Genomic DNA, 55,758 nt, shown 5'->3' with positions numbered 1-55,758 from the left:
GCGGCTTCGGCGACCGCGCCGATATTATGGCCGGCGACGAGAAGGTGGACGGTTCCGCCGGTTGCGCTCGCGGCGGTCAGGGCGCGGGCGGTGGCGTCGCTGAGGGTGTGCTGATCGTGGTCGGCCAGAAGAAGAATGGTCATGGGAGAGTCCTGTGCAAAGGTCGGAGCGGATGATGTCAGGTGCCGGGGATGTCAGAGGACGCCGGCCTGACGGAGATCGCCGACGAGTTCAGCGGCGGAGGAGACGCGGATTCCGGCTTTGCGACCTGCGGGGGGGCGGACGGAAAGGATTGTGAGGCGGCGGGTGGTATCGACGCCGTAATCGGACGGGCTCGTGATAGTGAGCGGCTTTTTCCGGGCTTTCATGATATTGGGGAGCGCGCAGTGACGGGGTTCGTTAAGGCGCAGATCGGTCGTGACGACAGCGGGCAGGGGGAGAGACAGGATCTGGAGTCCGGCATCGATTTCACGCGTGACCCGCAGGCGGTCTCCGTCCACGCTGACGGCGGAGGCAAAGGTGGCCTGGGGCCAGTCGAGCAGTGAGGCGAGCATCTGGCCGGTCTGGTTGCAGTCGTCATCGACTGCCTGCTTACCGAGAATGACGAGGTCCGGTTTTTCCTGTTCGACGACGGCGCGAAGGAGTTTCGCGATTGCGAGCGGCTCCGGGCTGTCATCAGTCTGGATATGGAGTGCGCGGTCGGCTCCCATGGCGAGGGCCTGGCGGAGGGTGTCCTGGGCTTTGGCGGGGCCGATCGAGACGACGACAATGTCTTCGGCATGTCCGGCTTCTTTCAGGCGGACAGCCTCCTCGACGGCGATTTCGCAGAACGGATTGATGGAGAGGCGCATGCCGGTGAGATCGACGCCGGTTTCATCGGCGCGGACGCGAGGGCGGACATTGGCGTCGAGCACCATTTTCACGGGAACGAGAATTGTTTTCATCGTTATTCTCTCACGAGGGATTTGTATTCTGTCAGAACTGTCCGGCGTCGGGGGCCATGACGGACGCGCTGCCGGCGCCGATCTGGACGGCCAGAGAGGCGGTCTGTGGCAGGATGCGGTCGGCGAAGAACTGCGCTGTTGCCAGTTTTCCGGCTGGTTTGTTGCCATTTTCGCTGATGCCGGCTTCCGTCTGTGCATGGGCCATACGCAGCCAGAGCCAGCCGAAGCAGGTGAGTGCGAACAGGCGGAGGTAATCGACGGCGGCGGCGTTGCGTTCTTCGGCGGAGGAGAGGTCGCCGCTGGTGAGGCGTTTTGTGACACTCTCCAGATGAGCAAGCGCGTTTTGCACGGCATGGCGGACGGAGGCGAGGGCCGGAACAGGCTCGGCTTCATCCAGTGTTTTACGGATCAGGCCGAACAGGCGGACGACCGGCTGACCGTCATCGAGCGTGAGTTTGCGGAGGACGAGGTCCTGCGCCTGGATGCCGTTGGTGCCTTCATAGATCATGGCGATGCGGGCATCGCGGACGACCTGCTCCTGCCCCCATTCGCGGATATAGCCGTGGCCGCCGAGAACCTGCTGGCCGAGCACCGTGGCCTCGAAGCCGAAATCGGTCAGGGCGGCCTTGATGACGGGGGTCAGGAGTGCGACGAGACCGGTGGCGGCGCGACGGATTTCAGGATCGGGATGAAATTTTTCCCGGTCCATTTCAAGGGCCGTGAAAAGGGTCAGGGCGCGGCCGGCTTCGGTGAAAGCGCGCATCGACAGGAGCATGCGGCGGACATCGGGATGGTCGATGATCGGGCTTGTGACGGTGGCTCCGGGGGTGCGGCCCTGGAGGCGCTCGCGGGCGTAGGTCACGGCGGTCTGGTATGAGGCGTCGGCCACGCCGAGCCCCTGGACGCCAACGAAGAGGCGTTCGGCGTTCATCATGGTGAACATGGCGGCAAGGCCGCGATGCGGAGCGCCGACGAGCCAGCCCTGGCAGCCATCGTAGTTCATGACGCAGGTGGGCTGGGCGTGGATACCCATTTTATGTTCGAGAGCGCCGACGGAGATGTTGTTGGGGGCGCCGGGAGTTCCTTCTTCGCTAACGAGAAATTTCGGGCACAGGAACAGGCTGATGCCTTTCGTGCCGGCGGGGGCATCCGGCAGACGGGCGAGGACGAGGTGGATCACGTTTTCGGCCATGTCGTGATCGCCGGAGGAAATGAAGATCTTTGTGCCGGTGACGGTGAAGGACCCGTCATCGCGAGGTTTCGCGGAGGTTTTCAGGAGCCCGAGATCGGAGCCGGCATTGCTTTCGGTCAGCGCCATGGCGCCGGTCCAGATGCCGGCGATCATTTTCGGCAGATAAAGATTTTTCAGATCTTCCGTGGCGTGAGCTTCGATTGTTTCGCAGGCGCCGCGGGTCAGGCCGGGGAACAGACCGAAGGACAGGTTGGAGGCCGAGAGCATTTCATCGACGAGAATCTGCACGGTGCGGGGCAGGCCCTGGCCGCCATAATCCGGTGAGGCTGACAGGCCGCCCCAGCCTGCTTCAGAAAAGACTTTATAGGCTTCTGCGAAGCCTTTCGGGGTGATGACTTTTCCGTTTTCGAGGCGGCATCCTTCGATATCGCCCGTCATGTTCAGCGGATAAAGGATTTCCGAACAGAAGCGGCCGGCTTCTTCGAGCACGCTTTCGATCGTGTCGCAGTCCGTATCGGTCTGGGCGGGCATTTCCGCGAAGACGGCATCGGAGCGGAACACATCGCGGAGAAGAAACATCATGTCTTCGACGGGAGCTTTATAGGACGGCATAACCGGTCTCCTTCTTTTCTGTCAGTTTCCAGATGTGCGGTTTCAGTTTCTGAGAGGTTTGCCGGTGTCGATCATCTGACGCATACGCGCGCGGCTTGCTTCGGTGAGAGCGAGATCGAGGAAGTGTCGCGTGACGCGATCGGTGAGTTCGGGCGGGGTGACGGGGGTGTTGTCCCCGGAAAGGATGTCGGCCAGGGCGTCGCCGATGACCCGGTCGTGCGGTGTGAGCGTGGGGAACATGTCTTCAAGAGCGGCATCGAGAACATCGCGCGGCGGAAGCAGGAGATTTATTGTTCTTTCTGGTTCCGGAGCGGTTGCGAGGGCGAGTGTGCGAGCATCGGCGATGAGACGGTCCGCGTTCATCACGATCCCGTCCGTGCCACGCAGAAGATGGCTGGTTCGGGCGGCGAAGGCGCAGGAGGCGGTGGTGCCGGTGAGGACACCGCGCAGCACGGCGGTCGCGGCGTCCGCCGGAGTGAGGCCGGCTTCCTGGTGACGGAGCAGCCATTGGGTGACGCCGGCCCAGCCCGGAAGCAGGCCGACCTGGGATTCGACCAGCCCGATCCGGGCTTCCGCGTGCAGGACAATTCTGTGTGTATGCAGGAGGATTTCGCATCCGCCGCCGACCGCGAGCGCGCCGGCGGCGCCGATGACGGGGAACGGAGTGCGGGCGATGGAGGAGAAAACCTGTTGCCCGTTAAGGAGGAATGCCCTGAGGCTTTCCCGGTCGCCGGCTTCTGAGAGAGCCAGCATGGCTTTCAGGTCGGCGCCGGCGCTGAAGACGGGGCCGTCATTAGCGATCACCAGAGCGCTGAAATATTCGGGTGTTTTCGTGATCGCCGGCTGGACGGCGGCGAGCAGGGCGGGCGTGAACACGTTGAGTTTCGTATGAAATTCGAGCAGGCCGACACCTTCGCCGATATCCCACAGGGACGCGGCCTTGTCGGACCAGACCGGTGTGGCGGCGCGACGCAGCGCGGGGAGTGCGATTACGCCCGCAGGCTCGGGGATGGGAGTGTAGTGGTCCCCGGATGACAGGATTTCACGTGTGCCGTCTGTGACGCGATAGAAGCCGGCTATAGCGGCGCGGAGCAGTGTCGGAACAGGCTGACCGTCACGGGCGAGGCGTTCGGCGAATGCCGGGCTGCCGATGCGGTCGATGAGTTCGAACGGACCGTATGTCCAGGCGTATCCCAGGCGCATGGCTTCATCGACGAAATCCGGTCGTTCCGCGATTTCGGGGACCAGGGCGGCGGCGTAGGCCAGGGTGCGGGACATGACCGCCCAGGCGTATTCTCCCTCGATGCTGTCGGTGTGCAGCAGGGCACCGGGCTCTGCGGGAAGTGCCGGGGGCTCACGCCAGGCGCGGTAATCGCCACTGCGCAGGTCGAGGACCTCGCGGGTGCGGCGATCCTTGCTGACGCGGTAGAAGCCGCCACCGGATTTGCGACCTTTCAGCCCACGTTCGAGCAATGTCGATATCAGGCGAGGCTCGGCCTCCCAGGCGTGGATGGCGTCGGTGGCCGGCAGATTGTCCTGCAGGGAGCGGATCAGGCCTGGCATGAGGTCGATGCCGATGAGATCCCACAGGCCGAACATGCCGGTTCGGGGCAGGCCGAAGGGTTTGCCCATAACAGCGTCGGCGGCCTCGATGTCGATCCCCAGGCGCAGGGCTTCGCCGAGTCCGGCGGCGAGCCAGAAGCAGCCGATCCGGTTGGCGATGAATCCCGGAGTATCCTTGCAGGGGACGATGGTTTTACCGAGGGCGACGGTGATGAAGTCGCTGACGCGGGTAATCGCGTCAGGGCTGGTGCGGGGGCCGGTGACCATTTCCAGCAGGCGCATCTGACGGGGCGGATTGAAGAAATGGGTGATGAGCATGTCGCCGGCCATCGCCGGGCTGGTCTCCGCCACGAGTTCGGCCAGAGGAATGGTGGAGGTATTGGAGGAAACGATGCAGCCGGATTTTCTGACGGTCGCGATATCGGCGAACAGGGCGCGTTTGATATCCAGTCGCTCGGCGACGGCTTCCACGATCCAGTCGCGGTCCGCGAGCAGGGCGAGATCCGTACGGATGCTGCCGGTGCGGATCCGGGAGGCGAATTCGGGGAGCATGAAGCCGCCGGTGCGGATCTGCCGTTCCACGCCTGCGGCCGCGAGGGTGGCGTCGATATCGAGGAGCACGACATCCGCGCCGGCATTGGCCAGGTGGGCGGCGATCCCGGAGCCCATGGTGCCGGCGCCGATGACGGCGCATTTCCGGATACTGGTTTCGGATGAAGGCATGATTGAATCGCTTCTCACGAGATGACGGAATGTGGCGACCTGACGGGAGGGGTGTACATTCCGCGATTCCTCTGGTTTATCTACCAAACACTTGTTAGATTGATGTGGCGGCAGTCGGTGTCTGTTGTCGAGAGGAAAATGATCGTGCTGCGATCACAGGTGATTGAACGAAGTGGCCGGCTGGCTGTGACGGCGCTGAGAGGTTACACTCCGGACCGGGTGCCAGGACGGAGGGTAGGCTGACGATGTCGGGGGTTGCTGTTCAAAGGGCGCGCGCGGGATCTTCCGGCCGGGCGAAGACTGAGGCGCGGGCCGGGGGAGTCCGGTCCGGCGGGGCGGACGACGCTGTTGCTGTCGAGCGGCGGGATGAGATTCTTGAGATTGCGGCAGAGCTTTTTGCCGAACGCGGATACAGGGCGACGTCGATCCGTGACATTGCCGACCGCGCCGGGATGAAGGCGGGATCGCTTTATTATCATATTGCCTCGAAAGAGGCTCTGTTTGTCGAGATTCACGACAAGGCGCTGGATGCCGCTGCCGCACGGGTCCGGGCGGCGATTGCCGGATGCCGCTCGCCCTGGCGGCGGCTGGAGGCGGCGTGCGTGGAGATGCTGGAAATTCAGCTCAATCCTGAATCGCTGACGCTGCCGATCATGAATAATTTCCGGTCGGTTCCGGACGACGTCAAGGCCGAGCTGATCAGGAAACGTGATGAGTTTGAGACGATTTTTCGCGATATCGTCGGGGGCCTTCCCCTGCCCGTCTCGATCGACCGGACGATCTACCGTATTCTGCTGTTACGGCTGCTGAATACGGCGGATGAGTGGTACCGGGAAGGCCGGCTGACGCGGCCCGAAATCGCGTCTCAGATTGTCGCGATTTTCCGGCATTAGGCGCGATGACCCGCGGGCATCATAATCCTGCCCGCTCGTCGTAATATCGTGACTGACCTGATGCCGCCGTGACAGGTGCCGCGTTCTCCGTGCCTTTCGGAGAAGTCTTCTCTGCCTTCCGGATCGTTTCCAGAACCATGCGCGCGCCGAGGACCGCCTCGGGCAGATCCTCCGCCGGAACGGGACGGGCAAACAGGTATCCCTGACAGGCTGTGCAGCCGAGATTTTCCAGTATCCGGAACTGATCCACTGTTTCGACACCTTCGGCGACGGTGGCGAGACCGATGCTGTGGGCGAGCGCGACGAGGCCGGATGTGATTTTCCGGTCCCGTTCGTCCCGGTCAATATTCATAACGAAGCTGCGGTCGATCTTAATGTGGGTGAGCGGAAGTTCCCGCAGATGACTGATGGCGGCGTAACCGGTGCCGAAATCATCGAATGCGACCCGGAAACCGCTTTCGGACAGGCTGAAAATCTCCCGCCGCACACGGTCTGAACGCGATGTGCCCAGAAAGATGGTTTCAGTGATCTCAATGCGGATGCACTCGCGTGGCACGCCTTCTTTTTCAGTCAGCGCAATGAATTCCTGCGCGAGACTGTCGACGCCGAAATCCGATACGCTGAGATTGACGGCGACACTGCCTTTCCAGACGGCGCTTTTTATCCAGAGCCCGACATCTCTGATGGCGGACTCCCTGACGAAGCGGCCGATTGCGAGACCGGTGCGGAAATCGTCGAAGATTTCCGGAAAAGAAGACGGCGTGATCAGTCCGAGTTCCGGATGATGCCAGCGTAGCAGGGCCTCGCAGGTTGTGACGTGGCCGACGGACAGGTTGATGAGAGGCTGGTAGTAAAGTTCGAACTCGCCCCGTTCGATTCCGAGACGGGCCTCGCTCATCAGTTTCTGGCGCCGACTGGCCTGGCTGCGCAGGGAAGGCGTGAAGGCCACGACGCTCTGATCGCCCTCCCGCTTGGCCTGCATGAGAGCGATATCGACATCCTTGAGGAACTGCTGTCCGGAGGTGATCCGGGGTTCGATTTTTGTATAGCCAATGCTTGCGGAGACGGACACGCCGGTCACGCCGATCTGGATCGGCTGCTCGATCATATCGAGCAGGTCCTGAAAATGGATTTCGGCTCCGGGCTCGGCTGGAGGCTGACGCAGGATGAGCGCGAACTCGTCGCCTCCGAGGCGGCCGGCGACCGAATCCGGGCCGGCGAAACGTTGCAGTCTGCCGGCCACCTCAATGAGAACGAGGTCGCCGACGTCATGACCGTAAATGTCGTTGACTTCCTTAAACCCGTTGAGATCGATCATGGCGAGCAGCCACTTCTCACGGGAGAGGGCGGATTTACGAATGATTTCGGCAAGCTGTTCGGCAAAGCCGATCCGGTTGAACGCATCAACAAGAGGGTCCTGTCGCGCGAGGAATTTCATTTTGTTCCGGGCTTCGATCAGCGGCGTCACATCGAAGCGGTAGGCGATGTAGGACAGGATTCTGCCGCTTTCGTCGCGATGCGGAATGATGGTTGTCGCCACCCAGTAGAGCGTTCCGTTCTTCGCGCGGTTACAGATCTTTCCGCGCCAGATTTCGCCGGCTGTGATGGTATCGTAAAGTTTTCTGAAAAATCCTTTTCCATGATAACCGGAATTCAGAATCCGGTGTGTGTGTCCGATCAGCTCATGCCGCTCATATCCGCTGATGCGGCAGAAGCGGTCATTGACGTGTGTGATCACGCCGTTCAAGTCCGTGATGGCGACGATGAGGACCTCGTCGATCGCTGACCACAGAAAATTTATGTTCTGTCCTGCCGGATCACCGTCAGGAATACGAACCGTCTGCTTTTGCATAGCAACGTCTATCCCTGAATGCGCAATTGGGCTTTATGCGGAAAGCCGGTTAACTAAATGCAAATCAGTCCGGGATTTCGTAGAGAAATCCGGAAGATCATGATTAAGACAGCGGAGATTGCCGGAACGAAAACGGATGGTCGGCGCCGTGCGCTTCGATCCGGCGCGGGAACGCGATGCCGGCTGGCTCTGGCCGGGTCTGCGTGGCCTGCCTTCAGGTGCTGTCGCGCGATCTTTTCCGGCCTCTGGTCGGCGGCCATGCCCGGGCGGGCGCCACGGCGTCACCATGAACCGCGAGGCCCGAATCAGGAGTTTCCCCTATGACTCCTTCTTTCAGATTCTCTTTGTTCTGAAAGAAGATTTCCGATATGGGGGATGGTTAAAATCAGTCACGTCAGGCGTCGTCTTCGTCCGGTACGTCGTCGGGAAATTCGTCGGTGTCGATGATCCGGCGGGGGTCGAGGGCGCGCCAGTCACGTTCCATGGGAGTGGCGGGGTGTTCGACGAATTCGCTGAGTTCGGTCGAGGATTTCCAGCCTTCATCTCCGGCATCGAGAACTTCCGCGTTTTCGCCGTATGCGAACCAGGCGTTCAGCGTGTCGCGCGGCGTGGCGCCGGCGGCGCGGCAGATTTCGATACTGTCGCGGACATAGGCGCGGGCGAAGGCGTTGGCGTGGGCGAGATCCTGAAAATCGCGGATGTCTTCGACGATGTTGTCTTCCGCGCCTCCGGAGAGATCGAGAATACGTACGGTGAGGCCGGTGTTTTTGCCGTCCGTGTCGGTAGCGGATTCGTCCATTTCGTCAAAATCGTCTTCGATGCGGGTCATGATGCGGGGCTCCGGTGCTGTGTCATGAATGGTTGTGCCGCGATTCCTTCCGGGATCGCGGCACAGGTCCGGACATTGTCCGGTTCAGGCGCTGTATATGGGGTGTCTGTTCAGGGCTGGTAGCGGCGGCGTCTGGCGGCTTCGGCGCGCCGGACGGAGGGGAGCAGGAATTCGCGGCCGATCTTGACGCTTTCCACGCCATCATAGGTGACGATATCGGCCGTGGCGTAGGTCTCGTTCCAGAGTTTCGGGATGAAGGAGCCGGTGCCGACGACGTCGATCGGGGCGTTGGCGTCGGCCATGCAGGCGCATTTGGTAACGCCGAAGCCCGACGAGACGACGATACGGACCTTATCGAAGCCGGCCTCGTCGAGGGCTTCGCGCATCCGCCAGATGGCGGCGGCGGAAACGCCGGTGCCGATGAGGTTGCGGAGTTCGCTTTCCGAGCGGTAGCGGCGGATAGCCTCCGGGACGTGGCGGTCGACGACGGCGTAGGATTCCTGCGGGTCGAGACCTTCGAGGAAGCGGCCGCCATGGGTGTCGAGCCGGACGGCGATTTTGCCGGCGGCGGCGAGGTCGGGGAAGCGGCGGCAGACAGCGAGCGAGTCCGTGATTTCGCGGCCGTAGTAATCGACCAGCACGGTGAGATCGGTGTCGGGGTAGGTTTCGTGAAACATTTCCGCGGCGCGGAGCGTGGAGCCGGCATAGCCGATCAGGGCGTGCGGCATGGTGCCGAAGCCATGCGACTGGCCGAAGAAGGCAGCCGTGGCGTCGTTTGCGCCGCCGATGAAGCCGACGGCGCCCTGTTTCTGTGCGGCGCGGCTGCCGACGGAGGCACCGTAGGCCATGAGTTCCTGCATCTCGTATCCGGCGCAGTGGCGGGCTTCCATGGCAAGGAACTGTGCTTTCGGCAGAGAGAGCGCCATCTGGTAGGCGCGGTGAGCGGCGACGCAGGGCGGCCCCAGTTTCTGCAGCACGAGGGTTTCGAGGTCGGTGAGATGCGCGAAAAATCCGGTGATGTAGAGCAGGGGTTCGCCGGCGCCGACCCATTCTCCTTCGACGTGCGTGGTCTCGACGATGATTTCGATGCCGCGTTCGCGGGCGATGTTTTCCAGCCAGCGTTCGACGACGGCGGTGGCTGAGAGCACCGGGCGTCGGATGAACACGGCGTAGGTTACGACGCAGTCGCCGAAGCGGGTGACGATGGCTTTCGTGCGGTTGAAGTAGCTGTCCGTGCGGGCGGTGATTTCCGCGTCGCTGACGGCGGCGGCGGTCAGGGCCGTTGCGACGCCGGGAGAGGCTTCTTCCGTCCGCGCCTCGACCGCGGGTGTGGACGGGACTGCTGCGCCGGGGCTGGACATGGTTTCTCCGTCCTTCTCATGTGTCGCGTCCGATGCGACATCCTGCTCTCTTATTACGCCGCAGGATCAGGCGACCGGCAAGCCCGCGACCGGATAGCGCCGGCACAACAGGCCGTGACAGGCGATGGTCCGTGACGACGGGATTTTCGCCGGTGTTGTTTCTGTCCCGATGAGTCAGAGCAATAACCCCGGGCAATGATTCAGGGCGATAATTCAGAACTGACGTTACGATCCGGCGTTCAGGTCCCTGAAGTGAAGCCGATAACGTCAGGCGTCTGACGTTATGCCCGGCATTTCAGAGGGGCAGTCAGGGAAGAAGACCGGTTTTCCGGTCCCTCCCCTTTTCCCTGCTCTTTCCGGTCAGAGCCGCGAGACTGCTGACGGGGTGGCCCGTACGCGGGTGGAGAGTTCCTCAGCCATGCGGAAGGCCAGTTCGAGCGACTGCTCCGCGTTCAGGCGGGGATCGCAGAAAGTCTGGTAGCGTGCGCTGAGGTCGTCTTCGGTGAGTTCATGGGCGCCGCCGACGCATTCCGTGACGTTCTGGCCAGTCATCTCGATATGCACGCCGCCTGGGGGGACGCCCTCATCGGTCAGCACATCGAAAAACGCCTGCGTTTCGCTCAGGATCGCATCGAAATTGCGGGTTTTGACCTTGTGTGAGGTCGAGATGGTGTTGCCGTGCATCGGGTCGCTGAGCCAGGTGACGGTGCGGCCGGTGCCTTTGACGGCGCGGACCAGCGGCGACAGGTGATCGCGAATCTTCGCGGCGCCCATGCGGGAGATGAGCGTGATGCGGCCGGCCTCGTCATCCGGGTTGAGGATTTCGAGGAGACGCTCCAGGTCTTCGATCTGTGTCGTCGGGCCGACCTTGATACCGATCGGGTTGCGGACGCCGCGCAGGAATTCGACATGCGCGCCGTCCGGCTGGCGGGTGCGGTCACCGATCCAGAGGAAGTGTGCGGAGCAGTCATACCACTCGCCGGAAGTGGAATCGATGCGGGTCAGCGCCTGCTCGTAGGGCAGGAGCAGGGCTTCGTGCGAGGTGTAGAACTCGGTTTCGTCGATCTGAGGGGCGCATTCGGCGTTGATGCCGCAGGCGCCCATGAAGGACAGAGTCTCGTCGATCTTTTCGGCCAGCACGCGGTAGCGTTCGGCCAGCGGAGAGCGCTCGACGAAGCCGAGATTCCAGCGATGGACCTGGTGCAGGTTGGCGTAACCACCGCGCGAGAAGGCGCGCAGGAGGTTGAGGATTCCGGCGGACTGGAAGTAGCCGGTTTCCATGCGGACGGGGTCGGGCACGCGGTCGGCGGATGTGAAATCCGGGCCGTTGATGATGTCGCCGCGATAGGACGGCAGTTCGACGCCGTCTTTCGTTTCCGTGTCGGAGGAGCGCGGTTTGGCGAACTGGCCGGCCATGCGGCCGATCTTCACGACCGGCACCTTGGCGCCGAAGGTCAGCACCACGGCCATCTGGAGCAGGACGCGGAATGTGTCGCGCACGAAGTCCGCCGAGAATTCGGAGAAGCTTTCGGCGCAGGCGCCGCCCTGGAGCACAAAGGCGCGGCCGGCAGCGGCCTGAGCGAGGTGCTGGCGCAGGCGGCGGGCCTCGCCGGCGAAGACGAGCGGCGGATAGCGATGCAGGCGGGCCTCGACGGCGGTCAGCGCGTCTTCGTCCGGATAGCTCGGTACCTGTCTGATCGGAAACGACCGCCATGACTCCGGCGACCAGCTGGCTGCCTTGCGGACGGCCGGGGATGCGGAGGATGGGCTGAGCGTGACACTCATTGTCGTTTCTTTCGTCCTTGCAGCACGCCTGTTCAGGCGCGGTGTTTCGTGTGTCTGGTAAGGCAGAGGTTAAGCCCCGGATGCTGCCGGTCTCAGGCGGCGCGGGGCGGTTCTTATGCCGAACTTCATCCGGGAATGCAAAAGAGAGCGTTTATAGTGTGGGCGGGCGGCGGAGCCGGGCATTGCTCTGCGTTCTGGACGACATCCCCGGAGTTCTTTGTCTTGTTGTTATGAACAGGTCGGATCACAGGAACTGCGTTTCGCGGCGTCTTCCGTTCTTTGGCGTTCCGGGCGGAGGCCGGACGTTTCAGACGGCTGCCAGCTCATGCGCTGCGCTCTCAGAGGATTTCGCGCACGGATCTTTGCAGCGGAGCGGGCCAGAGGATGGAGCGCGATGGCACCGGAGGAGGAGCAAGTGAATGGCTGTGAGGCTGTCCCTGCGGGTCGGGGGGCAGTGATGTCAGGGGTGTATCTGGCGGAAGGTCAGATTGAAGCGGCATTCGCCGGTATCCGGGTGGAAGGAGCGGGCAAGCGGGGCGATGCCGTGGAAGACGAAGCGGGAGGGACCGCCCCAGACGACGACGTCGCCATGGGTGAGGCGAAGGCGGCGGGTGGGATCGGCGCGGTGAAGGCCGCCCCACAGGAAGGTGGCGGCGACGCCGAGGGAGATGGAGATGATGGGCATGTGAGGCGCGTCTTCGTCCCGGTCCTGATGCAGGGAGAGGCGGGTTCCGGGTTCGTAGCGGTTGATCAGGCAGGATTGCAGGGGCGGAGTGGGGTAACCGGCGGCGGCGGTGGCGCGGCGGACGACGGCGGCGAAGATATCGGGGACCGGAGGCCAGGATGCGCCGGTCAGAGGCGATGTTTCGGTGTAGCGGTAGCCGTGGCGATCGGAGCACCAGCCATATTTGCCACACGCGGTCATGGCGACGGACATGAGGCGGCCGCCGGGTGTTTCCATGCGGCGGAAAGGCGTGACGCGGGCGATGGTGTGAACGGCGTCGATCAGGGCGGAGGCATCGGGCAGGGCCAGAGCGGGCAGGAGGACGGCGCCTTCGGCGAGGGAGACAGGAGATGCTGGCGCGTGTGCGGCAGGACGGGCCTGCGGGAGGTCGAACAGATCGGCGGTCATGATGGCTTCCCTCCTCTTTTTGTAGCATCCGGTCCTGTTGCATCGGCGGATACGGGCACTATATGGGAACTGATGCAGCCGGTGAAAAGCTGCCCCGCGCCGGGTGAGTGACGGGGCATACCGGGCCGGAATAGTCATGGTTTTTCAGTGACTGTTGTGCGAAACTGTTCGCAGTTGAAACAACAGCCCGCATATCCGGGCGGGTTGTGTTCCGCCTCTTTTTCCGGAGGCGTCCTTTTACGCAGAGAGTGGTTCTGATGGTTGCTTTCCCCCGTTTCAGCGCCGGTGTCGCTCTGGCTTTCGCGCTGTCCGCCGGCCCCATGGCCGGAGTGGCGTGCGCGGCTCCGAATGATCCGCTGGCCGGGGCGGAGATGACGAATGGCGACCCGACGCAACAGGATGCCGGCTCATCCGTTACGACCGGTGTTCAGTCCCGCCAGCATGAGCATCTGCATGTTCGGGGGCGGCGTTCACTGCCGCCGGGGTATCAGGAGGCGCCGTCCATGGATATCGATCATGGCCCGGACCCGGATCATGAAGAGCATGTGACACGGGATTCGGTCACGGGCGCGAATCTGTCCCGTTTCGGGTCATCCTATCAGGATTCCGGCCCGACCGGGACGGGGACGCTGGGCGATTCCACCGGAAATGGCTGGGTAGCGCCGCGCTGAGCGGAGGCTGTTACGGTTCTGCCGTCTGCTGACCTTCACCAGACGGGGAGTTGCGTTCGCGGGGCTGCCGGGGCATCCACGCAGGCGCGATTTCGTTGTGGTTCCGTGGTGACGGGTTTCTGACTTCCGTCGGAGGCATGTTCGCTGCCGTGGCGCCGGTCACGGATCGCGGGCGAGAGCCGCATTGTTCCTTACGCAGACGACAGAGAACAGCATACGATGAGCCAGTTTCAGCTCCATGACAGCCAGCGGCGGGCGACCGTTCCGTTCGAGCCGCTCGATCCGGGGCATGTGCGCGTCTATTACTGTGGTCCGACTGTCTATGATGTGCCGCATATCGGCAATCTGCGGGCGATGCTGACGGCGGATATTCTGATCCGTCTGTTGCGGCAGCTTTATCCGCGCGTGACTTTTGTGCGGAACATTACCGATGTCGATGACAAGATCACGGCGCGGGCGGCGGCGAATGGCGAGGATATCGGGAGTCTGACGGCGCGGACGACGGCGGAGTTTCATGCCGGTCTGGCGGCGATGAACATGGTGCCGCCGGATATCGAGCCGCGGGCGACGCATAATATCGGCGAGATGCAGGCGATGATTGCCCGGCTGATTAAGCAGGGCCACGCCTATGAGGCGGAAGGGCATGTGCTTTTCGCCGTGGCGTCCTTTGCGTCTTATGGCGCGCTGTCGGGGCGCGATCCGGACGAGCTGGTGGCCGGAGCGCGGGTGGAAGTGGCGCCTTACAAGCGCGATCCGGGGGATTTCGTGCTCTGGAAGCCGTCCACGCCGGAGCAGCCGGGCTGGGTTTCGCCATGGGGTCGCGGGCGGCCGGGCTGGCACATCGAATGCTCGGCGATGGCGCATCGTTATCTGGGGGAAAGTTTCGACATTCATGGCGGCGGGTCGGACCTGCTGTTTCCGCATCATGAAAATGAGCGGGCGCAGAGCCTGTGCTGTTTTCCGCACGGGAAATTCGCGAATTACTGGCTGCACAATGCGATGCTTCTCGTCGAGGGCGAGAAGATGTCGAAATCGCTCGGCAATTTCTACACGCTGTCCGATGTGCTGGATAAAGGGCCGGTGGAGGCGCTGCGGCTGTTGCTGATGAGCGCGCAGTATCGTTCGGTGCTCAATTTTACCTGGTCCGGACTGGATGAAGCCCGCAAAACCATGGACCGTTTCTATCGGGCTCTGGAGACTGCCGGGCCGCCCGATGTTTCCGGTCGTTCCGTTCCGCAGGCTTTTCTTGATGCGCTGTGCGACGATCTGAACACGCCGAAAGCCATTGCGGAGATGCATGTTCTGGCGACGGCGGCTCTGGCCGGAGACCAGGACGCGGCGGCGGATCTGAAGGTCGCGGGCGAGATGCTTGGCCTGCTCACTCAGGAGCCCGCAGCCTGGTTCCGGGGTGGTACGGCGGCTGATGGTCCGTCGGAAGCGGAGATCGAAGCGCTGATCGCTGAGCGTCTTGCCGCCCGCAAGGCGAAGGATTTCGTCCGTGCCGACGAGATCAGAGCACAGCTCACGGATCGGGGCGTCACTCTGGAAGACGGAGCCGGCGGCACGACCTGGAGACGAGCGTGAGGCGCTCATCATGACTGGCAAGGACGGCGGAGCGCCGCTGGAGCCGATCGGGAACAGTCCGGTCGTGATTCTCGTGCGGCCGCAGATGGCGGAGAATATCGGCACCACGGCGCGGGCGATGGCCAATGGCGGGCTGTTCCATCTGCGTCTGGTCGCGCCGCGTGATGGCTGGCCGCAGGACCGGGCCTGGCGGACGGCGTCCGGAGCGGACCGGATTCTGGAGGCCATTGAAGTTTTCGATACGGTGGATGATGCCGTGGCGGACCTGCATCATGTGTATGCCACGTGTCCCCGGCCCCGGCATATCGTCAAACAGGTTCTGACGGCGCGGGGTGGGGCGGCGGAGCTGCGGGCGGCGACGCGGCGGGGGTTGCGGGTCGGGCTGCTGTTCGGGCCGGAGCGGACGGGGCTGGACAATGAGGATATGGCGCGGGCGGACGGGCTGATCCGGTATCCGCTGAATCCTGGTTTCATGTCGCTGAATCTGGCGCAGGCCGTGATGGTCATGGCCTATGAGTGGTGGCTGACGGAGGATGAGACCCCGTCCCGTGAGCTGATGACCAATGAGACTCACGTTGCGACGAAGGGTGAGCTTGAGAATTTCATGCGGCATCTGCTGGCGGAGCTGGATGAGTGCGGCTTTCTGCGGAACGAGCAGAAGAAGCCGGGCATGGTGAGAAATCTGCGGCATTTTTTCACGCGCGGCGAGGTGACGGAGCAGGAGCTGCGGACCCTCCACGGGGTGGTCACGGAGCTGTCGCACGGGCGGAAAATCCGTCAGGGCTGAGCCGGCGGGGCGTGATTTCAGGGTGTCCCCGATTCCGGGGCGTTCTTCGTCCTTTGGCCGGGCTTTTCTGAAATCACATTTATTCTGTCTGAAAATGTGAAAGCCTGAAGCGGTTCGCAGAGTGCCCGGACAGGCATACAAAGGTTCTGCTGTTCAACCACATGGCGCCCGCCGCCCTGTCGGCGGGAAGAACCAGGAGTGTGCCTCTGATGTCTTCTCAGAAATCCTCGCTGCGCGGCATGGCGCTGCTGAACGACGCCGAACTCAACCATGGCACGGCCTATACTGCGGAGGAGCGGAAGGCTTACGGGCTGGAGGGACTTCTGCCGCCGCGTGTCGAGACGCTGGAGCGGCAGATCGAGCGGACATTCCGGCATCTGGAGGCCAAGCCGAACGATCTGGAGCGCTATATCTATCTGAACTCTCTCGTCGACCGGAACGAGACCCTTTTCTACAAGGTGCTGCGATCCGATCCCGCGACATTCGTGCCGATCATCTATGCGCCGACACTGGCGCAGGCCTGCAGGATGTTCAGCCATCTGTACCGGCGTCCGCGCGGGATGTACATCACCCTGGAGATGAAGGGACGGATTGCCGAGGTTCTGCGGAACTGGCCGGAGCGTGATGTCCGGACGATCTGTGTGACGACGGGCGGGCGTATTCTCGGTCTCGGGGATATCGGGGTGAACGGAATGGGAATCCCGATCGGGAAACTCCAGCTTTATACTGTCTGCGGTTCGGTCCCTCCCCGCTCGCTGCTGCCGGTCCAGCTTGATATCGGCACGACGAATGCGGCGCTGCGGGCTGATCCGCTTTATCTCGGTCTGCGCCGGGAGCCGCCATCCATCGAAGAGCTCGATGAGTTCGTGGAGGAATTTATCGTGGCGGTTCAGGAAGTGTTTCCGGGCTGCTGTCTGCATTTCGAGGACTGGAAAGGCACGGATGCGCTGCGTTATCTCGCGAAATATCGCGACCGGGTGCTCTGTTATAACGATGATATTCAGGGCACGGCGGCGGTGACGCTGGCGGGTCTGATTACTGCTCTTAAGGTGAAGGAAGAGAAACTCTCCGAACAGCGCTTCGTCTTTCTTGGCGCGGGGTCTTCGGGGCTGGGAATTTCGGATCTGCTGGTCACGGCGATGAAGGCGGAGGGGCTGAGCGAGGAGGAGGCCTGTTCGCGTATTACGCTTCTGGACGTGAACGGCCTGATTGAGCCGTCACGCACGGATCTTTCGGAGGAGCAGAAGCGGTTCGCGCATCCGGCCGAGCCGACGAAAGATCTGCTGAAGACGATCCGGCGGGTGAATGCCTCGGTGCTGATCGGTGTTTCGACGTCCGGCGGGGCGTTCAGTCAGGAGATCGTGGCTGAAATGGCGCGGCTGAACGAGCGGCCGGTCATCTTCTCTCTGTCGCTGCCAAGGGCGAATGCGGAATGCACGGCGGAGCAGGCTTATCAGTGGTCTGACGGGCGGGCGCTTTTCGCGGGGGGCGAGCAGTTTCCGAATGTGGAGCTGAATGGCAGGACGTTCTATCCGGGCCAGGCGAACAACTTCTATATTTTCCCCGCGCTGGGGCTGGCGCTGCATGCGACGCGGCCGAAGATCGTCACGGATGCGCTGATCATTGAGGCGGCGCTGGCACTGGCGGATCAGGTGGATGTAGTGGCGCTGGAGCGCGGGCGACTGTTTCCGCCGCAGACGCATATCATTGAGGTGGCGATTACCTCGGCGGTGCGCCTGGCGGAGTTTATCTTCGATCATGGAATGGCCGGAGTGGAGCGTCCGGCGGATATCCGGGCGTGGATCGAGGGACTGACTTACGACCCGGATTACTGAGCGGCGAGGCTTGTATAAGGCGCGTTTCCAAGCGGAGGGAAAGAGAATGACGATGTATATCGCGATGAACCGTTTCAGGGTGCATCCGGATAATGAGAACGCGTTTCGGCGCCGGTGGCTGGATCGCGACGTTCTGCTGAAAACCGTTCCCGGATTCGTATCCTTTCAGTTTCTGAAAGGACCAAAGCATGAGGAATATACGCTTTATGCGTCCCATACCGTGTGGGAGTCATTCGAGGCGTTCCGGGACTGGACGCAGTCGGAACAGTTCCGCGCCGCGCATGCGCATGCCGGGGAAGGACGGGCGCTGACGGCTGGACCGCCGGTTTTTGAGGGGTTCGAGGTCCTTCAGGACGTGACTCTCTGAGTGGATGAACTCCGCGCCCCTGCCGGTCTGGTTTCGGACCATCCGGTGGTATGGAGTGGCCCGTCGGGGCGGCTTCTTTTTTCCGGGTTCTGCCAGCCCTGTTATCGGGATGTGTCTGGCATCGGGGTTCAGCAGCAGCGTCTCGGGCGATAATTTCCGACGCAGTCGACGATCGCGGTGAGTGCGGCCTGACGTGTTTCATCGGCGCAGGTAAAGACATGCGTCCTCGCGCGCTGCTCGACGGTGCTGGCGGAGAAATCGTCCATGCGGGTTTCGGGATTGCCAGTCAGGAGATCCGCGACCGACCGGCGGGCGTGGACGGCCAGCCGCACGATGCGGAATGCGAGGCTGTTGATGATCGACTCTCCCTCGATCCGTCCGAAGGCACTGTGAAAATGGCTGAGCTGCATGCAGGCTTCGGCATAGCGCTGCACGGTGTTGCGCTCGCAGGTCGCGTGGAAATAGCGCTGATGCCAGATACTGGCCAGTCTGTGTTCGGCCTGGGCCAGCCGCATATCGCATGCGGAGCCGGCATCGTTTTCTCTGTCGGCTTTCTCGTGACGCGCGGCGAGCCACATTGCGGGAAAGTCCGGATATTGCGTCCCGCGCCAGGCGAAGCCACGTTTTTCGGTGCCGGATGCGAAGCGGAACCGTCTCTGCCCGTCAACGCCGTAGAGCGTGGAGTCCTGACCTGGCGCCTCATCACGGCCGAGGATGACGATGTGATCGACATCGCCTGCCCGCATGTAACGCTGCAGGGTGAAGACGTCGTACAGCGTTTCGTCGTCGCATGACTGTTCGAGATGCGCCTTTACGTAATCCATGAAGACGGGGCCGGAAAGTTCCAGAACACCACGCGGGCAGAAGTCGAAATTCCACCAGCGTGACATTTTCACGATATGAAAGGCGAGCGTATTGCGGAGTGCGGTCAGTTCCTCCGGTGGCGTGCCGTGCGTGCACAGGAACTGCACACCCTGAAACCGGGCGACCAGTTTGTTGATCTGTCCGATGAAGGGGAAGAACGGATCGGCATAGGCGAGGATGTCGGCCGGGCGTGACCGTTCGAGATGCCAGCTGGCGGTGAAGCCTGTTGATGTGGTCATGACTGAAGCCGCTCCTGCGAAATGGACGCTGGCCTTTCTATTATTGCAATTAAGAGTCGTTCGCAAATAACTTCGACATGATCTCTCGCTATACCGGCCAGGGTTCCGCTAAGACCGTGGAAGTTCCCGCAGACGTATGCCCGGTTTCAGCTGTGGCAGCAGGGTCTTCGGGGTGCCTATGCGCTGTGACAGGTAGATGCCGGTGTGGCCGGAGCAGAGATAGGCAATGAAACAGCCGGCTGCGTAATAGATCACGTCTGCCGCGCCGAAGAGTTCGACGGCCATGAAGGTACAGGCCAGCGGCGTGTTGGCGGCGCCGGCGAAGACGGCGACGAAGCCGACGCCGGCGAGGAGATCAGCGGGAACGTGGAGGACCGGGGCCAGGGCATTGCCGAGACCGGAGCCGATGAAGAAGAGCGGAGTGACTTCACCGCCTTTATAGCCGCAGGCGAGCACGATGACCGTGAAGAGCAGTTTCAGAACCCAGGCCCAGGGGTAATAATGAGTGCTGCCGAAGAAATTCACGATGGAAACGCCGGCGGGGTCCGGGCTGACGACGCCGAGACCAAGATAGTCGCGGGTGCCGGTGATCCATACGAGCAGGATGGTCAGGACTCCCCCGATGGCGGGACGGAGCCAGGCCTGCGGGCAGAATGTGCGAAAGGCGGTGCTGAGCCGGTGAGTGCTTTCAGCGAAGAGGCGGCTGGCGAGACCGAAGCAGATCGCGGCGAGGCTGACCTTGCAGAGCAGCAGGGCGCTGACGTGAAAGATGGAGCCGTCCGCCGCCGGGATGCCGCGGAAACCAACATGATAGGCGGTGTGACGGATACCCCAGGCATGACAGGTCCAGTCGGCGACGATGGAAGCGACGGCGACGGGAAGGAGAGCAGCGTAGTCCAGGCAGCCAAGCGTAAGGACTTCGAGGCCGAAGACAGCGCCTGCGACGGGAGTTCCGAACACGGCGCCGAAGCCGGCGGCGATTCCGGCGGTAAGCAGAAGGCGCGTGGAGCGGGTATCGAGGCGGAAGAGTTGTGCGAAGCCGCTGGCGAGGCTGCCGCCTATCTGCACGGCGGTCCCTTCCCGACCGACGGAGGCGCCGAAGAGGTGGCTGATGACGGTGCCGAAGAGGACGAGCGGCGCCATGCGGAGGGGGACACCGCCGCCAGGTTCATGGATCTGGTCGATGATGAGGTTATTGCCACCTTCCGAGCGGCCGCCGATGTGCTGGTAGAGGGCGGCGACGGCCATGCCGGCGAACGGGAGGCCTAAGAGGATGGCGGGATGATCGAAGCGGAAACCGGTGATGACGTCGAGCAGCCAGAGGAACAGGGCGCAGAGGCTTCCGACGCAGGCGGCCATGGGGATGAGAATGATGCCCCAGCGGGCTGACGTTCCGGTGACGCGGGCGACATGCCGAAAGGAATACTGCCATGTGGCCATCGGGCGGACTCCTGCCATCATGCTTCCGGAGAAGCGGTTCTGTCAGGAATCATCAGCTCCTTTGCGGAGCGGTTCGACCTGTACGTGGAGATCCACGCTCAGAGGTCAGGCAGAATCCATTGCCGTGCAAACGGATTACAGACCGGGTTATGTGGTGCTGTCAACGGATGTACGGTCTGCCATTTCTGGCGTCCGTTTTTGCGGATTGTCCGGGAATATGTCTCGCGTCATAACCTCTTGCCGGGACCGGTTATCGGGATCTGAGCGTGGCGAATATGATATTGGGCTGACGGCTCATACCGGCATAGGAGCTTTGATCAGAGTGGCGCTGCTTTCCCCGATACGGGAAGGCGTTCCGCGCCGGTGGACAACCGGCTCTATGCTGACTTCTTGCCGGCACGGCCGGGCAGGCAACGGGTGCTGTTGCCTGCCAGCGAAGTTTGTTCCCGGAAGAAGCGCCGGGCTGAGCGGGACATCATAAGGGAGGAGCGCTCCACCACTCAGTCTCTCAGCTGGGATGAAGGCCGTTTCTGCCAGACCGGATTTGTCAGACTGGTTTCGGGTGTGTCAGACGTCCGGTCAACCTGGCCAGCACGGTTTTGAAGGCGGTGCGCTCATGCACGTTCATGCAGCCGAACCATAGCAGGGCATAAAAGAATACCGGAACCGTGACGGCGGCCGCGACGCCAAACATGACGGGGATATTGACCAGCGCCAGGGTCAGACATGCGAACGCGGCGATAACGACGGGTAATGTGCGGATGATGCCGTCACTCAGGGGACGATAGAGAGTCACACAGATCAGCGCCCTGATATGAACATCGATCATGCAGCGGAGAGCCCAGGCGATAGCGGCGCCAATGATACCGAAAAGCTTCAGGAACAGGAACAGCACGGGCAGATAGAGGCAGAGTTCTCCAAGAGACAGCTTTGCGCTGGTATCGGGGCGGCCGATCGCGTCGAGAAATCCCGCGCAGATCGTATCGAGCGCCCCGGCGAAAACGCCCAGGCAAAGCAGTTTCATGATCAGGGTGCTGTTCGCGGCGAAAAGAGGATCAATCCAGAGTGTCAGGAAGGTCTGGCTGAACAGGGATGCGACGAAACACACCGGAAACATAAGCGCGCACATGGTCAGCACACTGGTCCGGAACAGTTCGACTGTAACAGGAATATCAGTTCGCCAGGACGCCGAAAAAGCGGGATATGCCGAGCCCGCGACGGCATTGGTGAGAATTGAGAAGCGACTGACGACATCGAGAGGCGTCGTATAGAACGCCGTGGCGGCGACCGAGACGATGCTGGCGATCATGAAACGATCGAAATACACGAGGATCGGAAAGGCAAGATTGGAGACGGTCATCCATCCGCCGATATGGAGCAGCGGCTTCATGAGATGCGGCCGGAAGCGCGCTGTTCTCAGAGTCGGCATAAGATCGAGGCAGATCTTCAGATAGACAGCGGTCATCAGCAGCCGACAGGCTGCGAGCGAGAGCATTACGCCGAAAAGACTGTTCCAGACCAGAAGAACGAGCAGCGGCCCAAGATAATACATGACCGAGATGGGAACACTGATGAGGTTAACAACACGGAATGCCTGATAGGCGGTCATAATGCCCCACATGGCGGCGTTGACCATGACGAACGGAGCTGTTGCACAGAGCACCCAGAGCGCGAGCTTTGTCTCGTGTTCCAGCTCCGGCGGAACCTTCAGGCCATGCTGCACCCATACATGCACGGCGATAGCGGCCACGATTCCACCAAATATTCCTATGCCGCCAAGAATGACGGTGCCGGTCAGCGAGAGATCGGCGACGGAGTCCTTATCCGGATCGTTAACGACCCGGTCGGCGATGGCGCGTGTCAGTGCGCGGCCGAGACCGAGATCGAAGATGCCGAAGGAGCCGACGAGGCTGAGAGCGATGGTGAAGATGCCCCAGCGGGACAGGCCCATCATGTGAATCAGTTTCGGGGTAACGAGAAGTGCCACCAGAACGGGAGCGACCCGACCGAGCATGTTCCAGGCGGTATTGGACAGAATATGGTGGGGTTTGACGGCGCCAGGCGCGGGAGACGTCATGAATAATCAGATCCTGCTGTCGGCGGCTGCATCCGGGGCAGCCTCAGACACAGTAAAGACCATCTACGCTGTATCAGGACAGACGCCCCGTCAGACAGTCCTTTCCGTATGGCTATCACCCGTATCGGATAAAAGCCAGATGAGAAAATCCGGAACCGGAAACAGGCGGTCCGGATCTGCGCGGGAGGAAAGAGCGGGGCTGACCGCCCTTCCCTGCCCGCGCCTGACGCAGTTGGCTTAGGGAAGGATTTCCGTCTCTGCGAAGAAGAAGCGGATTTCGTTCGCAGCGTTCTCGGCGCTGTCAGAGCCATGCACGGAGTTGGCTTCGATGCTCTCGGCGAACTGGGCACGGATGGTGCCGGCGTCGGCCTTCTTCGGGTCGGTGGCGCCCATGACTTCACGGTTCTTCGCGACGGCGTTCTCGCCTTCGAGAACCTGGATGACAACCGGGCCGGAAGTCATGAAAGAGACCAGATCGCCGTAAAACGGGCGCTCCATGTGCACAGCGTAGAACGCGCCGGCCTGGGCCGGACTGAGCTGGGCGCGCTTCTGGGCGACGATGCGCAGGCCATTGTCTTCGAACACGGCATTGATTTTGCCGGTCAGGTTGCGGCGCGTTGCATCGGGCTTGATGATGGAAAGTGTGCGTTCGACAGCCATTGGTCGGCTCCTCATTCTCGTTTCTGCCCGGTCGGTATCCGGGACGGGTCGCGGATCATGACGGCCCGCGGGCAGCGCTCATCTAGAGCATTATCGCGGCGACGGGTAGGGCTTTACGCAGACGGATGCTATGGCGGGATGGCGCGGCGCCGGCTTGGTCCGGCGCACCCTGAACTCTGGACGATCTGTAGTGAGACTTTCGTGAGCCTTCTTGTTATCACAGACCTGACTCTTCGCATTGGCGGCCGCACGTTGCTGGATCAGGCGAACCTTTCGATCGAGCCGGGGCGCAAAGTGGGGCTGATAGGCCGCAACGGAGCCGGGAAATCGACCCTGATGGGAGCGATCGCGGGGGATATTCAGCCGGATGGCGGAGAGATCAGGCTGTCGTCGCGCGCCCGGATGGGGCGGGTGAAGCAGGAGGCGCCGTCCGGTCCCATGTCACTGATCGACACGGTGCTGGCCGGGGACACCGAGCGGGCAGCGCTGCTGACCGAGGCGGAGACGGCAACGGAGCCGCAGCGGATCGCGGAGATTCACGAGCGGCTGGGGGCTATCGGCGCGGACAGCGCGCCGGCGCGGGCGGGGAGCATTCTGGCGGGGCTGGGATTCGATGCAGCGGCGCAGCTCCGGCCGGTGTCCGACTTTTCCGGTGGCTGGCGGATGCGTGTGGCGCTGGCGACGGCGCTGTTTCTGGAGCCGGATCTGCTGCTGCTCGATGAGCCGACGAATCATCTCGATCTTGAAGCGACGCTGTGGCTGGAAGGATGGCTGTCACGGTTTTCGGGGGCGGCGCTGATCGTCAGCCATGACCGGGGCCTGCTCGATTCCTGTGTGGATGCGATCGCGCATCTGGACCGGGGCAAACTGTCGCTGACTCCGGGCGGGTATGAGGAATTTGTCCGCATCCGGACCGAGCAGGCGCTGCAGCAGGCGCGGGCGGCGGAGAAGATCGCGGCGCGGCGGGCGCATATGCAGTCCTTTGTGGACCGGTTCCGGGCAAAGGCGACGAAGGCGCGGCAGGCTCAGGCGCGGATCAAGGCGCTGGAGAAACTGCCGGTGATCGAGAGCGTCGTTGAGGATGCCCCGACGCAGTTCTCGTTTCCCGAGCCGCAGGAACTGCCGCCGCCGATGCTGACGATGGAGCATGTGACGGCGGGATATGGCGACCGGGTGATTCTGTCCGATCTGTCGCTGCGGCTGGATATGGAAGACCGGATTGCGCTGCTGGGTGCGAACGGCAACGGCAAATCGACCTTCGCGAAGCTGGTAGCGGGACGTCTGGAGCCGATGTCAGGGACGATTGCCCGAAGTTCGCGCCTGAAGGTCGGATATTTCGCGCAGCATCAGGCGGAAGAGCTGGTGATGGAGGAAACGCCGATTCAGCATATGGCGCGGGCGCTGCCGAAAGCGACGCCGACGGAGGTGCGTTCGCAGCTGGCGCGGTTTGGGCTGAACGCGTCGAAGGCTGAGACACAGGTGTCGCAGCTTTCGGGGGGTGAGAAAGCGCGGCTGTTGCTGGCGCTGGCGACACGTGATGCGCCGCAGCTGCTGATTCTGGATGAGCCGACGAACCATCTTGATCTGGATGCCAAGGACGCTCTGGTGCGGGCGCTGTCGGAATTTCAGGGAGCCGTGTTGCTGATCAGCCATGATCCGCATCTGGTGGAAATGGTGGCGGACCGCCTGTGGCTGGTGGGTGACGGCAGGGTCACGCCGTTTGATGGCGACATGGCGGAATACCGCGCGTGGCTGATCGAGCAGTCCCGTGCCGCCGCCCGTGCTGCGAGCGGAAAGCAGGTGGACGGCACGTCCGCCGGACGGAAGGAAGATCGCCGGGAGCGGGCGCAGGCACGCAAGGCGCTGGCGCCGCTGCGCAAGCGGGTGAAGGACGCCGAGACGCGGGTGACGAAACTCAGCGTCGAATGCGCGACGCTGGAGGCAAGGCTGGCCGATCCGGGGCTGTATGTTGAGGGCGGCGCAGAGGAAGTGACGCGGCTGACGACAAAACTTGCGACACTGCGGAAAGATGAGGAAAAGGCGGAGGCTGACTGGTTTGCCGCTCAGGGGGAACTGGAGGAGGCGAGCGGTGGCGAATGAGACGGGCGCTTCAGATCGGCCGGTAACCCTGCCAGGCGGCGCTGAAGGCGCGGCCTTCGGGAGCGGGCTCCAGGTGAACGCAGCTGTTCCGGAAGGCTTCGATCAGGATGCAGTCATCGACATCCATGAGGTTGTCTCTGTGCTGGTGAATACAGTCGGTGAGAAGCGAGGATATGGCTTTCCGCTTTGCATCTTCCACTGTTTCGGCGACGAAAAATGCGAACTGATGGTCTTCCCGCAGTTCGCCGGGAAGGTATCCGCCCATATTGACGAAAAACAGCTTCTTCCGCCCTGCGGGTCTTCCCGGTTTCAGCACGATCCGGTGGCCGTCCGCCCAGTCGAGAATGCCATAGGCGTCGAGATGCAGAGACTCTCTGATCCCGAACCACTGGCGGGCCAGAAACGGGTATGCCTCCTCCACTTTCCGCGCGGCGACAAACTGGATATCGTGAACCTCGATATTCCCACCTTTTACTGATCCGCCCAGGTAAAATACGAAGAGTTTTTCGTCGGCTCCATCCATCTGACGATGATCCTTTTTTCTGATCCGGCACCAGCCGCGCGTGCCTGGCTGTGGTTCATGCCGTGAAGTCTTCCGGTTACAGGGCAGCTTACAAAATCTGTGAAAACCTGTCTCTGTCTGCGTCGTTATCGCAAACGATGCGACCCTCGCCGGATTGACGGTGTGACCCGGGCATTATATTGCTTTTCCGTAACCATCGTGACGTAAGTGTCGCTGAAAACAAAGCCTTTTATCCGGATGTTTCTCAGCCTTCCGCTGCTTTGCGCTTACAGCGTCTTCCTGCTCAGCTTCTGGAGGGCACGAGATGATCTTCATCTGTCCCTGCCATGGGATGTCGCGATGATCGGGGGTTTCGGAGCGTTCTTTTTTCTGCTGACGCTTTTTACGTTCACTGGCCGGCCACTGCCTTTCCCGTTTTTCGACGGGAAATTCTTTCTGTCGCTGCATCGCTGGCTGACGGCCCTGTTTCTCGGCTTCCTTGCCTTTCATATCGGGGCGATCGTCGTGACCGATCCGCAGATATTATATGATTTCTGGCCATCCGGCACACCGGGGATGCAGTTCGGAGCGCTGGCGGCCTTTCTGGCGATGCTCACGCCGGGGCTGGCATTCCGCAGGGTATGGCGACGGCTCTTTGCCACGGCGGGAATTTTCCGGATTTCCCATGTGATTCTGGCATCGGCGGTGCTCGGCGGGTCCGTATTTCATATCGTGACCACACGGGTTCACGTCGTCCTGTCGTGGCAGGTATGGGCCTGCGTAAGCGTTGCCGCCGTTGCGCTGGTTCTGCCGGCGACCGAACGGTGGCTGCTGGCACGCGTAACGGTCCGGCCGGGGTGGAAGCGGCGCATCCACACAAGGCATCTGGCCGGAATGCTGGCGGGTGTCATTTTCTGTGCTGCTACCATAGAGACAGCGGCATTTCTGTTATGGCGGCGGTAAGGATAAGACGCGCTCTGCCGCTTTTTCTGACGGCGGCGGGAATTGTGCTTCTCTTCGGCGCCGCAGTGCTCGGGCATCGGATGACCGTCGCTCGCGGACAGGATATTCCCCTCGTGTTCCATCACCGGGCGCATGGCGGATTTAACTGCGTGACGTGTCATCATGACTTTCTGAAACCGGTCGTCACACCGGCAGTGCACAGAACCTGCATTGCCTGTCACAAAGCAACACCTGCCGTGGCATCGGTCATTCATGATCAGTTCCATGCGTTCTGTGTGGGATGTCATCTGAACCAGCAGGAACAGAACCGGCGTGCCGGTCCCGTGCACGAATGCCGGGCGTGCCATGTGCGCGAGGCCGGCAGTCCGGGGCACGGACATCTGCACTGACGGCTGGTCCTGCAACGGAGATAGCGGCGGGATCGCCGTGGGCCACGTTTGCGGTACGTAAAGCAACCGGTCGTCGGAGCAAGGCCATTGCTGAGAGGCTGTTTTCATATTCCACTCCGGCGGATTGTTTTCACCGGGATTGCTGAGTACGAAAGGGCGTGTCGGTGTGGCCTTTGGCGCAGGGTGTCATGCGCGGACTCTCGCTGTTCAGTTCTGTGAGCTACAATCACATGACGTATGGATCGAATGTCAGCATCATGGATGGCGACGGGATTTTCCATGATGTGCACGGTGCGAAGATGACCGGCTATCCTCGGGTCAGATACAAGGCGTAGGCGAATGATACCTGGCGACGGTTCAACGTCAGTTTCGATGTGAATTACCACTCGAAATGACCTTGCAGCGTGATCAACGACACACATGCGCCGTCTTACTGGCTGGCTAATGCCGGGACGCGGTATTCACCGGGCGATGTAGAATGTGATGGTCACGTTTAACGTCTGTAATCCGTTCAGCTCGAAATATATTTCGATGATGGGCCAGAGCGGCTTACCGGCAGGCGGAGATTATCAGTCTCTGGGTGCCATGCGCGAATATTTCGGGATGGTCAGCACAGAGTTCTGAGCGGAGTTATTTATCCTCACTGAAACGGATCTGCGAGGGATCGACCTCTTCGTCCGGAGCATGATCCGGGAGGATGCGACCTGTATGTTTCTGCGCAGTGCCGCAGGGAGAGATATTATCCATCCGGTTCTGGTCGTCGCCGGAAGAGCCGCCATGCAAGCCGCCTCCCATTCCTCCCCCCATTCTGCCGTCCGGACCGCCACCGGAGCCGCCCTCATCGTCTGCAAGGCCGGCGAGAGTGGAGAGGCCGCGCATGCCCATGCCGACGCCCTGTCCCACGCCGCCGCCCATGCCCCCGGCCATACCGCCGAGCATACCGAGGCCGCGACCGACCCGGCCCATCATCGACCGGCCATGTTTTCTTTCGCAGGTGTCGGGATCTGGTTTTTCGCAGGCCGAGAGGAGAATGAGAGTTGCAGCAAGCAGGCAGGCGGAGGTCTTTCGGCGCATTCAGTCCTCTTCGGGAACCGGGATCTTCCGTTACAGTGTGGCGGGCGATGGACGGTGTGCCGAGATACGAACCGTGACGAAATGTTATCGATCATCGGAAGGGTGCGCTGGCACGGGGCGCGGGCTGATTTTCCTTTCCCTACTTGAAAAAATTGCGCCAGGAGCCCAGGACCTGTGGCTCATCAGAGCGTTACACGGACGCCCGAGCGTGCCTGCCCGCGGTGCGGGTGCCATTCCGGTCTCGTTCTTCTTATTTTGGCGCCACAGGACTTTATGACAACCGATCCGCATCCGGCCGAGCACGACGCTGTCTCCACACCTGTCGAGACGGCCACGCAGAACATCGCCTCCCTGTTGCGTCTGGCGCTTCTGATCGCGGCGGTGATGCTGTCGGTCTGGCTGATCGGCGACGTCATCATGGTGGTGTTTTCGGCCACGCTGTTCGCGGTCATTCTGCATGGTCTGGCGCGGCTGCTGCACCGCAAAACCAGACTGCCTTACGGCTGGTCGCTGGCGGTTGTGTGCATTGTCTTTGTCGCCGCGATCGTCGGGATCAGCTGGACGAGCGGCTCGGACATCGTGGCGCAGGCCTCCAAGCTCCAGAATGCCCTGGTGACGCAGGCGGTCGCGCTGCGGAATCAGCTGGCGACGTGGCCGCAGGGCCGGGTGCTTCTGGATTATCTGCCATCGTCGCTTGGGGGCACCCAGGCCGGGACCGGGGGCCAGGGGGGGCTGATGTCGCTCGGGTCGCGGATCGCGGGGTCGATGACGGGGTTTCTGGGGTCGGCCTTCGGCGCGCTGGGTACGATGGCGGTGGTGCTGATCGCAGGGATCTATTTCGCGGCCTCGCCGTCCATTTACGCGAACGGCATTCTGCGGCTGGTGCCGGGAAAATGGCGCGGCAAGGGGCGTGAGGTGATGCTGGTCGCCGCCGAGACGCTCTGGGCGTGGGTGGCGGGTCAGGCGCTGGATATGGCGGTTGTGGGGCTTCTCTCGGGGATCGGACTGTGGATCATCGGGGTACCGCTGGCGTTCAGTCTGGGCTTTCTGGCGGCGCTCTGTAACTTTATCCCGTATATCGGCGCGATCATGGGAGCGGTGCCGACGATGCTGATCGCGCTGTCTCTGGGTCTGCGCGAGACGGCGATGGTGGCGGCGCTGTACTGTGTCGTACAGTTTTTCGAAGGGAATGTGCTGGCGCCGATGATCCAGCGCCGGGCGGTGCAGATGCCGCCGGGTCTGACGGTGCTGTCGCAGACGTTCTTCGGCGGGATTTTCGGGTTTCCGGGGCTGATGCTGGCCTCACCGCTGACGGCGATGCTGCTGGCGGTGGGCGACAGGCTGGCGCCGAAGCTGGATGATGAGGAGCGTGTCTGAGATGGGCAGGAATCGTTCTGTTTCCGGGATGTGCCGTGTGATGGTGTCCGGACTGGTGCTGGCGGGAGCGGCGGTGTCGCTTGCCGGGTGCGAGGCCTATGACGAGGCGGCTCGGGAGAGATGTTCGAAGACGAAGCCGGATATGTCGCTTCTGCGTGAAGGCGATATGACGGCGTTTCTCACGCCGTGCGGGCTTCAGGGGGTGGCGGATGCGACAGGCCGGGTGCGCCTGCATTATCAGCCGCCGCGCCGTGACGGTACTCTTCCGGTGAGCGCGAATGCGAATTTCACGGTGAGCGAGGAAGGCGGATCGCGCGGGCGGATCTGGTATCTCTGCATGCCGGTGCCTGCCCTGCCGGTCTCCGCGCCACCCGCACCTGCCCTGCCCTCATCCGGGTCACTCTCGTCTGCCGCGTCGTCATCTGGATCGCTCTCCTCCGCTCAGCCGGTGACGCCGTCGCGGGCTCCGGCGGGCGCCGGCAGCGCGGCGAAGCCGGCGGTGGCTGCGGTGCCATCCTTTATTTCGCCGGGCTCGCAGCAGGCGGTCTGCCGTTATGCCGGTTCGGGTGTGGACCGGATGAGCCTGACCTATGACCGGGACGATGCCGCCAGCCATGACCCTCGCAACTGGTAATGCCGGATCGCCTGAGAGCGGGTTTTTACGCTCCCGGGTCTCATGCGCGGGCCTGTCACGGCGGGCGTCTCTGCGGCTGGCGGCCGGGTTATCCCTGGCAGGGCCATTGATGAGCGCCGCGCGGGCCGGAGAAGTTTCACCCGGTCCGGTTCTGCCTGCTGCGGGCAGCGGGGAGCGGTGGCCGACGCTGGACGGGGCGCGGCCGCTGTTACTGGCGCATCGGGGGGCGAGCGCGCTGCGGCCGGAGCATACGCTGGCGGCTTATGCGAAGGCGATCGCGGACGGGGCAGATTATATCGAGCCGGATCTGGTGCCGACAAAGGACGGTGCTCTGATCGTGCGGCATGATCCGGATATTTCGCAGACGACGGATGTGTCGGCGCACCCGGAATTCGCCTCACGGAAGCGGACGATGGTGGTGGATGGCCAGCGGATTACCGGCTGGTTTTCGACGGATTTCACGCTGGCGGAGATTAAGACGCTGCGGGCACGGGAACGACTGCCGAAGGTGCGGCCGCTGAATGCGCGGTATGACGGGCAGTTCGATATTCCGGCGCTTCAGGAGGTGATCGACTTTGTGGCGGCTGAGTCTGCCGCGCGGGGCCGGATGATCGGGATCATTCCGGAAATCAAGCATCCGACGTTTTTCGCGGGGCTGGGGCTGCCGATGGAGGACCGGGTGCTGGCGGCGCTCGGGGCGCATTTCTATACGCGGACAGCGCCGCTGGAGATTCAGTGTTTCGAAGCCGGGTGTCTGCGGACTCTCCGGGGCCGGCTGGCGGGAGCCGGGTTGCGGGCGCGGCTGATGTTTCTGATGGGCGGACCGGGTGAAGTGCCGGGCGATGTTCAGGCGCGGGGCGGCCGGACGACCTATGGCGATCTGATGAAGCCGGAGGCGCTGCGGGAGATCAGGCGGTATGCGGAGGTGATCGGGCCGGCGAATACGTCGCTGATTCCGCGCGATGCGGCGGGTCGGTGGCTGGAGCCGACGACGCTGATCCGGGATGCTCATGCGGCGGGGCTGCTGGTGCATTCCTATACGTGCCGGCCGGAGAATGTGTTTCTGCCGGCGCAGCTTCGCAGCGATGCGGGGCCGGATGCGCGGAACGAGGCGGGATCGGTCGCGGAGATCCGGCGGTATCTGGCGATGGGGCTGGACGGGTTTTTCACGGATGATCCGGCGGTCGGGCTGCGGGCGCTGCAGGGGGCTGGCTGAGGGTTTTTCGGGCGGTTTTTTCCAGAAGGGTCGGGGTGTTTTTCCGGGGTGATCACGGATTGTATCACGGGTGGGTGCCGGGGTTTTGTGGTGTGTTGCGGGTGGTGCTGATCTGAGAGGGGCTGCGGGGTGGCATGGCGGGGGCTCCGGTTGTGATGATCCGTGAGTGAAGCTGTCCCTGGTGGCGGGGTGGTGGATTATTTCGGGTTGGATCGATACGGGGACGGACGGGATTCCAGAGAGTTCCGGACTTTTTAGGTTCGGTTCCGGAATGGATTTTCGGCGATACCGGCAGGACGCGGGACTGCTGTCCGGGTTATGGGCGGGCGGCGCGTCTCCGGCTCTCCAGATTCTGTGGCACTGCCGGATATCATTATTTTAGCGGAATTATTATTTCATTTATTTCAACTGTAAATCACCCTGGTCCGTAAATATTTTTTGATGTTTGCGTCAAAGTATGTGATATTATTTCTTTTCATTTTATAAATTCAACAAATAATTTCATTGTCTCTGAATGATTGCCAATCTGAAAACAAACGAAACAGACTATAGTATTCTGAATGCTGTTCCCGGAAGCGAAACGTGCAGGACACTCTTTCCGCAGTTTTATCATCCTTACAGTCAGTCAGCCAGCATGGGCGATTTCGCCGGAGGCATTGCCCGGGACAGACGCATCAGCGTTCTTCTGTCCGTTTCGGATGAGGAACCGAGGCAGGTCATCCGGCTGGCGCTGTCGCGTTTTGAAGCGACGGGGCGGCAGAAGATCAGTTCCCCGCTGTGAGGATCGGTCGGGGGTGTGGTGAGCTGTGGGCAGGCGGGGTGAAAGGCCGGATTATGCGTGACAAGGGACCCGGTCTGCTGATGGCGGGGCAGCCGACGGGTGACTGGTCCGGGGGTGTGACGTGGTGGTCTCAGGGTGGCGGAATCCAGCAGCAGGGCAATCCGTTCGAGGTGTGGGACGCGCAGAGGCTGAAGGCGGACGGCTATGAATGGCTGGCGGATTACCGGTCCACGAGCACCTACTGGAAGGCTTTCGATGAGTGGCAGGTCAGTTCGGGAACAGCGGTCAGCGACAAGACGATTGATCTGAAGGCAGCCAGTTACCAGTCCATGAGCCGGATCGAGGGGCGGCTGCTGGCGAATGTCCGGCAGATGCTGCGGTATCAGACTGATGAGGGAACATTTCTGTATACAAATGACCCTGACCACAACCAGAGTGATGAACTTAGGGCCTGTTAGGGCTTGATCCAGTCTGCTGCGGCAGCGATGTGGATGACCGCGAGGAACGACGTTGCTGTTTTTTCGTATCTGGTTGCGACAGCGCGCCACTCCTTGAGGCGAGCCCAGAGGTTCTCGACAAGATGTCGACACCGATAGGCCCATTCTGGGCAGGCGACCGGCCCATCGCGTCGTTTAGCAGGAATGACGGGCCGGGCTCCCATGTCCCATATCCGTTCACGAAAGGCATTCGACGCGTAGCCCTTGTCTGCTACTACCCACAGGGGAATGGCGGGAAGGTTGTCGAGCATGGCTGGTGCCAGGGGCAGTTCATGAGCCTGTCCGGGGGCCAGCGCAAAACCGAAGGCTTTTCCATGTCCATCAGCGATCACGCAGACTTTCGTGCCATAGCCGCCGCGAGAGCGGCCAAGTGCTTCACGATGGTCCCGCTCTTCGAAAGAGGCCCCTTTTTTTGGGCTCCCGCCGCCTTGTGGTGAGCCCTGATGTTCGTACCATCCAGAAAAGTCATTCCGAACGCCACTCCCTGTTGTTCCTGAACCAGTTCGAGCAGGCGTTCCCATACGCCGAGTTTCGCCCAGCGGATGAAAAGCTGCGCCGCCCGCCACCATGGACCCAGTTCAGCGGGGATGCTCCGCCATTTCGCGCCATTCTCATGGCGCCAGAAAATCGCTGCTATCGTCCGCCGCAGATCATGTGGCGGCGTCTTGCCCCTCGGGCGAACCTCCTCAATCAGAGGTTCCCAGATCGCCCATGTCTCGTCCGTAAAGGTGCCTGTTCTGTCTCCTTCTTCCATCCCTACAATATGGGAAGAAATTCAAGATCTAACAGGCCCTAGCTTCCAGAAGGGAAATATAAAGAATTACGTTCTTGACATCGGTGTACCGTCCGAACCGGCCCCGGATCATTGGAGAGCTCTCAAAGCATTGACGGAGGCTAAACGCCGGGTGGCGGCTGACGATCTTCAGACATCCAGAACGATTGATTTCCGTATCTCGGATATCACCTGATCATGAGTGATCTTATTCTTAATTCTACACAAAAATTGGCCAGTATTCTGCGCACACGAAAGTACTTCGCAGTGATCAGTAAGGATCGGTGGGGGGGGGCCGCATTTCTCCAGAACCGGCTGGTCGGCATACTGCGCCCGGAAACAGGCCACTCCGGAATGGATTGGCGCGAATCTGAAAAAATCTCTCCATTCCAGCGTGGATTTCTTTATGAAGCTGGGCGGTTACCCTCTTCCGGAAGATCAACTTCGGGAGGCTGGCAAAGAGTCGAACCGTAAGTCTTCCGCGTTCTGGTCGCAGATCGCGGAAAATTTCGGATTTATGGACGGGATCGTGGCCCGAAAAAAGTCTGCTCTTGTGTTCGTCAACTGGAACAGCGACCTCACGGATCAGGTCCGTCTCGCCGCCTCGCGTGGTTCCGGCACCTCGCACTCCGCATGGTATGAGGGTGAGAATGACGGCAAGGTGTTTCATGTCTCCATCAATGCCAGCGACGAGGAGATGGGGGAGGTCGCCGTCAGGGCGCTGGATGCGTGCAGGCCGAATTATGCGTGACGGGGCGGGCGATCTGAAGACGGCCAGTTACCAGTCCATGAGCCGGATCGAGGGGCGGCTGCTGGCCAATGTCCGGCAGATGCTGCGGTATCAGGAAGACAGCGGCGTTTATCGTTACACTGACAGGCCTCCGGAAACGGAGCTTACTTTTAATAAAACTTCTATCAATCACTATCCTCTGGATTTAGGGCTTCCTTCGGAACCCGAACCGGATCAATGGAAGGCGGTCTGCCTGGCGCTTCAGAAAGCGAAAGAGCGTGTCGCCGCCGATCCGGAAACATCGGCAACGATCGACTTTCAGATCAGGGACATTGCGTGAGCATGGAAAATTCAAATGTCCGTGTGAGAGACCGTATTGCCCAGCTTATCCGCACCCGGAAATATATAGCTGTGATCTGCCATGAACGCTGGGGTGGTTCTTTCTTTTCACGTTCGGGTTCATCTGCATTTATTGCCCGGAAACTCGCCACTCCGGAGTGGATTGGAAAAAATATCCGAAAAGCGCTTTATACCAGTGAGGATTTCAGCGTTAAGCATGAAAATTTTATTCCTTCGGAAAACAATTACACAGAAGCCACAAGGGAATGCGCATATAAATGCCATGCCTTCTGGCTAAAAGTGGCTGAAGAATTTAACTTTAAGGATACAAAGGCAGCAAAATCAAAATCCGCTCTCGTATTTATTCACTGGAGCAGTGACAAGACCGACTAGGTCAAACTCCTGGCCTCCCGTGGTTCCGGCACCTCGCACTCCGCATGGTATGAAGGGGAGAATGAGGGCAAGGTGTTTCATGTCTCCATCAATGCCAGCGATGAGGAGATGGGAGAGGTTGCCGTCAGGGCGCTGGATGCGTGCAGGCCGAATTATGCGTGACGGGGTGAGCGGCATCGGGAGTGGCGAAGCCACGGTGGTTCAGGCGTGGCGGGATATCGTGCTGTCCGGGGAGGCGAATTATCTGAAGGCGGCGCTGAAGAGCGCGCCTGGGCGGGATTTCGCCGAGGGCGACCAGGCCTGGCTGAGCGGGACGGAGGATGCGATCGGCAATGGCGGGCTGAGCGCCGTTCAGGCGTGGCAGGACATTGCGCTGTCTGAGGAGGCGTGGGGCGGGTGGCGGGATGTCTATGCCGGGTGGGGGCAGTTGCCGCCGACGGATGCGGAGCTGACGGTGGCGTCCACGGCGATGTATAATCTCTCGCGGGCCTGGGTTATCGTTCGGGGGCAGAGTGGGGATCAGTTAGCCGGCGAGGCGGCGGGGTATCAGGCTGTCGGGCTGGGCACGGATTTTCAGAACATCGTCGCGCATATTGCCTTTTCAGAAGACATCGCGACGGAGATTCTGGCGGACGCGCTTGTTACGCCGCTGATGGACGGGGCTGTTTCGTCTGACGATGTGCGTGCGCTTGCGGCGCAGGGCGGTTCGGCGGTTCTGGACGCCGCCGCCGATCAGGTGCTTGTCCGGGCGGCGGGGAAGTATCTCGACGGCCATGCGCCCGATCCCTGTGACGATGTCGATCTGTTCAGATCGGTGCATACGGTTGCGGTGCAAAACAGTGACATCGCGGCGGCGAATGTGGCGGCGAATTCCATTCCGGCTTACCGGAACGGCATTGTCTGGAGTTCGGAGAACAAGAGCACGGCGTGGTATGACAGGATCAGACAGCAGGGGCTGCCTTACGAGCCTTATGTCACGCAGCAACTGGGCGGCGGCTATGTCCAGCTCCAGCCGAATTTCCCGGTTTTCGATCAGTGGAATGAAGACGCGGGAATTGCTGTCAGTGACAAGGTGGTCGACACCGCTGGCACTTCCTATCAGCAATATCCTGATACCATTGCCGCCCGAATGCTGGCCTGGGGCGAGAAAATGGTTATGTTCGAAGACGGTGGCGGGAAGGACGCAACCAATTTCGAAGACAATGATATTACCAGCTACTCCTTGTACATGGCCGTCCGGGATGTCGAAACGACCGATGCCGAGTGGCAGGCCATCTGCGAAGGTTATCATGCATTGATGGCATTCATCCCGGCGGAATCAGGTGGAAAACAGATTTCCATTACAATTCACCGGGTTTCCTGACCATGGCAACACGTCTCTCCGAAGGTGAACGAATCAGTTATAAGGTTCCGGTCATCCGACGACCTTTCGGAACACCGAGAAAGCGGGCATGCGTCTTGTGGACCCGAAAGTTTCTGACAATCCATAGTGAAGATATAATGGGTCAGCTTTATTTTTCCGTCGAAGGACATTTCGCCACCGGCGATGAGCCGGTATCCGATGCGTGGATTGCCAAAAATCTGCGGCAGGCGTTGCAGACAAGCAAAATGATTGCCCGTGCCGCCCCTCCCCCTGGCGAAACAATCAATGAAATGGAGCAGCGTTCACACGCGCGCTATGCCGCTTATGCCGAAGAACTGAGAAAACGTTACGGCTATCGCACGGCCGACAGTGTCTTCGCGCAGGCGCTCCAGGTCAGCGTGACGCTTTATGAGGACCTTCTGGTTCTTCGCGCCATGAATCGCCGCCGGGGTGGTATCTGGGTCGCATGGGAAAAAGGTTTTGCGGGCAGGCGTGGCACGAGCAAGCACATCCTGTGCGAGCCGGAGGGGAAATATGTGCGTCTTTCTCCGTCATGCAGTGATGAGGAGCTGGCCCGTGGCGTGCGCGAGATGCTGAGGGCCTGCCGGATTTCCGGAAAGCCGGTCTATGTGGAGCCGGAGGGGCATGAGGGGTGAGCGGAATGACACGGCGGTTCAGGTGTGGCGGGATGTCGAAACGACCGATGCCGAGTGGCAGGCCATCTGTGAAGGCTATCATGCATTGATGGCATTTATCCCGGCGGGATCAGGTGGGAAACAGATTTCTATTACAATTCACCGGGTTTCCTGACCATGGCAACACGTCTCTCTCAAGGCGAACGGATCACCTATAAGGTGCCGGTTATTCGGCCACCTTTCGGCACACCGAGAAAGCAGGCGTGCGTCTTGTGGACCCGAAAGTTTCTGACAATCCATAGTGAAGATATAATGGGTCAGCTTTATTTTTCCGTCGAAGGACATTTCGCCACCGGCGATGAGCCGGTATCCGATGCGTGGATTGCCAAAAATCTGCGGCAGGCGTTGCAGACAAGCAGAATGATTGCCCGTGCCGCCCCTCCACCTGGCGAAACAATCAATGAACTGGAGCAGCGTTCACACGCGCGCTATGCCGCTTATGCCGAAGATCTGAGAAAACGTTACGGCTACCGCACGGCCAGCAGCGTCTTCGCTCAGGCGCTTCAGGTCAGCGTGATGCTTTACGAGGATCTTCTGGTTCTTCGCGCCATGAATCGTGTTCGTGGCGGCCTCTGGTTTGCATGGGACGCTGGTTTTGCGGGCAGGCGTGGCACGAGCAAGCACATCATGTGCGAGCCGGAGGGGAAATATGTGCGTCTTTCTCCGTCATGCAGTGATGAGGAGCTGGCCCGTGGTGTGCGGGAGATGCTGAGGGCCAGCCGGATTTCCGGAAAGCCGGTCTATGTGGAGCCGGAGGGGGCGTGAGGGGCGAGGGGTGAGCGGCAATGACACGGCGGTTCAGGTGTGGCGGGATGTCGAAATGACCGATGCGGAGTGGCAGACCATCTGTGAGGGCTATCATGCGTTGATGGCATTTATCCCGGCGGAATCAGATGGAAAGCAGATTTCCATTACAATTCACCGGGTGTCCTGACCATGGCAACACGTCTCTCCGAAGGCGAGCGGATCACCTATAAGGTGCCGGTTATTCCCAGGCCTTTTGGCACTCCCAGAAAGCAGGCCAGCGTCTTCTGGACCCGAAAGTTTCTGACAATCCAAAGTGAAGATATAATCAGTCATATTTTTTTCTCCGTCGAGGGGCACTTTGCTACCGGCGACGAGCCGGTATCCGATATGTGGATTGCCGAAAATCTGCGGCAGGCGTTACAGACAAGCAGAATGTTTACCCAGGAGACCTTACCTGCGGACAAGACACCGGGTGAACTGATACGATGCTCACGCGCGCGCTATGCTGCTTATGCCGAAGACCTGAGAAAACGTTACGGATATCGCACGACCGACAGCGTCTTCGCGCAGGCTCTCCAGGTTGTCGTCATGCTTTTTGAGGACCTTCTGGTTCTCCGGGCCACGAACCGACGCCGGGGCGGTATCTGGGTCGCCTGGGAATCAGGCTTTGTGGGCAGACGCAGTGCTGGCAAAAGAATACTATGCGAGCCGGAGGGGAAATATCTGCGTCTGTCTCCGTCATGCACGGACGAGGAGCTGGCCCGTGGCGTGCGGGAGATGCTGAGGGCCAGCCGGATTTCCGGAAAGCCGGCCTATGTCGAGCCGGAGGGGGCGTGAGGGGTGTGGGGACATCGGATCAGGTGGCCCGGATCATGGCGGGCCGGGGCGGTTCTGAGCGCGATGGCCGGTCAGGCCGATGTTGAGAACAATATCCGTGATGTCGGACAGGAGAGCGGCAATCAGAACCCGTAATGCGATCCGCATTTCCGGCGGGCTTCATTCCGCTTCCCTTCAGTCAGGCGGAAACGGGAATCCGTGTGGCGGTTGCTGAGGTGACGATTGCTGACAGGGCGGCGTCGATGACGGACCAGTCTCCCGCATGGGCGGTGGCGGCGACGTAGCCGTCCGGACGGATCAGCCAGATGCCTTTTTCGTCTGGCGGCTTCCGGATTTCCGTTTCCAGCAAGGGGGAATAACGTTCGGTCATTGCGCGGGCGTCCGTGTTTTCTGTGGCGGCCAGGGCGAAACGGGGGGTGTTTCCCGTGCTGAAGGGGCTGTCGGCGATAAAGCGCTGGCCCGGACGTGGGCCGTGCAGGGTTCGGGCGGAGCCGGTGCTGAGCGGGCTGTCGGGATAGCCGATCGTGAGTCCGGCGAGGCGGTCGGCGACGGCGTGCTGCACTGCCGGGATGCTGAGTATCCGGTGTGCGGCGAGGCGGCGCAGCAGCCGGGTCAGGCGATTTCTGACCAGCATCACCCGGGTCAGGCGGCCGGAATCGGTCAGGACCTGTCGGGCGACCGCACTGCGTTCGGGGCTGTAGCTGTCGGGAAGTCCTGAGCCGGCCAGCCCTTTTTCAACCAGAGCCAGTTTCCAGGCGAGATTGAAGGCGTCCTGCATGCCTGTATTCATGCCCTGACCGCCGGCGGGGCTGTGGACGTGGGCCGCGTCGCCTGCGAGAAAGACCGGGCCGGCGCGATAGTTTTCAACTTTGCGCTCGTTCACCGCAAATCCGGACAGCCAGACGGGATCGGAGAGAGTCAGGCCGCCCGGTCCGCGCTGCGCGACGATGGCCTGCACATCTTCGAAGGCTGGATGAGGGTTTGTCGCGGAGCCGGTATCGGCGATGACGCGATAGTGGCCGGGTGAGATCGGAAACAGCATGAGCGGGCCATCCTCATGCCAGAAGATCGCCAGATCGGCCGGCGGGATGGTCAGCCCTGCGATATGCACGTCGGCGATCATGAAACCGGTCGGCAGGGTGTCGCCTGCGAATGTCATTCCGAGCGTGCGGCGCACAAGGGAATGGGCGCCGTCGCAGCCGATGAGCCAGCCGGCGTCGATGGTCTCGTCCTGGCCATCGGGATGGCGGACGGTGCAGGAGACGCCGTCGGCGGTTTCGGCGAACCCGGTCAGTTCGGTGCCGCGCATGACTTTTCCGCCCAGCGTTTCGAGATGTGTCTCCAGCAGACGTTCGGTTTCCGATTGCGGCAGGATCAGGAGATATCGGAACGGCGAGTCGATATGATCGACGGTGAGGCGGGCGACGGTGGTGTTGCCGGAATGGATGTCGATAGCGCCGGCTTTCAGGCCTGCGGCGACAAACGCGTCGGCGCAGCTTGCCGATGCGAGAAGTTCGAGTGTCCGTGGCCAGACGGCGAGCGCTTTCGATTTGTCGCTGCGCGCGGGCGCTTTGTCGATGATCCGGACGGGGATGCGGTATCGCGCGAGTTCGGCGGCCATGGTGAGGCCGACGGGTCCGGCGCCGACGACGAGAACTGGTTTTGACATGGCGTTTCTCCGCCGGAGAGCCGGTTTGGCCGGGCTGTCGGAACGGCGGGCGGCCGGTGCCCGTGTTTCGCTCCGGGAGATTTTAACGCTGGTCGGTAAAGGTGGTTTTGTGAGGGGGGTATTTTCCCGTGAACTCTTCTGTAAATTATAAAGAAGTTTTTGGTGAAGCTTTTTTCAAAAAGCTTCGGGGAACACCGCCTTTTTGAAAAAAGGCGACACCCAAAAACTTTTGTTTTTATCAAAGGCTTATTTGCCCGGTGCTTTTTGAAGACCTTTGTATACTTTGCAGATACAGGCTTCTTTTCAGGGCTTTGCCCCGAACCCCACAAAGGGACGCGGTCCCTTTGATCCCGGTTTGTTAATTAAAATGAGGTGAAGGGCAGAGCCCTGCTTTGTCTCCTGCAAAATGCATAGATGCCCCTTAAAAGGACGGGCGGGAAAGTGGAGAGTCTTTCCATGATATGAAACGTCTGAGGCTGCGTTCGGTGTTCTGATTATGCTGACGATGATTTTCCGGAAAGTTTCAGGGGCAGACGGAGTGTCGTCAGGAACAGCAGGGCGTGAAACACGCAGAGCAGGCCGAATGTTTCGGTGAACGCACCTGAAAGGGCATGGGGAATGGCGGTGGCCGGCAGTCGCCAGCCGAGGAAGGTGGCGCAGAGTGTTGTCAGGGTTGGGCCGCCGATGCGCTGCACGATGTTCAGGGCGGTGGTTGCCATGGGGATATCCGGGCGGCTGACGGAGGCGTAGCCCGCGCTCATGGCGGGGATGCCGACCGTGCCTGTGCCGGCGCCTCGCAGGAACAGGGCGATGGCGAGTATGCTGACATTCAGGCCGGTCTGAGCGAGGCCGGCGAGCAGCAATGTGCCGGTCGTGGCGCAGAGCGCACCGCAGGCGGTCAGGCTGCGGATGCCGAAGCGGTCGGTCAGGCGCCCCATCAGGGGGAAGGTGCACATCATGCCCAGCCCGAGCGGGAGCATGAACAGGCCTGTGCGGTCGGGGGAGACGCCGCAGGCATGGATGAGCCAGACCGGCAGCAGCATCTGGCCGGCGAATGAGACGCCGTTCATCAGGAACATGGTCATGGCGGAGGCTGAAAAGGCGGGCACGCGGAACAGCCGCAGATCGATCAGCGCGTGGTCGCCCTTTTGTCGCGCGGAGCGGAAATACAGGATGAACAGCGGCAGCGCCACGCACAGCGCCGCCTGTCCGGCGGGCTGGCGGACATGATCGGTGCCGTAAAGGAACGCGATCAGCGCGGGGGCCAGCAGCGCGAGCCCTGTCATGTCGAGCGGACGGGGGCGCTCGTCAGTCCGGTCATCGGGCAGGAACAGGATGGCGAGCGCCAGGGCCAGCAGGCCGAAGGGCAGGTTGAGAAGAAAGATCCATCGCCAGGATGCGACCGAGAGGATCGCGCCGGCGACGACCGGTCCGAGAAGCGGGGCGAGCAGGACCGGCAGGGTGACGGCGCTTGCGACCCTGGGCAGGTGTCTGCCGGCCACGCGGGCGACCGTCATCTGCGCCATGGGGGCGAGCAGTCCGCCGGCCATGCCCTGCAGAAGACGGAACGCGATGAGTGACGGCGCGGACCATGCCAGGGCGCACAGGCCGGAGGTGAGTGTGAAGGCCGCGAAGCATCCCAGAAAGACCGCGCGGCTGCCGATGCGGCCGACGAGCCATCCGTTCAGCGGCAGGGTCAGGGCGAGCGCCAGCAGGTAGCCGCTGACCACCCACTGGATGACGGAAAACGGCGCGTGCAGTGTCGCGACGAGATCCGGCAGCGAGACGTTCACGATTGTCGCGTCGAGCTGCGCCATGAAGGAGCCGAGCGCTGCGACACTGACGACTTTCCAGATGCCGGCCGGCAGCCGGGCGGCCTCCTGCGATTGCGGCAAGGACGTTGCTTTCAGGGTTGTGGCAGGGCGTGACGGAGCGCCGGAACTGCTGTTCCGTGCCGCGTGTTCCATGCCGGGGCTCCGATGGTTCGGGGCTCAGAGAGCTGGATTCAGGGTTCCAGGGTGATGGCGTCGCCTGTCGTGACGCGTCCGAGCATCGGAAAAATGCTGTCACAGGCGAAGCGCTGCATCTCTTCGGAAAAGGTGGAGGTGAGGTCCGTGGCGATCACCACGTTGTACCCATGCTCATGTGCGGCGCGGGCGGTGGATTCGACACCCATATTCGTTGCGATGCCGCCCAGCACGACCGTGGTGATTCCCCGGCGTCTGAGCTGGAGGTCGAGATCGGTTCCGTAGAAGGCGCCCCACTGCCGTTTTGTGACGCGCAGGTCCGATGGTTCGGCCAGCCCATCGACGAGTTCCGTCCAGTCCGGGGCAAATCCGCCGGGCGGTGGCGTGAAGGGACGATCGATTTCGGTGTGCAGGGCGTCGGCGAAATCGGGGGCGAAGGCGATGTTGACGAGGATGACGGGGGCTCGTGCGGCGCGGAAGCGGGCGGCGAGCTGTTTCGAGCGTTCGACGACCGCCTCGCCTGTGGAGGGGGCGAGCGGGCGGGCGACGATGCCTTTCTGAAGATCGATCAGGATCAGGGCGGTCCCGGGGGCTGAGAGAGAGATCATGACGGTTCTTCCCTGCTGGTTCATGCGGGTTCCGGATCTGTTGTCCAGGTGGAGGGGAGCTGGTAAAATTGAGGATACACTCAAACAGGGGTATTATTTGAGGATGGACTCAAATACGTCAAGTGAGAAACGGGCGACGCTTCAGCCGCGCCGCGCGGCCGGGCGGCAGCGGGTGGCGGAGCTGCTGGCGGCTGCGTCCGGTCTCATGGCGGAGCGCGGGTATGAGGCCACCACCATGGCGGAGATTGCCGCGCGGGCCGGGGCGAAGATCGGCTCTCTCTATCGTTTCTTTCCTGACAAGGAGGCTGTCGCGGAGGCGCTGCTGCAGCAGCATATTGCGGTTCTGCATGAGGAGTATGAGGCGCTGGCGAAGCGGGCGGCAGATCTTTCGCCGGAAGAGCTGGCTGATGTTCTGATCGATCTGATGGCGGAGCTTTATCCGCGGATCAGATCGCTTCCGGCGCTGATGGAGGCCCGTACCGACAGGACGGAGATCCGTGACCGGTCACGCGGGCAGGCTCTGGCGGGTATTTCGGCCGCTCTGCGGGTCTGCGCGCCCGGGCTGGAAGAGCGGGCGGCGGGCGATATCGCGGCGGTTGTTCTGAACAACATGAAGGTCATGCTGGGCATGACTCTGAAGGATGCACCGACGACGCCCGGTGCGCCTGACGAGCTGCGACGGATGAACCGGCTCTATCTTTCATCGCGGCTTGCGCCGTGTCGGGGGACGAAGGCGGGTATTTCCTGACGGTTTTACGGCCTGATGGTTTTATGGCCAGACGGTTTTAAGGCCTGACTGTTTTAAGGACGGGGCGGGAAGTCGCGCGGCAGCATACGTCCGAGGACTTTGTCTTTCAGGATGAACTGGTGGAAAAGGGCCGCCGCGCCATGGCCTGATGCAAGACCAACAATCAGCCAGGCGTTCCGATAATGCAGCATCTGAAGCCATGACACGGTTTCCGCGGGGAACCGCGCGAACGGAGAGGGAATCAGGAGGCCGAAAAAACTCATCGTCTGTCCGGCGCCCCATCGCCAGAGATAACCGAGCGCGATTTCCGCCATGAGCAGGGCGTAGAGCGTGTATTCCACACCGAGGGCGACCATCCGGTCCGCGGGGCGGAGGAGGTCAGACAGGTGCCGGCCTTTCGTCAGGCGCCAGACGATACGGAACGCCATGATTGCGGTCAGGAGGATACCGGCTGTCAGATGCGCAACGACCATCAGGTGATGGACGGGTTTTGATGGCCAGCTCCAGGTTTCGCCGAGCGCGAACTGAAACAGCACCAGAAAAGCGGTCGTCCAGTGAAGGATGATCGTCGGCCTGTCGTAGCGCAGGGTATCGGTGATGTCCGGCACTGGATGAGGCATGCGTGTCCTGGCGAAAATGGGGTCTGAATACTGTCCGGTATCATGCTTTCCTGACAGGACGCTGAACAGAACAGATTTTCCGGATCACGAACTGTATTGAAAATAACTCGCAATATCAGAATAAAATACCTGTTGTGGCGGGGCGGTTCAGCTTCTAATCCTGAACTGTACTTCCAGAGCTGCGGGTCGTCTTATGTCGCGTCTTCACCTTCAGGCCGAACGTCATGCGGTTGAGAAACTGGGATGGCTGCGTGCGGCTGTCCTCGGGGCCAATGACGGAACGCTGTCGACCGGCAGTCTCATTGTCGGGGTCGCCAGTTCCCATGCGACACGTGACAGCATTTTCATCGCGGGTCTGTCGGCGCTTGTTGCCGGCGCCCTTTCGATGGCGGCCGGTGAATATGTTTCGGTCAGTTCTCAGGCGGATTCGGAGCGGGCTGATATTGATCGTGAGAAACATGAGCTGATGACCGACTGGGATGGCGAGGTTGCCGAACTGGCCGGGATTTACCGTGAGAGAGGGCTGGATGCGGATCTTGCACAGAAGGTCGCCCTCGTCCTCATGAAGCATGATGCGCTGGGCGCACATGCGAGGGATGAGCTGGGATTATCCGAAATGACCGCCGCCAGGCCCCTTCAGGCGGCTTTTGCGTCGGCCACGGCTTTTTCCTCGGGCGCTTTGCTGCCTGTGCTGGCGGCGGTTCTGACGCCCGCGGCCTGGGTTTCATGGAGCGTCTCCGTCATTTCCGTCATTGCTCTGGCCATTCTGGGGGTGGTCGGCGCGGTTGCGGGCGGAGCACCGCTTCTGCGTCCCGCATTGCGGGTGACGTTCTGGGGCGTCATCGCCATGCTCGTCACGAGCGGGATCGGTCATCTGTTCGGTGTGTGACGTGTGGTCAGGGATGGGGCCTGACGGAAGTTCCGCTGATGTCCGGGACAACGGGCGTCACAGGAGTGTCAGCAACAGTCGAACAGGGCCAGCTGGGTGCGTTCGGCGGCCTGATCCTGTGCCAGAAGGCCGGAGAGTGTGAGGCCCAGCAGCCGGACGGGCCGGGCCAGCGGGAAGAGAGTTTCCAGCGCGGCGGTGCCTGACAGGAGAAGCTCCGGTTCGCCGGTGACGGGCGTGGTCAGGGAGCGGGCGCGGGTTACGATGCGGAAATCGTTGTATTTCACTTTCACGGTCACGGTCCGGCCGGTCAGCTGTCTTTTGTCGCAGGAGGCCCAGAGTTTCGTTGCGATCGCTTTCAGTTCCGCGCGCAGTTCGTCCTGCGAGGCTATGTCGCGGTCGAATGTTGTTTCGGTTCCGATTGATTTCCGCTGCCGGTCTGGGTTGACGGGGCGGTGGTCAATGCCGCGTGAGATGCCGGCGTAAAATTCGGCCGCGCTGCCGAAATGCGCCCGCAGCGCCTCGACGGGCCATGTGCGCAGATCGGCGCCCGTATGGATGCCGAGGGCGTGCATTTTTCTGGCTGTGGCCGGGCCGATGCCGTGGAAGCGGGCGACCGGCAGGCTGGCGGCGAAGGCGGGTCCCTGCTTCGGCGTGATGACGAACAGGCCGTCCGGCTTGTTCTGATCGGAGGCGAGTTTGGCGAGGAAGCGGTTGTAGGAAACGCCGGCCGACGCCGTGAGTCCTGTTTCCGCCAGGATGTCGGCCCGTATCGCCTCCGCGATGGCCGTTGCCGAGCCGAAGGCGCCGAGATGGTCGGTGATGTCGAGATAGGCTTCGTCGAGCGAAAGCGGCTGGATGATGGGTGTGTAGCGCGCGAAGACGGTGTGGATCTGTGCGGAGACCGCGCGATAGACCGTAAAGCGGGGTGGCACGAAGATCAGGTCCGGGCAGCGGCGCAGTGCGGTCGTCGAGGGCATGGCGGAGCGGACGCCGTAGCGCCGGGCCTCGTAGCTGGCGGCGGCGACCACGCCGCGCGCCTCCCCTCGCCCCACGGCGACGGGCCGTCCGCGCAGCGCCGGATCGTCGCGCTGTTCGATGGAGGCGTAGAAGGCATCCATGTCGATATGCAGGATGCGGCGCATGAGGGGCTGCGGGCGGGATTCCGACATAGGGCGATCCTGCTCGCGAAACGGGAACAAAACAAGATCACGTGGGGCGGTCGTTCCGTGGGGCGGCCGTTGTGAGGCGCCGGTTGTGGTCTGTTTTCACGCTGGTCGGGCAGCCGTTTGTCTGCTCCGGAGCGGCTGCCGGGTCGAAATGGCTGAGGTTCGGTTGAATACGTTCACGCAATATTAAGTGGCAGGGCGTTCAGTCTGGGCTTCATTCCCTGTGCTCTGCATCCTTTGGCCAATGAGGACATCACTTGCGCTGGCAACCTCGCAGACGTGCCGAACCGGCGCGCGGTATCAGAACCGCGGCAACGCTGACGTTTGTTTTCGTGGTGACCGCGACGGTGACGAGAGGTCTGTGCACGGATTCCGAAGGGTACAGCGCGATCTGGCCGGCCAATGCCGTCATGCTGGTCGCGTTGCTAACGCTGCGCGCGCGGCTGGCTCTGGGCGTGCTGGGTGTGTGTTTTGTGCTCAATCTGGTCATCAACACCTTCAGTGGCTTTTCGCTTTCCGAAGCGTTTCTGGCCAGTGCGCTCAATGTGTTCCAGGCCACGGTGGTTGCGTTTTTCACGCGGCGGTTCTGCGGCGGGACGACAGATCTTGCCCGGCTGCCGCGATTTCTGGCGTTTACGATGATTGCGCTGTCTGTATCCGCGATCGAAGCCGGCATCGGGACGGAACTCGAGAGGGTCTGGCTGGGCAGTCCGGTCATAGCCTTCGCGGAGTGGCTGCAGTGGATCCTTTGCGACACCCTTGGCCTTCTGATCGCGACGCCTGTGGTTCTTGCTCTGGCCCGGAACTGGGAAAAGGGCGTTCAGAAATACCGCGTTCTTGCTGAGCCGCTGATTCTGGCGGCGTCGTCCGTCACGCTGACGATCTTTGCGTTCTCTTCTTCCCAGTGGCCGTTTCTGCTTCTGTTGTATCCGGCGCTTGTCTTTCTGGCGTTTCATGCGCATGGCGCTTCGATGAGTATCGCCATGTTCTGTGTTTCGCTCTGCGCTTCGGCGCTGACCGCGCATGGGGTCGGTCCGGTGGCCAGTCTTGAACCCGGCAGTTATTTAATACGCGAGACGATGCTGCAGTCGTATCTGTTCTCGCTTATTCTGACTGTGCTTCTGGTGAACAGTACCATCGGGGAAAACCGGCGCTATACAAGGCGTCTTTCGCTGATGAAGCGCCATCTTGAATATCTTGCGACGCATGATTCCCTGACGTCTCTGATAAACCGGAGCTGTTTTCAGGGCAGGCTGATGGCGGCCCTGGAAAGACGATCATACGGAGCGCTGTTTCTTATCGACGTCGATTATTTCAAGCAGATCAACGACACTTTCGGTCATCACGCCGGCGACGAATTTCTGAAGGAGTTCAGTCAGCGGATGGCTGAGATTCTGAAGGGGCGCAATGCTGCGATCGCGCGCTTTGGCGGCGACGAATTCGCCGTGATAATTCCGGGACATTTTTCCGCCCGGGCCATTGATCATCTGTGCGCGTCGTTCATCAGGGATCTGCTGCTGCATCCTTACCGGCTGGCGGACACTGAATATCACGTGACCACCAGTATTGGCGTGACGCTGTTCGGTCCGAAAGACACGCGCCGGGAAGCGGGGGATATCATGCGACGGGCGGATATCGCGCTTTACGAGGCCAAACGGGCCGGGCGTAACGGCTATCGTCTGTTTCCGGACGGGGACATGCCGGATCTTCTTTCTCATACGGGGGTCAGGCCGGCGGATACGCAGGCTGTTGATGCCTGAGGGGGTGATGTCTGAGGGTGTGGGGGCTTTGATGCTCTGCTGCTGAGGGCAGGTCCGGTGGATGCTGGTGCTCCGGTCGCTTTTTCCTGAATTTCAGTGGGGCTGATCAGGGTTCATTCCGCGTTACGCAGATCATCTGGCTCTGTTCCGGTCATCGCGCTGGTAGCGGGTCCGGACAATTTCAGCCCGGGCCATTGTGATTTCTTCAGGTTGTTGCAAACCGGAAAATCGTAATCGGCTGAAATCACTGGCCTTATTTTATCCGGTCTCTGAATTGCGCGGTTGTGATGAATGCTTCCGGCGAAGGTCAGGCTGATCGCAGGTTAATTTCTTCACACAGCCGTGTTTGTTTTAACGTTTTTTTACTTTGTCTTATGGCGGGAGACGAGATAATATTTATCTGTCTTTGTGACGATATTTATCTTTAATCCTGTTTTTGTTACGAAGTTCTGCCGGCGTGTTCTCAGGAGAATTGTTGCAGGTTTATTTATAAATATTAGTTCAAATCAGTATGTTCGAGGTCTGATAGGTAATGGATACTGAAATCGCCATTATCGGTGCTGGTCCTTATGGCCTTTCTCTTGCCGCTCATCTTCGCGGAAAAGGTTTGAACTTCAGAGTTTTTGGCTCTCCGATGTCTTTCTGGAAAGACAATGTGCCTGCCGATGTTCCGCTCAAGGCGGAGGGGTTTGCACTCAATCTGTTTGAACCGGAACGCAGATTCACTCTGGAACGGTTTTGCAGGACACGCGGATATGCCTACGCACGGATGGGCGTTCCCGTTCCGGCCAGTGTTTTCAGAGAATATGGTGAAGCATTTCAGAAAACCTGTGCGCCGGAAGTTTATCCTTTTAAGGTTACGCATCTTTCCGGCTCGGAGGGATGCTTTACCCTGACGCTGGAAAACGGTCATGTTGTCCGGGCGGCCCGTGTGGTGCTGGCCGTGGGGATCGGGCATTTTGCCTATATGCCGCCGGCGGTGGCGCATCTTCCCGGAAAAAAAGTCAGCCATACATTTAATACTGTTTCCTTCGGACAGTTTCGCGGTCAGCGCGTGGCGGTCATCGGGGCTGGCTCCTCGGCGGTGGATACAGCGTATTTTCTGCATAAGGCGGCTGCGGACGTGGCTCTGTATGCGCGTCGCTCCAAAATCTGGATCAACAACCCTCCTCAGGACATTCGCGGGCTGAAACGTCTTGTCAGGAGTATAAAAAAGCCGCGTTCCGGGCTAGGAACAGGCTGGCGTTCACGTCTGGCATGTGATTTCCCGGATGTTTTTCATCTGCTTCCTGCCCGGTTGCGACTTCTCATCACGAAAAAACATCTTGGACCCGCCGCGTCCTGGTTTACCGGACAGACTGTGCGGGAAGAGGTGCCCATGCACCTCAATATGACACTGGAATCCGCGACCGATACGGAGGACGGTCTGCGTCTGGAATTCAGAAACACGCTTACGGGAGAATTACAGTCCGTAAGGGCCGATCATCTGTTTACCGGGACAGGCGCGCGGATCGATCTGGCGCGTATCCCCTTTCTGGACAAGGCGCTCCTCGCGGCAATCCGCACTGAAGATCATATGCCGGTTCTCTCCGGCGGTTTTGAGAGCAGTGTGCCCGGACTGTATTTCATCGGACCGGCGGCGGCGGGCAGTTTTGGTCCTTTGCTGCGTTTCGCCTGGGGCGCACGGTTTGCGGCGAGGCGGCTGACACGGCGGCTGGCGCGCGCGACCGCGCGGGGACAGCATGTGCGGGCGGCGGGCAGCCATGCCGGTGGAAAGCCGGGGGATGCGGCGACCGGAACTGAATGTTTTGCGTCATGAACAGACGGTTTTCAGTTCTTGTCATCTCTTCCGTATGGTGGGCTGGCGTGACGCGGCTTGTGGATGAATTTATTGAAAACGGCGCGGAAATTCATGCGGTCTGTCCGATCGGCCATTCGCTTCGCTGCCTGAAGGGCGTTGCTTCGTTCCGGACTTATCCCTGCTTTCATGCTGCCTCAGCCTTGTCGGCCTATATTCTCGAAATCCGGCCCGATCTCATCGTTCCGGCGGATGACCGGACTGTCAGGGCGCTTCATGACGTTTTCCGGCACGCGGACACGGAAACAGAGACCGGACGGTTTCTGCGGCATGTGATCGAAAAATCTCTCGGAAAATCGGAATATTTTCCGGACATTGAAATGCGACTGTCTCTTATCGACATTCTGCGGGCCGAGGGGATTGCGACGCCGGCTGCCGCAGAGATTCATTGCGTGGAGGATCTGCGGAAATGGTGCGCGCGGGTGCCGGGGCCGTGGGTGCTGAAGCGTGACCGGAGCTCGGGCGGGTCGGGCGTTACGATCACTGATACGTGGGAGGAGACTGAAAACTGTTTCCGGCGGCTGTCGCGGCCGGTCCGCATGGCGAGCGCATTGCGGGTGCTGCTGGCGGACCGGGATATTTACACGTTCATGGATGCGGCGGTGCGGAAAAACTCCGCTGTCATAGCGCAGGAATATATCGAGGGTATGCCGGCTAATATCATGGCCGCCTGCTCGGAAGGGAAGATACTCGATACTCTGGGGGTTGATGTTGTCTCGTATCAGGGCCGTACCGGCGCGGCGACTGTTATCGCGGTCACGCAATCGGCAGAGATGGAACATGCGGCGCGGGTTGCCTGTGCACGGCTGAAGCTGTCGGGGTTTTTCGGACTTGATTTCGTGCGATCCGCGAAGTCCGGGAGGTATCACCTCATCGAAATGAATCCGCGACTGACCCAGATCGGTCATCTGAACTGCGATGGCCGGACCGTTGGCAGTCAGCTTCTGTTTCATATGCGGGGCGACCGGACTGAAGCCCGGTCTGTGCCACGAAACGCGGTGACGATCGACGGGCGGCGGACAGTCGCTCTGTTTCCGCAGATACTGCGTGCCGGCGATGTGGACATCGCTTCGGCCTGTCCTGATGTTCCGTGGCAAAACCCGAATCTGGTGAGGGAACTTCTGCTTCCGCCCTGGTCGCGCCGGGGTTATATCGCGCGGCTTGAAGAGAAGATCCGGCATGATGTGCCGTATGGCAAAACACTGAAAAGACAGGACGCCGTGAAAAGGCTTCGTGCGCTTGCGTCTGCCGGCTGAACGACGGATGCAGGCAGGCTGTGTGACGGGGTGTTTTTCATAGGCGTTTTGCAGGGGCGTTTTGTATAAGCAGGAATGGCCTGTCTGAGGCGGTTCCCGGGACAATAGTGGTTATGTGACGTGGCGCGCGGGGCGTGTGCTGATCTTTAGCGCTTTCCGTCTGTACAGACTTCCCTGTGGCAGAGCACTGGAAAACGGTGCTTCATATCGCTACATGCGTATCACCATGAATGAAACAGAGTATTCCGCGGCGTCGGCGACGGTTGCGCCCATGCCGATATTGATTGCGCCTCAGGCGATCCTGCGTCAGACGGCGCGTCCTGTGCGGCCGGAGGACATGCCTTCGATCCGTGAGGGGCTGGCGAGCATGTTTTCGGCGATGTATGCGGCGCCGGGGATCGGGCTGGCGGCGCCTCAGGTCGGGATCGGGCTGCGTTATGCGCTGGTCGATCTGGGTGAGGACGAGCAGCGCGATCCGATTGTGATGATCAATCCGGAGATCCTGACGGAGAGCGAGGCGATGGCGCCGCGTGAGGAGGGGTGTCTGTCGCTGCCGAACCAGTATGCCGAGGTGGTGCGTCCGGAGGCGGTGCGGGTTCGCTACACGATGCTGAGTGGCGAGACGTGCGAGCGGGATGTGGACGGGCTGCTGGCGACGTGCATTCAGCATGAGATCGATCATCTGGACGGGATTCTGTTCGTCGATCATCTGTCGGCGCTGAAGCGGAACATGATCATGCGGCGGCTGGCCAAGGAGCAGAAGGCGAAGCGCTGAGGGGGTGTTGTGGCGGGGGCTTTCCGGGGCTCTGCCCCGGGACCTGGCAGGGACCGCAGGCCCCTGCACCCCGGTTTGTTTGAATTAAATGGTTTGCAAAGGTCTGCGACCTTTGCCGGGTCCGGGCAGAGCCCGGAGTTTTGCCGTTTCGGGCGGCGTTTTCCGGGAGAGTAAGGCCGATGCGGCTTGCGTTTATGGGCACGCCTGATTTTGCCGTGCCGGCTTTGTATGCGCTGCATGATGCGGGGCATGAGATTGTCGTGGTTTATACGCAGCCGCCGCGTCCGGCGGGCCGGGGTCAGGCGCTGCGTCCCTCCCCTGTTCAGCATGCGGCGGAGAGTCTGGGCATTCCGGTGCGGTGTCCGGTCCGGGTGAAGAAGAATCAGGACGAGCTGGCGGCTTTTGCGGCGCTGGAACTGGATGTGGCTGTCGTGGCGGCGTACGGGCTGATTCTGCCGGCTGAGATGCTGGATGCGCCGAAGCTGGGGTGTCTGAACATTCATGCCAGTCTGCTGCCGCGCTGGCGGGGGGCGTCGCCGATCCAGAGCGCCATTCTGGCGGGGGATGCGGAGAGCGGCGTGACGATCATGCAGATGGATGTCGGGCTGGATACGGGGGACATGCTGGCCTCGGTGCCGGTTCCCGTCACGACGGAGACGACGGCGAGCTCCCTGCATGACGAACTGGCGGCGCTCGGGGCGAAGATGATTGTCGATGTACTGGCGGAGCGTCCGGAGACGGTGCCGCAGCCTGAGGAGGGCGTGACCTATGCGGCGCGTCTGACGAAGGATGATGGCCGGATCGACTGGCGGCAGCCGGCGGAGGTGATCGATCGTCAGGTGCGGGCGCTGACGCCGTGGCCGGGGGCGTTTACGACGCTGGGCGATGTGGTGCTGAAGATCGGTGCGGTTCAGCCGGTGGGCGCGGTGGATGGGGGGCTGCCGGGCGAGGTCGTGGACGGGGCGCTGACGGTTGCGTGTGGCGGCGGAACGGGGTTGCGGATTGAGCGGCTGCAGCGGCCGGGGCGCGGAATGGTTGAAGCGGCGGCGTATCTGCGGGGGCAGCCGGTGGCGATCGGAACGGTGCTGGGCGGGGACTGAGGTTCTGAACGTTTGCTCAGGGCGCTGCCCTGAAACCCGCAAAGGGGCGCGGCCCCTTTGATCCCGGTTTGTTAAACAAAATGGTTTGCAAAGGTCTGTGACCTTTGCCGGGGGACGGGGGAGAGCCCCGTAAAATCACTGTTTGAAGAGGCGTTACATGACTGACGAGGCCGCTTCGGGCGGGATTCAGCGCTGGGCGGTACGGATTGAGTATGATGGCGCGGCTTATGTCGGCTGGCAGCGTCAGAATAACGGGCTTTCCGTTCAGGAACTGCTTGAGCAGGCGGCGGCGAAGCTGGCCGGGGGACGGGTTGTTCCGTCGACGACGGCGGGGCGGACGGATGCGCGGGTGCATGCGACGGGACAGGTGGCGCATCTCGATTTCCCGGCTGATCTGCCGCTGACGGAGCGGACGGTGCGGGACGGAATTTCATATCATCTGAAGCCGCATCCGGTTGTGCTGCTGCGGGCGGTGCTGGTTCCGCTCACCTGGAACGCGCGGTTTTCGGCCATTCGCCGACGGTATCATTACCGCATTCTCAACCGGAGGGCGCGGCCGGGGCTGGAGGCGAACCGGGTCTGGCATGTGAAGTTTCCGCTGGATGTCGATGCCATGCGGGAGGCGTCCCGCCATCTTCTCGGCCATCATGATTTCACGACGTTCCGGGCGAGCTGCTGTCAGGCGAAGAGTCCGATGCGGACGCTGGAGCGGCTGGATGTCGTGCGGGAAGGTGAGGTGATTTCTCTGTATGTGGAGGCGCGGTCTTTCCTGCATCATCAGGTGCGGAATCTGACGGGCACGCTGCAGCTTGTGGGGTGTGGACGGTGGGTGCCGGATCAGGTGCGCGAGGCTCTGGAGGCGCGGGACCGGCGGGCGGGCGGGCCGACGGCGCCGGCGGAGGGGCTGTGTCTGGCGGGGGTGGATTATGAGCCCGATCCGTTCGGGCCTGATTTGTCCGGATCGGGGGGCTTTTAGTGGTGTCTCCACCCCTGATTGTCGGGACGAATCGGGGGTGACCGGCAGGAGAGTCCGGGAACGATCTGATCAGACCGGGTTCAGGTCCAACTGACGGGTAATCCTGACATACTCATCAACGTAAGTCTGGCTGTTCAGGGACGTTTTCATATAATCCTGTATGTTTTTCACCATCCGGGCGCGCTTTTCTTTATCACTCAAAAGAGTTTGTATAGCCTGGATCAGTGCATCAGCATCATCAGGCGGAACGAAATACACCATGTCATCTGTGAAGTAATCTCTGAGACCTCCGGTATCTGTCACAATACAGGGGACCCCCATGACTCCGGATTCTTCTACGACCGTCAGGCCACTTACATAATTATTACGTTTTAGTGGAACGATAACCAGGATGGCTTTTTCATAAAAGGAAGCCATATCGGCATTAGTCTTCAGTCCGGCAATTGTCATATTCGGATGTTTGTCTGCAATAGCGATTGCAGCGGCATTTTGTGTAGCCAGGAAAAAATTTGTATCTGTCATGCGGGAAGCGCAGGCAGCGAGTGTAGTCCAGTCCCGGGAACGGTCATTCCCTACGGCAATGACATTGCCAGTATCTTTTGGGGAATATGGGACCATTTCATCACACCGGATCCCGAATTTTGTGAACTCGATCCGATTATGCGGAAACATCTTTCTTGCGATATCCGAATTAATCTTACTGTTGAATGTCAGGACATCAACATCCTTTAACAGCCACCGATAAAGTTTTTGCCTGATTCTGTTACGGGGCCACTTGTCAATCAGCCATACGCTTTGCCCGATGACTTTGGGCCGTTTCAGACGCAGCAGTTTCTTTAGCAGCATGACCCCGAGTGTCTGGGCCTCGTTATAAGTCCACACCACGTCCGCTCCGGATTCGATCTGCTTCCGGTTTCTCCATACCTGCACAAAATCAAACCCGAGTATCAGCCTTGCGACGTAACGAACCGATTTCTGCAGCAGGGTCTCTTTTTCGATATCCTCTGAATATGTCACTTTGATATCATCGGAGGCAGCCCGATAATATCCATAGGCATAAGGTTCATTGGTTCCGAGAATCTTTCCCTGACGGAATTTCCCGTTCCAGTTCCCAGCGCCATATCCGTAACTCAGCTGGACAAACACCCTGATCATCATCTACCTCGTTTTGTACTGAATCTTATTAGCGAAACAGTGCAGTTCCAGACTTTAACTTTGTAAAAATTATCGGAAATCCGGATCAGCAGGAGCGCTGTCCCTGCCCTGCCAGCCTGGGCTGACGGCAGTTCCGTCATCCCGGATCGATAAAGAAAGCCGGCAGTTCTGATGGCGAAATCTGCAGAGCGCTGTCGATTTTGTCGCAGGCCATCAATGCTTCGCTTATAGTCACATCCATATCAAGATAACGGTACGTTCCGAGGCGTCCGAGAAAAGAAACCCCTTTTTGCTGCCGGGCGAGTTCTATGTAGCTGTCAAGCATACGTTTTTCGTTAACCTGCCGGATCGGATAATAAGGCACGTCCTCCTGCTCAGCAAGGCGGCTGTAT

At 61.0% G+C, this 55,758-nt stretch carries 54 protein-coding genes and 1 riboswitch (1 of these 55 only partly in view); of the genes, 31 read left to right on the top strand and 23 right to left on the bottom strand.

Annotated features, from left to right (window positions below):
- The 4 genes in view from GOB93_RS11070 to GOB93_RS11055 are tightly spaced (at most 51 nt apart) and all read right to left on the bottom strand, a layout consistent with a single transcriptional unit that may run on beyond the window.
- Positions 1-143: the 5' end (the start) of an electron transfer flavoprotein subunit alpha/FixB family protein gene (locus GOB93_RS11070; RefSeq protein ID WP_173583560.1), read on the bottom strand. Its footprint begins 793 nt before the window's first position; the window shows 143 of its 936 coding nt (coding positions 1-143); it begins with the start codon at positions 141-143; its stop codon lies off the left edge, out of view.
- A 51-nt stretch (positions 144-194) separates the two neighbouring features.
- Positions 195-944 carry an electron transfer flavoprotein subunit beta/FixA family protein gene (locus tag GOB93_RS11065; protein WP_173583559.1) on the bottom strand — a complete coding sequence of 250 codons (750 nt, stop codon included), beginning with the start codon at positions 942-944 and terminating at the stop codon, positions 195-197.
- Between the two features lie 31 nt (positions 945-975).
- Positions 976-2,748, bottom strand: a complete 1,773-nt coding sequence (locus GOB93_RS11060) for an acyl-CoA dehydrogenase C-terminal domain-containing protein (protein ID WP_173583558.1) — start codon at positions 2,746-2,748, stop codon at positions 976-978.
- A 42-nt stretch (positions 2,749-2,790) separates the two neighbouring features.
- Entirely contained in the window at positions 2,791-5,034 is a 2,244-nt protein-coding gene (locus GOB93_RS11055) for a 3-hydroxyacyl-CoA dehydrogenase/enoyl-CoA hydratase family protein (protein WP_173583557.1), read from the bottom strand.
- Between the two features lie 245 nt (positions 5,035-5,279).
- Here GOB93_RS11055 and GOB93_RS22005 point away from each other — a divergent pair, with 245 nt between their 5' ends.
- Entirely contained in the window at positions 5,280-5,927 is a 648-nt protein-coding gene (locus tag GOB93_RS22005; RefSeq protein WP_173583556.1) for a TetR/AcrR family transcriptional regulator, read from the top strand.
- Positions 5,928-5,946: 19 nt separating this feature from the next.
- Here GOB93_RS22005 and GOB93_RS11045 read toward each other — a convergent pair whose 3' ends face one another.
- The 5 genes from GOB93_RS11045 to alkB form a co-directional block, all read right to left on the bottom strand.
- Positions 5,947-7,779: a putative bifunctional diguanylate cyclase/phosphodiesterase gene (locus GOB93_RS11045; protein WP_173583555.1), complete on the bottom strand. Its 1,833-nt coding sequence runs from the start codon at positions 7,777-7,779 to the stop codon at positions 5,947-5,949.
- Positions 7,780-8,173: 394 nt separating this feature from the next.
- Positions 8,174-8,608, bottom strand: a complete 435-nt coding sequence (locus GOB93_RS11040) for a hypothetical protein (RefSeq protein WP_408742390.1) — start codon at positions 8,606-8,608, stop codon at positions 8,174-8,176.
- 110 nt (positions 8,609-8,718) lie between these two features.
- Positions 8,719-9,969, bottom strand: a complete 1,251-nt coding sequence (locus GOB93_RS11035) for a nicotinate phosphoribosyltransferase (protein WP_242010711.1) — start codon at positions 9,967-9,969, stop codon at positions 8,719-8,721.
- Positions 9,970-10,329: 360 nt separating this feature from the next.
- Positions 10,330-11,754, bottom strand: a complete 1,425-nt coding sequence (locus tag GOB93_RS11030) for a class II 3-deoxy-7-phosphoheptulonate synthase (RefSeq protein WP_173583554.1) — start codon at positions 11,752-11,754, stop codon at positions 10,330-10,332.
- Between the two features lie 460 nt (positions 11,755-12,214).
- The gene (gene alkB / locus GOB93_RS11025) at positions 12,215-12,886 is read right to left on the bottom strand and encodes a DNA oxidative demethylase AlkB (protein ID WP_173583553.1); all 672 of its coding nucleotides are present in this window, start codon (positions 12,884-12,886) and stop codon (positions 12,215-12,217) included.
- A gap of 257 nt (positions 12,887-13,143) precedes the next feature.
- On the opposite strand from alkB, the gene GOB93_RS11020 reads away from it, so the two are divergent.
- The 5 genes from GOB93_RS11020 to GOB93_RS11000 all read left to right on the top strand — a co-directional run bounded on the left by GOB93_RS11020 (position 13,144) and on the right by GOB93_RS11000 (position 18,130).
- A complete protein-coding gene (locus GOB93_RS11020) occupies positions 13,144-13,557 on the top strand; it encodes a hypothetical protein (RefSeq protein ID WP_173583552.1) in 414 nt (137 codons plus the stop codon).
- Positions 13,558-13,776: 219 nt separating this feature from the next.
- On the top strand, positions 13,777-15,141 hold the full coding sequence (cysS, locus tag GOB93_RS11015) for a cysteine--tRNA ligase (protein WP_173583551.1): 1,365 nt from the start codon (positions 13,777-13,779) through the stop codon (positions 15,139-15,141).
- 10 nt (positions 15,142-15,151) lie between these two features.
- Positions 15,152-15,928 (top strand): RNA methyltransferase, encoded by a 777-nt coding sequence (locus GOB93_RS11010; RefSeq protein WP_173583612.1) that lies wholly within the window; start codon positions 15,152-15,154, stop codon positions 15,926-15,928.
- Between the two features lie 209 nt (positions 15,929-16,137).
- Positions 16,138-17,763: an NAD-dependent malic enzyme gene (locus GOB93_RS11005; RefSeq protein ID WP_173583550.1), complete on the top strand. Its 1,626-nt coding sequence runs from the start codon at positions 16,138-16,140 to the stop codon at positions 17,761-17,763.
- A gap of 52 nt (positions 17,764-17,815) precedes the next feature.
- Positions 17,816-18,130: an antibiotic biosynthesis monooxygenase family protein gene (locus tag GOB93_RS11000; RefSeq protein WP_173583611.1), complete on the top strand. Its 315-nt coding sequence runs from the start codon at positions 17,816-17,818 to the stop codon at positions 18,128-18,130.
- A 128-nt stretch (positions 18,131-18,258) separates the two neighbouring features.
- On the opposite strand, the gene GOB93_RS10995 is transcribed toward GOB93_RS11000, so the two are convergent.
- The 4 genes from GOB93_RS10995 to ndk all read right to left on the bottom strand — a co-directional run bounded on the left by GOB93_RS10995 (position 18,259) and on the right by ndk (position 23,410).
- Entirely contained in the window at positions 18,259-19,233 is a 975-nt protein-coding gene (locus GOB93_RS10995) for a hypothetical protein (protein WP_173583549.1), read from the bottom strand.
- A gap of 108 nt (positions 19,234-19,341) precedes the next feature.
- Entirely contained in the window at positions 19,342-20,673 is a 1,332-nt protein-coding gene (locus tag GOB93_RS10990; protein ID WP_242010710.1) for a voltage-gated chloride channel family protein, read from the bottom strand.
- A gap of 36 nt (positions 20,674-20,709) precedes the next feature.
- Positions 20,710-20,806: riboswitch (Fluoride riboswitch) on the bottom strand.
- A 414-nt stretch (positions 20,807-21,220) separates the two neighbouring features.
- Entirely contained in the window at positions 21,221-22,750 is a 1,530-nt protein-coding gene (locus GOB93_RS10985; RefSeq protein ID WP_173583548.1) for an oligosaccharide flippase family protein, read from the bottom strand.
- Positions 22,751-22,987: 237 nt separating this feature from the next.
- Positions 22,988-23,410 carry a nucleoside-diphosphate kinase gene (gene ndk, locus GOB93_RS10980; RefSeq protein ID WP_146886168.1) on the bottom strand — a complete coding sequence of 141 codons (423 nt, stop codon included), beginning with the start codon at positions 23,408-23,410 and terminating at the stop codon, positions 22,988-22,990.
- Positions 23,411-23,611: 201 nt separating this feature from the next.
- On the opposite strand from ndk, the gene GOB93_RS10975 reads away from it, so the two are divergent.
- Positions 23,612-25,510: an ATP-binding cassette domain-containing protein gene (locus tag GOB93_RS10975; protein WP_173583609.1), complete on the top strand. Its 1,899-nt coding sequence runs from the start codon at positions 23,612-23,614 to the stop codon at positions 25,508-25,510.
- Positions 25,511-25,520: 10 nt separating this feature from the next.
- Here GOB93_RS10975 and GOB93_RS10970 read toward each other — a convergent pair whose 3' ends face one another.
- Positions 25,521-26,033 carry a DUF1543 domain-containing protein gene (locus tag GOB93_RS10970; RefSeq protein ID WP_173583547.1) on the bottom strand — a complete coding sequence of 171 codons (513 nt, stop codon included), beginning with the start codon at positions 26,031-26,033 and terminating at the stop codon, positions 25,521-25,523.
- A gap of 237 nt (positions 26,034-26,270) precedes the next feature.
- Between GOB93_RS10970 and GOB93_RS10965 the strand changes: the two genes are divergently transcribed.
- The 3 genes from GOB93_RS10965 to GOB93_RS10955 all read left to right on the top strand — a co-directional run bounded on the left by GOB93_RS10965 (position 26,271) and on the right by GOB93_RS10955 (position 27,699).
- Entirely contained in the window at positions 26,271-26,975 is a 705-nt protein-coding gene (locus GOB93_RS10965; RefSeq protein WP_173583546.1) for a hypothetical protein, read from the top strand.
- Complete coding sequence (locus GOB93_RS10960) at positions 26,963-27,364, top strand: cytochrome c3 family protein (RefSeq protein WP_242010708.1); 402 nt, start codon at positions 26,963-26,965, stop codon at positions 27,362-27,364. The genes GOB93_RS10965 and GOB93_RS10960 overlap by 13 nt, the downstream gene beginning before the upstream one ends.
- Positions 27,365-27,552: 188 nt before the next feature.
- Positions 27,553-27,699: a hypothetical protein gene (locus GOB93_RS10955; RefSeq protein ID WP_173583545.1), complete on the top strand. Its 147-nt coding sequence runs from the start codon at positions 27,553-27,555 to the stop codon at positions 27,697-27,699.
- Positions 27,700-27,994: 295 nt separating this feature from the next.
- On the opposite strand, the gene GOB93_RS10950 is transcribed toward GOB93_RS10955, so the two are convergent.
- Entirely contained in the window at positions 27,995-28,438 is a 444-nt protein-coding gene (locus GOB93_RS10950; protein ID WP_173583544.1) for a hypothetical protein, read from the bottom strand.
- Between the two features lie 273 nt (positions 28,439-28,711).
- Between GOB93_RS10950 and GOB93_RS10945 the strand changes: the two genes are divergently transcribed.
- From GOB93_RS10945 to GOB93_RS10925, 5 genes are all read left to right on the top strand, one after another.
- Entirely contained in the window at positions 28,712-29,815 is a 1,104-nt protein-coding gene (locus GOB93_RS10945; protein ID WP_173583543.1) for an AI-2E family transporter, read from the top strand.
- Between the two features lies 1 nt (position 29,816).
- Entirely contained in the window at positions 29,817-30,449 is a 633-nt protein-coding gene (locus tag GOB93_RS10940; RefSeq protein ID WP_173583542.1) for a hypothetical protein, read from the top strand.
- Between the two features lie 109 nt (positions 30,450-30,558).
- Positions 30,559-31,665, top strand: a complete 1,107-nt coding sequence (locus GOB93_RS10935; protein WP_198912692.1) for a glycerophosphodiester phosphodiesterase — start codon at positions 30,559-30,561, stop codon at positions 31,663-31,665.
- A gap of 634 nt (positions 31,666-32,299) precedes the next feature.
- Positions 32,300-32,446: a hypothetical protein gene (locus GOB93_RS10930; protein ID WP_173583541.1), complete on the top strand. Its 147-nt coding sequence runs from the start codon at positions 32,300-32,302 to the stop codon at positions 32,444-32,446.
- A 53-nt stretch (positions 32,447-32,499) separates the two neighbouring features.
- Positions 32,500-32,904, top strand: coding sequence for an endonuclease toxin domain-containing protein (locus tag GOB93_RS10925; RefSeq protein WP_173583540.1), 405 nt, complete (start codon positions 32,500-32,502; stop codon positions 32,902-32,904).
- On the opposite strand, the gene GOB93_RS10920 is transcribed toward GOB93_RS10925, so the two are convergent.
- Positions 32,901-33,697, bottom strand: a protein-coding gene (locus GOB93_RS10920) for an IS5 family transposase (protein ID WP_198912689.1) whose coding sequence is annotated in 2 segments (ribosomal slippage) — positions 32,901-33,358 and positions 33,358-33,697 — 798 coding nt in all. Because the reading frame shifts where the segments join, the coding sequence is not laid out codon by codon here. The genes GOB93_RS10925 and GOB93_RS10920 overlap by 4 nt on opposite strands.
- Before the next feature lie 424 nt (positions 33,698-34,121).
- Between GOB93_RS10920 and GOB93_RS10915 the strand changes: the two genes are divergently transcribed.
- The 8 genes from GOB93_RS10915 to GOB93_RS10880 all read left to right on the top strand — a co-directional run bounded on the left by GOB93_RS10915 (position 34,122) and on the right by GOB93_RS10880 (position 38,819).
- Positions 34,122-34,466 carry a hypothetical protein gene (locus GOB93_RS10915; RefSeq protein ID WP_194300039.1) on the top strand — a complete coding sequence of 115 codons (345 nt, stop codon included), beginning with the start codon at positions 34,122-34,124 and terminating at the stop codon, positions 34,464-34,466.
- Positions 34,459-34,785, top strand: a complete 327-nt coding sequence (locus GOB93_RS10910) for a hypothetical protein (RefSeq protein WP_173583539.1) — start codon at positions 34,459-34,461, stop codon at positions 34,783-34,785. Before GOB93_RS10915 ends, GOB93_RS10910 begins: the two co-directional genes overlap by 8 nt.
- Before the next feature lie 2 nt (positions 34,786-34,787).
- A complete protein-coding gene (locus tag GOB93_RS10905; RefSeq protein WP_242010706.1) occupies positions 34,788-35,177 on the top strand; it encodes a hypothetical protein in 390 nt (129 codons plus the stop codon).
- A 154-nt stretch (positions 35,178-35,331) separates the two neighbouring features.
- Complete coding sequence (locus GOB93_RS10900; protein WP_173583538.1) at positions 35,332-36,540, top strand: endonuclease toxin domain-containing protein; 1,209 nt, start codon at positions 35,332-35,334, stop codon at positions 36,538-36,540.
- 137 nt (positions 36,541-36,677) lie between these two features.
- Complete coding sequence (locus GOB93_RS10895; RefSeq protein WP_173583537.1) at positions 36,678-37,196, top strand: hypothetical protein; 519 nt, start codon at positions 36,678-36,680, stop codon at positions 37,194-37,196.
- A 291-nt stretch (positions 37,197-37,487) separates the two neighbouring features.
- A complete protein-coding gene (locus tag GOB93_RS10890; protein WP_173583536.1) occupies positions 37,488-38,000 on the top strand; it encodes a hypothetical protein in 513 nt (170 codons plus the stop codon).
- 10 nt (positions 38,001-38,010) lie between these two features.
- On the top strand, positions 38,011-38,169 hold the full coding sequence (locus GOB93_RS10885) for a hypothetical protein (RefSeq protein WP_173583535.1): 159 nt from the start codon (positions 38,011-38,013) through the stop codon (positions 38,167-38,169).
- A gap of 2 nt (positions 38,170-38,171) precedes the next feature.
- Positions 38,172-38,819, top strand: a complete 648-nt coding sequence (locus GOB93_RS10880; RefSeq protein ID WP_173583534.1) for a hypothetical protein — start codon at positions 38,172-38,174, stop codon at positions 38,817-38,819.
- Between the two features lie 178 nt (positions 38,820-38,997).
- Here the strand turns inward: GOB93_RS10880 and GOB93_RS10875 are convergent, their stop codons facing one another.
- From GOB93_RS10875 to GOB93_RS10865, 3 genes are all read right to left on the bottom strand, one after another.
- Positions 38,998-40,488: an FAD-dependent monooxygenase gene (locus tag GOB93_RS10875; protein WP_173583533.1), complete on the bottom strand. Its 1,491-nt coding sequence runs from the start codon at positions 40,486-40,488 to the stop codon at positions 38,998-39,000.
- Between the two features lie 494 nt (positions 40,489-40,982).
- Positions 40,983-42,455 carry a DHA2 family efflux MFS transporter permease subunit gene (locus GOB93_RS10870; protein ID WP_173583532.1) on the bottom strand — a complete coding sequence of 491 codons (1,473 nt, stop codon included), beginning with the start codon at positions 42,453-42,455 and terminating at the stop codon, positions 40,983-40,985.
- Between the two features lie 38 nt (positions 42,456-42,493).
- Positions 42,494-43,063, bottom strand: a complete 570-nt coding sequence (locus GOB93_RS10865) for a hydrolase (RefSeq protein WP_173583605.1) — start codon at positions 43,061-43,063, stop codon at positions 42,494-42,496.
- Between the two features lie 103 nt (positions 43,064-43,166).
- On the opposite strand from GOB93_RS10865, the gene GOB93_RS10860 reads away from it, so the two are divergent.
- A complete protein-coding gene (locus tag GOB93_RS10860; protein ID WP_173583531.1) occupies positions 43,167-43,811 on the top strand; it encodes a TetR/AcrR family transcriptional regulator in 645 nt (214 codons plus the stop codon).
- A 53-nt stretch (positions 43,812-43,864) separates the two neighbouring features.
- On the opposite strand, the gene GOB93_RS10855 is transcribed toward GOB93_RS10860, so the two are convergent.
- Positions 43,865-44,431, bottom strand: a complete 567-nt coding sequence (locus GOB93_RS10855; RefSeq protein WP_173583530.1) for a cytochrome b — start codon at positions 44,429-44,431, stop codon at positions 43,865-43,867.
- A 193-nt stretch (positions 44,432-44,624) separates the two neighbouring features.
- Here GOB93_RS10855 and GOB93_RS10850 point away from each other — a divergent pair, with 193 nt between their 5' ends.
- Positions 44,625-45,320 carry a VIT1/CCC1 transporter family protein gene (locus GOB93_RS10850; RefSeq protein WP_173583529.1) on the top strand — a complete coding sequence of 232 codons (696 nt, stop codon included), beginning with the start codon at positions 44,625-44,627 and terminating at the stop codon, positions 45,318-45,320.
- Between the two features lie 68 nt (positions 45,321-45,388).
- Here the strand turns inward: GOB93_RS10850 and dinB are convergent, their stop codons facing one another.
- Positions 45,389-46,489 carry a DNA polymerase IV gene (gene dinB / locus GOB93_RS10845; protein WP_173583528.1) on the bottom strand — a complete coding sequence of 367 codons (1,101 nt, stop codon included), beginning with the start codon at positions 46,487-46,489 and terminating at the stop codon, positions 45,389-45,391.
- 254 nt (positions 46,490-46,743) lie between these two features.
- Between dinB and GOB93_RS10840 the strand changes: the two genes are divergently transcribed.
- From GOB93_RS10840 to truA, 6 genes are all read left to right on the top strand, one after another.
- On the top strand, positions 46,744-48,246 hold the full coding sequence (locus tag GOB93_RS10840; RefSeq protein ID WP_173583527.1) for a diguanylate cyclase domain-containing protein: 1,503 nt from the start codon (positions 46,744-46,746) through the stop codon (positions 48,244-48,246).
- Positions 48,247-48,778: 532 nt separating this feature from the next.
- Positions 48,779-50,065, top strand: a complete 1,287-nt coding sequence (locus tag GOB93_RS10835) for an NAD(P)-binding domain-containing protein (protein WP_173583526.1) — start codon at positions 48,779-48,781, stop codon at positions 50,063-50,065.
- Positions 50,062-51,360 carry an ATP-grasp domain-containing protein gene (locus GOB93_RS10830; protein ID WP_173583525.1) on the top strand — a complete coding sequence of 433 codons (1,299 nt, stop codon included), beginning with the start codon at positions 50,062-50,064 and terminating at the stop codon, positions 51,358-51,360. Before GOB93_RS10835 ends, GOB93_RS10830 begins: the two co-directional genes overlap by 4 nt.
- Before the next feature lie 226 nt (positions 51,361-51,586).
- A complete protein-coding gene (gene def, locus GOB93_RS10825) occupies positions 51,587-52,135 on the top strand; it encodes a peptide deformylase (protein ID WP_173583524.1) in 549 nt (182 codons plus the stop codon).
- 179 nt (positions 52,136-52,314) lie between these two features.
- Positions 52,315-53,235: a methionyl-tRNA formyltransferase gene (gene fmt, locus GOB93_RS10820; protein WP_173583523.1), complete on the top strand. Its 921-nt coding sequence runs from the start codon at positions 52,315-52,317 to the stop codon at positions 53,233-53,235.
- Between the two features lie 157 nt (positions 53,236-53,392).
- Positions 53,393-54,211 carry a tRNA pseudouridine(38-40) synthase TruA gene (gene truA / locus GOB93_RS10815; protein WP_173583522.1) on the top strand — a complete coding sequence of 273 codons (819 nt, stop codon included), beginning with the start codon at positions 53,393-53,395 and terminating at the stop codon, positions 54,209-54,211.
- Between the two features lie 69 nt (positions 54,212-54,280).
- On the opposite strand, the gene GOB93_RS22125 is transcribed toward truA, so the two are convergent.
- Together GOB93_RS22125 and GOB93_RS10805 are read right to left on the bottom strand one after the other, a co-directional pair.
- Positions 54,281-55,357 carry a glycosyltransferase gene (locus GOB93_RS22125; RefSeq protein WP_173583521.1) on the bottom strand — a complete coding sequence of 359 codons (1,077 nt, stop codon included), beginning with the start codon at positions 55,355-55,357 and terminating at the stop codon, positions 54,281-54,283.
- A gap of 145 nt (positions 55,358-55,502) precedes the next feature.
- Positions 55,503-55,758: UDP-galactopyranose mutase (locus tag GOB93_RS10805; protein ID WP_277877251.1), on the bottom strand; the 256-nt coding region annotated here is incomplete at its 5' end.

Origin of the sequence: Acetobacter musti, from assembly GCF_011516835.1 — a bacterium.
Classification (GTDB): Bacteria; Pseudomonadota; Alphaproteobacteria; order Acetobacterales; family Acetobacteraceae; genus Acetobacter; species Acetobacter musti.
The sequence above is the reverse complement of the archived record's forward strand: the minus strand, read 5'-3'. Positions and strand labels throughout refer to the sequence as shown.

What these genes read in the sequence shown, in the direction of transcription:
- GOB93_RS11065 (WP_173583559.1), bottom strand. Translation starts at nt 944, where the DNA reads ATGAAAACAATTCTCGTTCCCGTGAAAATGGTGCTCGACGCCAATGTC.
- GOB93_RS11060 (WP_173583558.1), bottom strand. Translation starts at nt 2,748, where the DNA reads ATGCCGTCCTATAAAGCTCCCGTCGAAGACATGATGTTTCTTCTCCGC.
- GOB93_RS11055 (WP_173583557.1), bottom strand. Translation starts at nt 5,034, where the DNA reads ATGCCTTCATCCGAAACCAGTATCCGGAAATGCGCCGTCATCGGCGCC.
- GOB93_RS22005 (WP_173583556.1), top strand. Translation starts at nt 5,280, where the DNA reads ATGTCGGGGGTTGCTGTTCAAAGGGCGCGCGCGGGATCTTCCGGCCGG.
- GOB93_RS11045 (WP_173583555.1), bottom strand. Translation starts at nt 7,779, where the DNA reads ATGCAAAAGCAGACGGTTCGTATTCCTGACGGTGATCCGGCAGGACAG.
- GOB93_RS11040 (WP_408742390.1), bottom strand. Translation starts at nt 8,608, where the DNA reads ATGACCCGCATCGAAGACGATTTTGACGAAATGGACGAATCCGCTACC.
- GOB93_RS11035 (WP_242010711.1), bottom strand. Translation starts at nt 9,969, where the DNA reads ATGTCCAGCCCCGGCGCAGCAGTCCCGTCCACACCCGCGGTCGAGGCG.
- GOB93_RS11030 (WP_173583554.1), bottom strand. Translation starts at nt 11,754, where the DNA reads ATGAGTGTCACGCTCAGCCCATCCTCCGCATCCCCGGCCGTCCGCAAG.
- alkB (WP_173583553.1), bottom strand. Translation starts at nt 12,886, where the DNA reads ATGACCGCCGATCTGTTCGACCTCCCGCAGGCCCGTCCTGCCGCACAC.
- GOB93_RS11020 (WP_173583552.1), top strand. Translation starts at nt 13,144, where the DNA reads ATGGTTGCTTTCCCCCGTTTCAGCGCCGGTGTCGCTCTGGCTTTCGCG.
- cysS (WP_173583551.1), top strand. Translation starts at nt 13,777, where the DNA reads ATGAGCCAGTTTCAGCTCCATGACAGCCAGCGGCGGGCGACCGTTCCG.
- GOB93_RS11010 (WP_173583612.1), top strand. Translation starts at nt 15,152, where the DNA reads ATGACTGGCAAGGACGGCGGAGCGCCGCTGGAGCCGATCGGGAACAGT.
- GOB93_RS11005 (WP_173583550.1), top strand. Translation starts at nt 16,138, where the DNA reads ATGTCTTCTCAGAAATCCTCGCTGCGCGGCATGGCGCTGCTGAACGAC.
- GOB93_RS11000 (WP_173583611.1), top strand. Translation starts at nt 17,816, where the DNA reads ATGTATATCGCGATGAACCGTTTCAGGGTGCATCCGGATAATGAGAAC.
- GOB93_RS10995 (WP_173583549.1), bottom strand. Translation starts at nt 19,233, where the DNA reads ATGACCACATCAACAGGCTTCACCGCCAGCTGGCATCTCGAACGGTCA.
- GOB93_RS10990 (WP_242010710.1), bottom strand. Translation starts at nt 20,673, where the DNA reads ATGGCCACATGGCAGTATTCCTTTCGGCATGTCGCCCGCGTCACCGGA.
- GOB93_RS10985 (WP_173583548.1), bottom strand. Translation starts at nt 22,750, where the DNA reads ATGACGTCTCCCGCGCCTGGCGCCGTCAAACCCCACCATATTCTGTCC.
- ndk (WP_146886168.1), bottom strand. Translation starts at nt 23,410, where the DNA reads ATGGCTGTCGAACGCACACTTTCCATCATCAAGCCCGATGCAACGCGC.
- GOB93_RS10970 (WP_173583547.1), bottom strand. Translation starts at nt 26,033, where the DNA reads ATGGATGGAGCCGACGAAAAACTCTTCGTATTTTACCTGGGCGGATCA.
- GOB93_RS10965 (WP_173583546.1), top strand. Translation starts at nt 26,271, where the DNA reads ATGTTTCTCAGCCTTCCGCTGCTTTGCGCTTACAGCGTCTTCCTGCTC.
- GOB93_RS10960 (WP_242010708.1), top strand. Translation starts at nt 26,963, where the DNA reads ATGGCGGCGGTAAGGATAAGACGCGCTCTGCCGCTTTTTCTGACGGCG.
- GOB93_RS10955 (WP_173583545.1), top strand. Translation starts at nt 27,553, where the DNA reads ATGCGCGGACTCTCGCTGTTCAGTTCTGTGAGCTACAATCACATGACG.
- GOB93_RS10950 (WP_173583544.1), bottom strand. Translation starts at nt 28,438, where the DNA reads ATGCGCCGAAAGACCTCCGCCTGCCTGCTTGCTGCAACTCTCATTCTC.
- GOB93_RS10945 (WP_173583543.1), top strand. Translation starts at nt 28,712, where the DNA reads ATGACAACCGATCCGCATCCGGCCGAGCACGACGCTGTCTCCACACCT.
- GOB93_RS10940 (WP_173583542.1), top strand. Translation starts at nt 29,817, where the DNA reads ATGGGCAGGAATCGTTCTGTTTCCGGGATGTGCCGTGTGATGGTGTCC.
- GOB93_RS10935 (WP_198912692.1), top strand. Translation starts at nt 30,559, where the DNA reads ATGAGCGCCGCGCGGGCCGGAGAAGTTTCACCCGGTCCGGTTCTGCCT.
- GOB93_RS10930 (WP_173583541.1), top strand. Translation starts at nt 32,300, where the DNA reads ATGGGCGATTTCGCCGGAGGCATTGCCCGGGACAGACGCATCAGCGTT.
- GOB93_RS10925 (WP_173583540.1), top strand. Translation starts at nt 32,500, where the DNA reads ATGCGTGACAAGGGACCCGGTCTGCTGATGGCGGGGCAGCCGACGGGT.
- GOB93_RS10915 (WP_194300039.1), top strand. Translation starts at nt 34,122, where the DNA reads ATGAAGCTGGGCGGTTACCCTCTTCCGGAAGATCAACTTCGGGAGGCT.
- GOB93_RS10910 (WP_173583539.1), top strand. Translation starts at nt 34,459, where the DNA reads ATGCGTGACGGGGCGGGCGATCTGAAGACGGCCAGTTACCAGTCCATG.
- GOB93_RS10905 (WP_242010706.1), top strand. Translation starts at nt 34,788, where the DNA reads ATGGAAAATTCAAATGTCCGTGTGAGAGACCGTATTGCCCAGCTTATC.
- GOB93_RS10900 (WP_173583538.1), top strand. Translation starts at nt 35,332, where the DNA reads ATGCGTGACGGGGTGAGCGGCATCGGGAGTGGCGAAGCCACGGTGGTT.
- GOB93_RS10895 (WP_173583537.1), top strand. Translation starts at nt 36,678, where the DNA reads ATGGGTCAGCTTTATTTTTCCGTCGAAGGACATTTCGCCACCGGCGAT.
- GOB93_RS10890 (WP_173583536.1), top strand. Translation starts at nt 37,488, where the DNA reads ATGGGTCAGCTTTATTTTTCCGTCGAAGGACATTTCGCCACCGGCGAT.
- GOB93_RS10880 (WP_173583534.1), top strand. Translation starts at nt 38,172, where the DNA reads ATGGCAACACGTCTCTCCGAAGGCGAGCGGATCACCTATAAGGTGCCG.
- GOB93_RS10875 (WP_173583533.1), bottom strand. Translation starts at nt 40,488, where the DNA reads ATGTCAAAACCAGTTCTCGTCGTCGGCGCCGGACCCGTCGGCCTCACC.
- GOB93_RS10870 (WP_173583532.1), bottom strand. Translation starts at nt 42,455, where the DNA reads ATGGAACACGCGGCACGGAACAGCAGTTCCGGCGCTCCGTCACGCCCT.
- GOB93_RS10865 (WP_173583605.1), bottom strand. Translation starts at nt 43,063, where the DNA reads ATGATCTCTCTCTCAGCCCCCGGGACCGCCCTGATCCTGATCGATCTT.
- GOB93_RS10860 (WP_173583531.1), top strand. Translation starts at nt 43,167, where the DNA reads ATGGACTCAAATACGTCAAGTGAGAAACGGGCGACGCTTCAGCCGCGC.
- GOB93_RS10855 (WP_173583530.1), bottom strand. Translation starts at nt 44,431, where the DNA reads ATGCCTCATCCAGTGCCGGACATCACCGATACCCTGCGCTACGACAGG.
- GOB93_RS10850 (WP_173583529.1), top strand. Translation starts at nt 44,625, where the DNA reads ATGTCGCGTCTTCACCTTCAGGCCGAACGTCATGCGGTTGAGAAACTG.
- dinB (WP_173583528.1), bottom strand. Translation starts at nt 46,489, where the DNA reads ATGTCGGAATCCCGCCCGCAGCCCCTCATGCGCCGCATCCTGCATATC.
- GOB93_RS10835 (WP_173583526.1), top strand. Translation starts at nt 48,779, where the DNA reads ATGGATACTGAAATCGCCATTATCGGTGCTGGTCCTTATGGCCTTTCT.
- GOB93_RS10830 (WP_173583525.1), top strand. Translation starts at nt 50,062, where the DNA reads ATGAACAGACGGTTTTCAGTTCTTGTCATCTCTTCCGTATGGTGGGCT.
- def (WP_173583524.1), top strand. Translation starts at nt 51,587, where the DNA reads ATGAATGAAACAGAGTATTCCGCGGCGTCGGCGACGGTTGCGCCCATG.
- fmt (WP_173583523.1), top strand. Translation starts at nt 52,315, where the DNA reads ATGCGGCTTGCGTTTATGGGCACGCCTGATTTTGCCGTGCCGGCTTTG.
- truA (WP_173583522.1), top strand. Translation starts at nt 53,393, where the DNA reads ATGACTGACGAGGCCGCTTCGGGCGGGATTCAGCGCTGGGCGGTACGG.